General features: G+C 54.3%; 61 protein-coding genes (2 of these 61 running past the window's edge). 40 read left to right on the forward strand and 21 right to left on the reverse strand.

Annotation, left to right across the window (positions count from 1 at the left end; all coding sequences use genetic code 11):
• On the reverse strand, positions 1–83 hold the 5' portion of the coding sequence (csgD, locus tag AC2FAK_RS13695; protein ID WP_023620195.1) for a biofilm master transcriptional regulator CsgD. Its footprint begins 568 nt before the window's first position; 83 of the gene's 651 nt are visible here — the first part of the coding sequence; it begins with the start codon at positions 81–83; its stop codon lies off the left edge, out of view.
• Between the two features lie 744 nt (positions 84–827).
• Here csgD and csgB point away from each other — a divergent pair.
• The 5 genes from csgB (at position 828) to ymdB (ending at position 3,310) form a co-directional block, all read left to right on the forward strand.
• Positions 828–1,283: a curli minor subunit CsgB gene (csgB, locus tag AC2FAK_RS13700; RefSeq protein WP_013097170.1), complete on the forward strand. Its 456-nt coding sequence runs from the start codon at positions 828–830 to the stop codon at positions 1,281–1,283.
• Positions 1,284–1,324: 41 nt separating this feature from the next.
• Entirely contained in the window at positions 1,325–1,786 is a 462-nt protein-coding gene (gene csgA / locus AC2FAK_RS13705; RefSeq protein ID WP_023620194.1) for a curli major subunit CsgA, read from the forward strand.
• Between the two features lie 61 nt (positions 1,787–1,847).
• Positions 1,848–2,180: a curli assembly chaperone CsgC gene (gene csgC, locus AC2FAK_RS13710; RefSeq protein WP_095455638.1), complete on the forward strand. Its 333-nt coding sequence runs from the start codon at positions 1,848–1,850 to the stop codon at positions 2,178–2,180.
• A gap of 161 nt (positions 2,181–2,341) precedes the next feature.
• Positions 2,342–2,662, forward strand: a complete 321-nt coding sequence (locus tag AC2FAK_RS13715) for a fimbrial protein (protein ID WP_095455654.1) — start codon at positions 2,342–2,344, stop codon at positions 2,660–2,662.
• Positions 2,663–2,767: 105 nt separating this feature from the next.
• Positions 2,768–3,310, forward strand: a complete 543-nt coding sequence (ymdB, locus tag AC2FAK_RS13720; protein WP_045295774.1) for an O-acetyl-ADP-ribose deacetylase — start codon at positions 2,768–2,770, stop codon at positions 3,308–3,310.
• Between the two features lie 34 nt (positions 3,311–3,344).
• Here the strand turns inward: ymdB and mdoC are convergent, their stop codons facing one another.
• Positions 3,345–4,484 (reverse strand): glucans biosynthesis protein MdoC, encoded by a 1,140-nt coding sequence (gene mdoC / locus AC2FAK_RS13725; RefSeq protein ID WP_013097165.1) that lies wholly within the window; start codon positions 4,482–4,484, stop codon positions 3,345–3,347.
• A gap of 255 nt (positions 4,485–4,739) precedes the next feature.
• Here mdoC and mdoG point away from each other — a divergent pair, with 255 nt between their 5' ends.
• The 3 genes from mdoG (at position 4,740) to AC2FAK_RS13740 (ending at position 9,126) form a co-directional block, all read left to right on the forward strand.
• The gene (gene mdoG / locus AC2FAK_RS13730; RefSeq protein WP_020689627.1) at positions 4,740–6,293 is read left to right on the forward strand and encodes a glucans biosynthesis protein MdoG; all 1,554 of its coding nucleotides are present in this window, start codon (positions 4,740–4,742) and stop codon (positions 6,291–6,293) included.
• Positions 6,286–8,814: a glucans biosynthesis glucosyltransferase MdoH gene (gene mdoH, locus AC2FAK_RS13735; protein WP_038985525.1), complete on the forward strand. Its 2,529-nt coding sequence runs from the start codon at positions 6,286–6,288 to the stop codon at positions 8,812–8,814. Before mdoG ends, mdoH begins: the two co-directional genes overlap by 8 nt.
• Before the next feature lie 84 nt (positions 8,815–8,898).
• Positions 8,899–9,126 carry a YceK/YidQ family lipoprotein gene (locus AC2FAK_RS13740; protein ID WP_013097162.1) on the forward strand — a complete coding sequence of 76 codons (228 nt, stop codon included), beginning with the start codon at positions 8,899–8,901 and terminating at the stop codon, positions 9,124–9,126.
• Positions 9,127–9,132: 6 nt separating this feature from the next.
• Here AC2FAK_RS13740 and AC2FAK_RS13745 read toward each other — a convergent pair whose 3' ends face one another.
• The 3 genes from AC2FAK_RS13745 to AC2FAK_RS13755 form a co-directional block, all read right to left on the reverse strand.
• On the reverse strand, positions 9,133–9,507 hold the full coding sequence (locus AC2FAK_RS13745; protein ID WP_095455639.1) for a MysB family protein: 375 nt from the start codon (positions 9,505–9,507) through the stop codon (positions 9,133–9,135).
• A 97-nt stretch (positions 9,508–9,604) separates the two neighbouring features.
• Positions 9,605–10,822, reverse strand: a complete 1,218-nt coding sequence (gene mdtG, locus AC2FAK_RS13750; RefSeq protein WP_028027946.1) for a multidrug efflux MFS transporter MdtG — start codon at positions 10,820–10,822, stop codon at positions 9,605–9,607.
• A gap of 142 nt (positions 10,823–10,964) precedes the next feature.
• Complete coding sequence (locus AC2FAK_RS13755; protein ID WP_020689625.1) at positions 10,965–11,891, reverse strand: Kdo(2)-lipid IV(A) acyltransferase; 927 nt, start codon at positions 11,889–11,891, stop codon at positions 10,965–10,967.
• Positions 11,892–12,114: 223 nt separating this feature from the next.
• Here AC2FAK_RS13755 and trhO point away from each other — a divergent pair, with 223 nt between their 5' ends.
• The gene (trhO, locus tag AC2FAK_RS13760) at positions 12,115–13,164 is read left to right on the forward strand and encodes an oxygen-dependent tRNA uridine(34) hydroxylase TrhO (protein ID WP_013097157.1); all 1,050 of its coding nucleotides are present in this window, start codon (positions 12,115–12,117) and stop codon (positions 13,162–13,164) included.
• A gap of 41 nt (positions 13,165–13,205) precedes the next feature.
• Here trhO and AC2FAK_RS13765 read toward each other — a convergent pair whose 3' ends face one another.
• From AC2FAK_RS13765 to mdtH, 9 genes are all read right to left on the reverse strand, one after another.
• Positions 13,206–13,784: a YceI family protein gene (locus AC2FAK_RS13765; protein ID WP_013097156.1), complete on the reverse strand. Its 579-nt coding sequence runs from the start codon at positions 13,782–13,784 to the stop codon at positions 13,206–13,208.
• Position 13,785: 1 nt separating this feature from the next.
• The gene (locus AC2FAK_RS13770; RefSeq protein ID WP_028027945.1) at positions 13,786–14,352 is read right to left on the reverse strand and encodes a cytochrome b; all 567 of its coding nucleotides are present in this window, start codon (positions 14,350–14,352) and stop codon (positions 13,786–13,788) included.
• Positions 14,353–14,570: 218 nt separating this feature from the next.
• The gene (locus tag AC2FAK_RS13775; RefSeq protein WP_020689623.1) at positions 14,571–14,684 is read right to left on the reverse strand and encodes a YceO family protein; all 114 of its coding nucleotides are present in this window, start codon (positions 14,682–14,684) and stop codon (positions 14,571–14,573) included.
• 56 nt (positions 14,685–14,740) lie between these two features.
• Entirely contained in the window at positions 14,741–15,859 is a 1,119-nt protein-coding gene (gene solA, locus AC2FAK_RS13780) for an N-methyl-L-tryptophan oxidase (RefSeq protein ID WP_095455640.1), read from the reverse strand.
• A gap of 116 nt (positions 15,860–15,975) precedes the next feature.
• Positions 15,976–16,230, reverse strand: coding sequence for a biofilm formation regulator BssS (gene bssS / locus AC2FAK_RS13785; RefSeq protein ID WP_008500827.1), 255 nt, complete (start codon positions 16,228–16,230; stop codon positions 15,976–15,978).
• A 272-nt stretch (positions 16,231–16,502) separates the two neighbouring features.
• Complete coding sequence (gene dinI, locus AC2FAK_RS13790; protein ID WP_013097151.1) at positions 16,503–16,748, reverse strand: DNA damage-inducible protein I; 246 nt, start codon at positions 16,746–16,748, stop codon at positions 16,503–16,505.
• Between the two features lie 74 nt (positions 16,749–16,822).
• The gene (gene pyrC, locus AC2FAK_RS13795; RefSeq protein ID WP_020689622.1) at positions 16,823–17,869 is read right to left on the reverse strand and encodes a dihydroorotase; all 1,047 of its coding nucleotides are present in this window, start codon (positions 17,867–17,869) and stop codon (positions 16,823–16,825) included.
• A 126-nt stretch (positions 17,870–17,995) separates the two neighbouring features.
• Positions 17,996–18,556, reverse strand: a complete 561-nt coding sequence (locus AC2FAK_RS13800; protein WP_013097149.1) for a lipoprotein — start codon at positions 18,554–18,556, stop codon at positions 17,996–17,998.
• Positions 18,557–18,677: 121 nt separating this feature from the next.
• On the reverse strand, positions 18,678–19,886 hold the full coding sequence (gene mdtH / locus AC2FAK_RS13805; RefSeq protein ID WP_095455641.1) for a multidrug efflux MFS transporter MdtH: 1,209 nt from the start codon (positions 19,884–19,886) through the stop codon (positions 18,678–18,680).
• Between the two features lie 236 nt (positions 19,887–20,122).
• On the opposite strand from mdtH, the gene rimJ reads away from it, so the two are divergent.
• The 4 genes from rimJ (at position 20,123) to murJ (ending at position 23,958) form a co-directional block, all read left to right on the forward strand.
• Positions 20,123–20,707 (forward strand): ribosomal protein S5-alanine N-acetyltransferase, encoded by a 585-nt coding sequence (rimJ, locus tag AC2FAK_RS13810; protein ID WP_013097146.1) that lies wholly within the window; start codon positions 20,123–20,125, stop codon positions 20,705–20,707.
• Positions 20,708–20,716: 9 nt separating this feature from the next.
• On the forward strand, positions 20,717–21,367 hold the full coding sequence (locus AC2FAK_RS13815) for a YceH family protein (protein WP_095455642.1): 651 nt from the start codon (positions 20,717–20,719) through the stop codon (positions 21,365–21,367).
• Positions 21,368–21,369: 2 nt separating this feature from the next.
• Complete coding sequence (locus AC2FAK_RS13820; protein WP_095455643.1) at positions 21,370–22,293, forward strand: Gfo/Idh/MocA family protein; 924 nt, start codon at positions 21,370–21,372, stop codon at positions 22,291–22,293.
• A gap of 129 nt (positions 22,294–22,422) precedes the next feature.
• A complete protein-coding gene (murJ, locus tag AC2FAK_RS13825; RefSeq protein ID WP_023620179.1) occupies positions 22,423–23,958 on the forward strand; it encodes a murein biosynthesis integral membrane protein MurJ in 1,536 nt (511 codons plus the stop codon).
• Positions 23,959–24,017: 59 nt separating this feature from the next.
• Here the strand turns inward: murJ and flgN are convergent, their stop codons facing one another.
• The 3 genes from flgN to flgA all read right to left on the reverse strand — a co-directional run bounded on the left by flgN (position 24,018) and on the right by flgA (position 25,491).
• Positions 24,018–24,443 (reverse strand): flagella biosynthesis chaperone FlgN, encoded by a 426-nt coding sequence (flgN, locus tag AC2FAK_RS13830; protein ID WP_028027944.1) that lies wholly within the window; start codon positions 24,441–24,443, stop codon positions 24,018–24,020.
• Between the two features lie 4 nt (positions 24,444–24,447).
• The gene (flgM, locus tag AC2FAK_RS13835; protein WP_013097141.1) at positions 24,448–24,741 is read right to left on the reverse strand and encodes a flagellar biosynthesis anti-sigma factor FlgM; all 294 of its coding nucleotides are present in this window, start codon (positions 24,739–24,741) and stop codon (positions 24,448–24,450) included.
• A gap of 93 nt (positions 24,742–24,834) precedes the next feature.
• The gene (gene flgA / locus AC2FAK_RS13840) at positions 24,835–25,491 is read right to left on the reverse strand and encodes a flagellar basal body P-ring formation chaperone FlgA (RefSeq protein ID WP_013097140.1); all 657 of its coding nucleotides are present in this window, start codon (positions 25,489–25,491) and stop codon (positions 24,835–24,837) included.
• A 157-nt stretch (positions 25,492–25,648) separates the two neighbouring features.
• Between flgA and flgB the strand changes: the two genes are divergently transcribed.
• The 11 genes from flgB (at position 25,649) to flgL (ending at position 35,500) form a co-directional block, all read left to right on the forward strand.
• Positions 25,649–26,068: a flagellar basal body rod protein FlgB gene (gene flgB / locus AC2FAK_RS13845; RefSeq protein ID WP_095455644.1), complete on the forward strand. Its 420-nt coding sequence runs from the start codon at positions 25,649–25,651 to the stop codon at positions 26,066–26,068.
• Positions 26,069–26,473 (forward strand): flagellar basal body rod protein FlgC, encoded by a 405-nt coding sequence (gene flgC, locus AC2FAK_RS13850; RefSeq protein ID WP_013097138.1) that lies wholly within the window; start codon positions 26,069–26,071, stop codon positions 26,471–26,473.
• A gap of 11 nt (positions 26,474–26,484) precedes the next feature.
• A complete protein-coding gene (gene flgD, locus AC2FAK_RS13855; RefSeq protein WP_013097137.1) occupies positions 26,485–27,195 on the forward strand; it encodes a flagellar hook assembly protein FlgD in 711 nt (236 codons plus the stop codon).
• A gap of 26 nt (positions 27,196–27,221) precedes the next feature.
• On the forward strand, positions 27,222–28,430 hold the full coding sequence (flgE, locus tag AC2FAK_RS13860) for a flagellar hook protein FlgE (RefSeq protein ID WP_013097136.1): 1,209 nt from the start codon (positions 27,222–27,224) through the stop codon (positions 28,428–28,430).
• Between the two features lie 20 nt (positions 28,431–28,450).
• Positions 28,451–29,206 (forward strand): flagellar basal body rod protein FlgF, encoded by a 756-nt coding sequence (locus AC2FAK_RS13865; RefSeq protein ID WP_013097135.1) that lies wholly within the window; start codon positions 28,451–28,453, stop codon positions 29,204–29,206.
• Between the two features lie 11 nt (positions 29,207–29,217).
• Positions 29,218–30,000 carry a flagellar basal-body rod protein FlgG gene (gene flgG / locus AC2FAK_RS13870; protein WP_008500810.1) on the forward strand — a complete coding sequence of 261 codons (783 nt, stop codon included), beginning with the start codon at positions 29,218–29,220 and terminating at the stop codon, positions 29,998–30,000.
• Between the two features lie 57 nt (positions 30,001–30,057).
• Positions 30,058–30,756 (forward strand): flagellar basal body L-ring protein FlgH, encoded by a 699-nt coding sequence (flgH, locus tag AC2FAK_RS13875; RefSeq protein ID WP_003857987.1) that lies wholly within the window; start codon positions 30,058–30,060, stop codon positions 30,754–30,756.
• 12 nt (positions 30,757–30,768) lie between these two features.
• Complete coding sequence (locus AC2FAK_RS13880) at positions 30,769–31,866, forward strand: flagellar basal body P-ring protein FlgI (protein ID WP_013097134.1); 1,098 nt, start codon at positions 30,769–30,771, stop codon at positions 31,864–31,866.
• Positions 31,866–32,819 carry a flagellar assembly peptidoglycan hydrolase FlgJ gene (gene flgJ / locus AC2FAK_RS13885; protein WP_020689612.1) on the forward strand — a complete coding sequence of 318 codons (954 nt, stop codon included), beginning with the start codon at positions 31,866–31,868 and terminating at the stop codon, positions 32,817–32,819. Before AC2FAK_RS13880 ends, flgJ begins: the two co-directional genes overlap by 1 nt.
• 75 nt (positions 32,820–32,894) lie before the next feature.
• Complete coding sequence (gene flgK, locus AC2FAK_RS13890; RefSeq protein WP_013097132.1) at positions 32,895–34,532, forward strand: flagellar hook-associated protein FlgK; 1,638 nt, start codon at positions 32,895–32,897, stop codon at positions 34,530–34,532.
• 14 nt (positions 34,533–34,546) lie between these two features.
• Positions 34,547–35,500 (forward strand): flagellar hook-associated protein FlgL, encoded by a 954-nt coding sequence (gene flgL / locus AC2FAK_RS13895; RefSeq protein ID WP_095455645.1) that lies wholly within the window; start codon positions 34,547–34,549, stop codon positions 35,498–35,500.
• A gap of 75 nt (positions 35,501–35,575) precedes the next feature.
• Here flgL and AC2FAK_RS13900 read toward each other — a convergent pair whose 3' ends face one another.
• A complete protein-coding gene (locus AC2FAK_RS13900; RefSeq protein WP_029881956.1) occupies positions 35,576–36,790 on the reverse strand; it encodes an MFS transporter in 1,215 nt (404 codons plus the stop codon).
• 145 nt (positions 36,791–36,935) lie between these two features.
• On the opposite strand from AC2FAK_RS13900, the gene AC2FAK_RS13905 reads away from it, so the two are divergent.
• The gene (locus AC2FAK_RS13905; protein WP_023621658.1) at positions 36,936–37,838 is read left to right on the forward strand and encodes a LysR family transcriptional regulator; all 903 of its coding nucleotides are present in this window, start codon (positions 36,936–36,938) and stop codon (positions 37,836–37,838) included.
• Between the two features lie 40 nt (positions 37,839–37,878).
• Here AC2FAK_RS13905 and rne read toward each other — a convergent pair whose 3' ends face one another.
• On the reverse strand, positions 37,879–40,977 hold the full coding sequence (gene rne / locus AC2FAK_RS13910) for a ribonuclease E (RefSeq protein ID WP_095455646.1): 3,099 nt from the start codon (positions 40,975–40,977) through the stop codon (positions 37,879–37,881).
• 571 nt (positions 40,978–41,548) lie between these two features.
• Here rne and rluC point away from each other — a divergent pair.
• Positions 41,549–42,496 (forward strand): 23S rRNA pseudouridine(955/2504/2580) synthase RluC, encoded by a 948-nt coding sequence (rluC, locus tag AC2FAK_RS13915; RefSeq protein ID WP_028028073.1) that lies wholly within the window; start codon positions 41,549–41,551, stop codon positions 42,494–42,496.
• 95 nt (positions 42,497–42,591) lie between these two features.
• On the opposite strand, the gene AC2FAK_RS13920 is transcribed toward rluC, so the two are convergent.
• Complete coding sequence (locus AC2FAK_RS13920; protein ID WP_095455647.1) at positions 42,592–43,176, reverse strand: Maf family protein; 585 nt, start codon at positions 43,174–43,176, stop codon at positions 42,592–42,594.
• Between the two features lie 140 nt (positions 43,177–43,316).
• Between AC2FAK_RS13920 and yceD the strand changes: the two genes are divergently transcribed.
• The 14 genes from yceD to ptsG all read left to right on the forward strand — a co-directional run bounded on the left by yceD (position 43,317) and on the right by ptsG (position 55,644).
• Entirely contained in the window at positions 43,317–43,838 is a 522-nt protein-coding gene (gene yceD / locus AC2FAK_RS13925; protein ID WP_013097124.1) for a 23S rRNA accumulation protein YceD, read from the forward strand.
• 16 nt (positions 43,839–43,854) lie between these two features.
• A complete protein-coding gene (rpmF, locus tag AC2FAK_RS13930; protein WP_003857964.1) occupies positions 43,855–44,028 on the forward strand; it encodes a 50S ribosomal protein L32 in 174 nt (57 codons plus the stop codon).
• Positions 44,029–44,108: 80 nt separating this feature from the next.
• Entirely contained in the window at positions 44,109–45,143 is a 1,035-nt protein-coding gene (gene plsX / locus AC2FAK_RS13935; protein ID WP_063411321.1) for a phosphate acyltransferase PlsX, read from the forward strand.
• A gap of 6 nt (positions 45,144–45,149) precedes the next feature.
• Positions 45,150–46,103 carry a beta-ketoacyl-ACP synthase III gene (locus AC2FAK_RS13940; protein WP_013097122.1) on the forward strand — a complete coding sequence of 318 codons (954 nt, stop codon included), beginning with the start codon at positions 45,150–45,152 and terminating at the stop codon, positions 46,101–46,103.
• A gap of 15 nt (positions 46,104–46,118) precedes the next feature.
• Positions 46,119–47,048: an ACP S-malonyltransferase gene (gene fabD / locus AC2FAK_RS13945; protein ID WP_014831447.1), complete on the forward strand. Its 930-nt coding sequence runs from the start codon at positions 46,119–46,121 to the stop codon at positions 47,046–47,048.
• Positions 47,049–47,060: 12 nt separating this feature from the next.
• A complete protein-coding gene (gene fabG, locus AC2FAK_RS13950; protein ID WP_095453159.1) occupies positions 47,061–47,795 on the forward strand; it encodes a 3-oxoacyl-ACP reductase FabG in 735 nt (244 codons plus the stop codon).
• Between the two features lie 154 nt (positions 47,796–47,949).
• Positions 47,950–48,186, forward strand: coding sequence for an acyl carrier protein (gene acpP, locus AC2FAK_RS13955; protein WP_003857954.1), 237 nt, complete (start codon positions 47,950–47,952; stop codon positions 48,184–48,186).
• Positions 48,187–48,277: 91 nt separating this feature from the next.
• Positions 48,278–49,519, forward strand: a complete 1,242-nt coding sequence (fabF, locus tag AC2FAK_RS13960; RefSeq protein ID WP_028028098.1) for a beta-ketoacyl-ACP synthase II — start codon at positions 48,278–48,280, stop codon at positions 49,517–49,519.
• 122 nt (positions 49,520–49,641) lie between these two features.
• Entirely contained in the window at positions 49,642–50,451 is an 810-nt protein-coding gene (gene pabC, locus AC2FAK_RS13965; protein ID WP_095455648.1) for an aminodeoxychorismate lyase, read from the forward strand.
• 2 nt (positions 50,452–50,453) lie between these two features.
• Positions 50,454–51,476: a cell division protein YceG gene (gene yceG / locus AC2FAK_RS13970; RefSeq protein WP_095455649.1), complete on the forward strand. Its 1,023-nt coding sequence runs from the start codon at positions 50,454–50,456 to the stop codon at positions 51,474–51,476.
• Positions 51,466–52,107, forward strand: coding sequence for a dTMP kinase (tmk, locus tag AC2FAK_RS13975; RefSeq protein ID WP_013097116.1), 642 nt, complete (start codon positions 51,466–51,468; stop codon positions 52,105–52,107). The genes yceG and tmk overlap by 11 nt, the downstream gene beginning before the upstream one ends.
• Positions 52,104–53,108, forward strand: coding sequence for a DNA polymerase III subunit delta' (gene holB / locus AC2FAK_RS13980; protein WP_095453157.1), 1,005 nt, complete (start codon positions 52,104–52,106; stop codon positions 53,106–53,108). Before tmk ends, holB begins: the two co-directional genes overlap by 4 nt.
• 10 nt (positions 53,109–53,118) lie before the next feature.
• Positions 53,119–53,913, forward strand: coding sequence for a metal-dependent hydrolase (locus tag AC2FAK_RS13985; protein ID WP_020689599.1), 795 nt, complete (start codon positions 53,119–53,121; stop codon positions 53,911–53,913).
• Positions 53,914–54,210: 297 nt separating this feature from the next.
• Complete coding sequence (gene ptsG / locus AC2FAK_RS13990) at positions 54,211–55,644, forward strand: PTS glucose transporter subunit IIBC (protein WP_020689598.1); 1,434 nt, start codon at positions 54,211–54,213, stop codon at positions 55,642–55,644.
• Between the two features lie 84 nt (positions 55,645–55,728).
• On the opposite strand, the gene fhuE is transcribed toward ptsG, so the two are convergent.
• Positions 55,729–55,906, reverse strand: partial view of a ferric-rhodotorulic acid/ferric-coprogen receptor FhuE gene (gene fhuE, locus AC2FAK_RS13995; RefSeq protein WP_062856427.1) — the 3' end only. Its footprint extends 2,012 nt past the window's final position; only the last 178 of its 2,190 coding nucleotides appear in the window; its start codon lies beyond the right edge, outside the window; the stop codon is at positions 55,729–55,731.

Here is a 55,906-nt window from a genome sequence, read left to right on the forward strand (position 1 = left end):
TGTAATAAAGCGGTCGCCTGCAAAGAAGGTTTTGTGATCAACAGTAATGTATGACCATGTAAACTATGGACTTCATTATACATGATGAAACCCCACTTTTTTATGACACCTGGCAGTTGTCCTCCTGCGAAAAGAGGACACCAGAAGTACTGACAGATGTTGCGCTGCTGTGTGTAGAATCAAACCATAACCTCCACAAGGGAGGAAAATATAAAACGAATTTCGTACATCTAATTTCAATCTAGCTTTTACGAAGTTTAAAGCAAGTGTTAAACGTGTAACAAGATGTAAAAATCAATATTAATTTATGAATACGTGCCTTCTTGAAAGTCTTTAATTGATGAAAAAGTTGTACAGCTAAATAATGATGCACAGATTTTAAAAATCATACAATTATTTATATGTAACTGATTTTAATGTTTTTATGCTATTCTTTTTCAGAAATTTTAAAGTATGAGTTTCAAAAAAAATCTAACCTACGGAATGAATGCCGCTTCGCCTTAAGAAATCGCGTCTTGTGTCACACATTAACGTTAATGTCATCCTGTCGTTACGTTTAACCCTTCCTCTCTCGCGTCGGAACAGCCGCTGCGATGTTTCACTCATTTGCGATGGATAAGGCTTTATAGAAATTAAATGGATTCGCTTATCGCTATTTTTGTTCAGGAATTACTACTTTGAGGTGACCTGAAAAATAAAAATAAGCCGCGCGGGTGAGATATTTAACGTGTTTCGGCAGACATACTCTTCACCGTAACGACGCGTTAACAAAATATGCGTTGTTCTAACCTGAAGTCTTTTAAAACAGCCAGGTCCAGGGTGGCAACATGAAAAACACATCGTTATTTATGATGTTTACATTACTGGGAGCGCCTGGGGTTGTCACCGCGGCGAATTCAGATTTGGCTACCTCTGAATATAACTTTGCGGTAAATGAATTAAGCCGTACATCATTAAATCAGGCAGCCATTATTGGTCAACAGGGTGTACTTAATGACGCTCAGGTGCGCCAGGACGGTTCAAAATTATTGTCCATCGTTTCCCAGGATGGGTCAGGTAACAGGGCGCGGGTTGATCAATCAGGGACTTATAATATTGCGTATATTGCTCAGAGCGGCTTTGCGAATGATGCAGATATTACGCAGGATGGATTTGGTAATAGTGCGAAAATTATCCAGAAAGGGTCAGGTAATAGGGCAAGCATCACGCAGTACGGTACACAGAAAAACGCAGTTGTAGTGCAAAAACAGTCGCAAATGGCAATTCGCGTTATTCAACGTTAGTTATTCGCGGCGACTTTAATCAATCCGATGGGGGTTTTACCATGAAATTTATCAAAGTGGCAGCTCTTGCAGCAATCGTCGTTTCTGGTAGTGCTATGGCCGGTCTCATTGATCAAGGTGGCTGGGGCCATGGACACGGTCATGGCCATGGTCAAGGCGGTAATGGCCCAAATTCAACCCTGAATATTTACCAGAACGGTGGCGGTAACTCAGCTGTCGCCTTGCAGACCAATGCCAGAGATTCAACGCTGTCTATTAGCCAGAGCGGTGGCGGTAATGGCGCAGATGTTGGACAAGGTTCTGACGACAGCACCATCTCTCTGACTCAGAATGGTTTTGCCAACAGCGCAACGCTTGATCAATGGAACAGTCACGACTCCACAATGAATGTGAGCCAGTACGGTGGATTTAACGGCGCAATGGTTGATCAGACTGCGTCTAATTCTACGGTCAATGTTACCCAGATTGGTTTTGGTAACCACGCTGCAGCTTATCAGTATTAATACTGAAATCTGTGCTACAAAAAAACAGGGCCTCAGCCCTGTTTTTTTTCGGGAGTGCATCATGAATACCTTAATTCTCCTTGCCGCGCTTTCCAGTCAAATAACGTTTAACACATCGCAGCAGGGCGATATGACCACCATTATTCCCCAGGTTACGCTGACAACGCCGTGTGATTGTCAGGTACAAATCGTGGCTGAACGGGAAGGGCAGAGGGGCCAAAGTACATCACGCCAGCAAAACAGGCTTTTTATCCCCGCTAATCAGACGATCGATTTAATGCGGCTGAGTTTAAATATCGGTACGGGGGATACGGTGAACATTATTGTCACCGTCTCTGATGGTAAATCGCTTCATTTATCACAGCAGTGGTCACCGCCGGAGAAGAGGCTTTAATCATTCATAAAATCAATGATTTGCCAATGTGGCAGGCCTTCACCGTTGAGCTATGCTGATAACAGGAACTGAGCAACTAAGTTCCGAAACGTGAAATTACGTTTGCTTTAATGGAGCGCTTTTACCCCTCAAGGACGATTTTCATTGAGGAGTACATATACGTGACCAAATATATCGCTCAACTCGCTTCTGGTTTTAGTCTGCTCGTTTCTCTTTTTGTAACCCCGGTTTTTGCGGCGACGGTTGTTGAGGGTGGGGTCATTCATTTTCGCGGCGCGATTGTCGCCGACCCCTGTGAGGTGACTGCAAAAACGCGGCAGTTTGCGTTGTCATGCCCGGAAAATAACCGGATTCATACGCGCATGGTCAGTTATGAAGATGCACTTAATAGCCATGTGACCGATACCAGCCTCGCCACCCTCAGCATGAAGTACCTCAATCCTGAAAAAACGCTCGCGGTAGTACAAATTCAGTACCGCTGATGTCTGCTCTTCCGCTTTACGGCGGAAGAGGTTTTTCCCGATAGTTTTTTCTCTCGGGTACCTCTGCGATACACTTAAGAAAATGGCGGGAAGCAGAGGGTATTTATGAAACCGCAAATTGACGTTATTCATGGCGATATCACGACGATGCACGTTGATGTGATCGTCAATGCAGCCAATCCGTCACTGATGGGCGGCGGTGGCGTGGATGGCGCTATCCACCGGGCTGCCGGACCGCAACTGCTGGAAGCCTGCAAGACAGTGCGTCAGCAACAGGGGGAGTGCCCACCGGGTCATGCCGTTATTACGCTTGCGGGCGATCTTCCCGCGAAAGCGGTGATTCATGCCGTGGGGCCAATATGGCATGGCGGCGATCGGCACGAGGCGAGTATCCTCGAAGAGGCCTACCGAAACTGCCTGCGTCTGGCCGCTGATAATGGCTATAAAACCATGGCGTTTCCGGCCATTAGCACCGGAGTGTATGGCTATCCGAAAGCTGCCGCAGCGACGATTGCGGTAGACACCGTGTATCGTTACCTGTCGCTTAAACCGATGCCCGAAAAAGTGACATTTGTCTGTTTCGATGAGGAGACACTGCATCTTTATCAGCGGCTGTTGACCCAGCGCGGACAGGAATTAGAGACCTGAAACACACGCGGCGCACTCAGTGCGCCGCGTGTGTTTATGATGCTCTTACCTGCGGTTTCCCGGAGAAAAGGAAACGCAGAAGCGGTATCCGCAGGTGGATTTCGTAAAGCACGATGGCGATTCCAATCACAAAGACCAGCCCGGTAAAGAAGCCCAGCGTGTTGGAGGCGATATGCGGTGTGATATAGGCCCCGAAGAACAACGTCAGGGGGTGGTGCACCAGATAGATAAACAGCGAAGCATTGACGAAATAGGTGACGCGGCTGGACTTAAAATTAAGCAGCCGGTGGCCCAGCGCAAAGACCACATTCACCATCCACAGGCCCAGCAGCATGGTAATGACGCTCTCGGTTTCATACATCCACGCATCGCCGCTGCCGTAGCGCTGATTTAACAGATAGGCCGCAAACGCGATGGCGGCACCAAAAGCACACCACGGTGAGGGCGTCGTAAACAGCGATTTAAGCTTCGGATAAATAAAGGCCAGCGCCCCGATTAAAAAGAAGGGGATGTAGAACAGCGACTGCATCACCACAAAATTGAATAATCCGTCGCTCAGAATCGGCGGATAAACAATAAACAGCGTCCGTCGCACTGCCGCATAGGCGATGCCCAGCAGCAAAAAGAGCAGCGACAGTTTTCCCAGGGTGATACTGGCGAAAAAGGCGTTAGCTTTATCGCTTAAATGGCGGCGAAAGCGGCTAAAAATCAACACGCTGACTGTGGTAAGGACCACCAGCACCAGCAGGAACCAGAGGTGGGACACCAGCTCCCAAACCAGGGTGTTGTATTTTTCGTATAGCGACAGATTAGGCCAGTTCTCCGCCTTACCCTTTACGTACTGCAACATGATGAACTGCGGCAGCGTCAACAGAGGAATGGCGGTGAGCATCGGAATGCCGACGCGCTCCACGCGCACTTTCCACCAGCGCTTGATGGGGTAGCGCAGAAACAGCATATAAGAGAAATAACCTGAAATGACAAAAAACACCTGCATGCGGAAGGCGTGAATAAAGTCATTAAACAGCGTCAGCCACCAGGAGGGCATTTGACTATTAACATGCCAGGTGTGGCTGGAGTAAATCAGTGAAATGTGGAAGGGGATCCCCAATAGCATCAGCCATGCCCGGATCGAGTCGAGGAAGTATTCACGTTCTACAGGTGTTGTGCTCATATAACTTTGTGCATTCTCAGACTTTTCGCCTTATCCCTAAGACTCATAATGGTTACATTCGAAGCCAACCCTACACCAAGACCGACACCCTGTCTCCAGGATAAGCACGCAAAGTGAAAAGCGGGTTCTTTCATTTGCTTAATCCCTGAGCCAGCGAGCTGAACAAAGCGGTGATAATGTTGTCGGATTGCCTGAGTTTCCATTAAAATGGATCGGATCGATATAAGCACACAAAGGGGGAAGTGCTTACTTATTATGAAACATAAACCACAGATGATGAAAATGCGTTGGTTGGGTGCTGCAGTGGTGTTATCCCTGTATACCTCATCGGCACTGGCCTTTAACATCGACGATGTCGCAAAACAGGCAAAATCGATGGCAGGCAAGAGCTACGAAGCGCCGAAAAGTAACTTGCCCTCCGTTTTCCGCGACATGAAATATGCGGACTATCAGCAGATCCAGTTCAATCACGATAAAGCGTACTGGAACAATATTAAGACCCCGTTCAAGCTTGAGTTTTATCATCAGGGTATGTACTTCGATACCCCTGTTGCCATCAATGAAGTGACGGCAACGGCGGTACGTAAAATCAAATACAGCCCGGATTACTTCAATTTTGGCGATGTGCAGCACGACAAAGATACGGTTAAAGATCTGGGCTTTGCAGGCTTCAAGGTGCTTTACCCGATCAACAGCAAAGATAAAAACGACGAAATCGTCAGCATGCTCGGCGCCAGCTACTTCCGCGTTATTGGCGCGGGACAGGTGTACGGGCTTTCTGCGCGCGGCCTGGCTATTGATACCGCGCTGCCATCAGGTGAAGAATTCCCACGTTTCCGCGAGTTCTGGATCGAACGTCCAAAACCAACGGATAAACGTCTGACTATCTACGCACTGCTGGATTCCCCGCGTGCAACGGGCGCGTACCGCTTTGTGATCATGCCTGGGCGTGACACGGTGGTTGACGTGCAGTCTAAAGTCTACCTGCGCGACAAAGTGGGTAAACTGGGCGTTGCGCCGCTGACCAGTATGTTCCTGTTTGGGCCGAACCAGCCGTCACCGGCGACCAACTTCCGTCCTGAACTGCACGATTCCAACGGCCTGTCTATTCATGCCGGTAACGGTGAGTGGATCTGGCGACCGCTGAACAACCCGAAACATCTGGCTGTCAGCAGCTTTGCGATGGAAAACCCGCAAGGTTTCGGCCTTCTGCAGCGTGGCCGTCAGTTCTCTCGCTTTGAAGATCTGGATGACCGCTACGACCTGCGTCCAAGCGCGTGGGTGACCCCGAAAGGTGACTGGGGCAAAGGGAAGGTTGAACTGGTTGAAATCCCAACCAATGATGAAACCAACGATAACATCGTCGCTTACTGGACGCCGGATCAGCTGCCGGAAGCCGGGAAAGAGATGAACTTCAAATACACGATCACCTTTAGCCGCGACGAAGACAAACTGCATGCGCCGGATAACGCGTATGTCATGCAGACTCGCCGTTCAACGGGTGACGTGAAACAGTCTAATCTTATCCGTCAGCCTGACGGTACCGTCGCTTTCGTGGTGGACTTCACCGGCCAGGACATGAAGAAACTGGCGCCGGATACTGCCGTGACCGCCCAGGCCAGCATCGGTGATAACGGTGAGATTGTTGAGAACACCGTACGTTACAACCCGGTAACGAAAGGGTGGCGTCTGACCCTGCGCGTGAAAGTGAAAGATCCGAAACAGACCACTGAAATGCGCGCTGCGCTGGTCAGTAACGATCAGCCGCTGAGTGAAACCTGGAGCTATCAGCTACCTGCCAATGAATAATACATCTGAATATATTGATGCCATGCCGCTGACGGATATCGAAAAAGCGGCACTGCCTGAGAGCAACATCCGCGCGGTACATGCCGCGCTGGATGGGGAACATCGTCAGTTTTCACGTGATGACGATTCTCCGCTGGGGTCAGTGAAGGCACGTCTGGAGCAGGCATGGCCGGACTCGCTGGCAGAAGGGCAGTTGATTAAAGACGACGAAGGACGCGATCAGCTTCAGGCGATGCCGAAAGCAACGCGTTCTTCCATGTTCCCCGACCCCTGGCGTACCAACCCGGTTGGCCGCTTCTGGGATCGCCTGCGCGGGCGTGACGTGACGCCACGCTATCTGTCGCGTCTGACAAAAGAAGAGCAGGCCTCCGAACAGAAATGGCGTACCGTGGGGACGATCCGTCGCTACATTCTTCTGCTGCTGACGCTGGCGCAGACGGTTGTCGCAACCTGGTACATGAAGACGATTCTGCCTTACCAGGGCTGGGCGCTGATCAACCCGGCAGACATGATGGGCCAGGATATCTGGGTCTCCTTCATGCAACTGCTGCCGTATATCCTGCAAAGTGGCATTCTTCTGCTGTTCGCCGTTCTCTTCTGCTGGGTCTCGGCCGGTTTCTGGACCGCGCTGATGGGCTTCCTGCAGCTGCTGATGGGACGAGACAAATACAGCATTTCGGCGTCTACGGTCGGGGATGAACCCCTGAATCCTGAGCACCGCACGGCGCTGATTATGCCTATCTGTAACGAAGACGTTGACCGCGTATTCGCGGGGCTGCGCGCAACCTGGGAGTCCGTTAAGGCGACCGGTAACGCCGCCCATTTCGACGTCTATATCCTGAGCGACAGCTACAATCCGGACATCTGCGTTGCCGAGCAAAAAGCCTGGATGGAGCTAATTGCAGAAGTACAGGGCGAAGGTCAGATCTTCTACCGTCGCCGCCGTCGTCGTGTGAAGCGTAAAAGCGGTAACATCGATGATTTCTGCCGTCGCTGGGGTAACCAGTACAGCTACATGGTGGTGCTGGACGCCGACTCGGTGATGAGCGGTGATTGTCTGAGCGGTCTGGTGCGTCTGATGGAAGCTAACCCGAACGCGGGTATCATCCAGTCTTCGCCAAAAGCGTCCGGCATGGACACGCTTTACGCGCGTTGCCAGCAGTTTGCCACCCGTGTTTACGGGCCGCTGTTTACTGCCGGTCTGCACTTCTGGCAGTTGGGTGAGTCCCACTACTGGGGTCACAACGCCATTATCCGCGTGAAGCCGTTTATTGAGCACTGTGCGCTGGCACCGCTGCCGGGCGAAGGTTCGTTTGCCGGCTCGATTCTGTCGCACGACTTCGTGGAAGCGGCGCTGATGCGTCGTGCAGGGTGGGGCGTCTGGATTGCCTACGATCTGCCTGGATCCTATGAAGAACTGCCGCCGAACCTGCTGGACGAACTTAAGCGTGACCGCCGCTGGTGTCACGGGAACCTGATGAACTTCCGTCTGTTCCTCGTGAAAGGAATGCACCCGGTTCACCGTGCGGTGTTCCTGACCGGCGTGATGTCTTATCTCTCCGCGCCGCTGTGGTTTATGTTCCTGGCGCTGTCCACGGCTCTGCAGGTGGTGCATGCGCTGACGGAGCCGCAGTACTTCCTGCAACCGCGTCAGCTGTTCCCGGTGTGGCCACAGTGGCGTCCGGAGCTGGCGATAGCGCTGTTTGCCTCCACCATGGTGTTGCTGTTCCTGCCGAAGCTGCTCAGTATCATTCTGATCTGGTGCAAAGGCTCGAAGGAGTATGGCGGTTTCTGGCGGGTAACGGTTTCACTGCTGCTGGAAGTGCTGTTCTCCGTGCTGCTGGCACCGGTGCGTATGCTGTTCCATACCGTGTTTGTGGTCAGCGCGTTCCTGGGCTGGGAAGTGGTCTGGAACTCACCGCAGCGTGATGATGACTCCACGCCGTGGGGTGAAGCCTTTATGCGTCACGGCTCGCAGCTGCTGCTGGGGCTGGTGTGGGCTGCTGGGATGGCATGGCTGGATCTGCGCTTCCTGTTCTGGCTGGCGCCGATTGTCTTCTCGCTGATCCTGTCGCCGTTTGTGTCGGTCATTTCAAGCCGCTCAACGGTTGGCCTGCGTACCAAACGCTGGAAGCTGTTCCTGATCCCGGAAGAGTATTCGCCGCCGCAGGTGCTGGTGGATACTGACACCTATCTGGAGCAGAACCGCCGTCGTACGCTGGATGATGGCTTTATGCACGCGGTGTTTAACCCGTCGTTTAACGCCCTGGCAACGGCAATGGCTACCGCGCGTCACCGTGCCAGTAAGGTGCTGGAGATTGCCCGCGATCGTCACGTTGAACAGGCGCTGAACGAGACGCCAGAGAAACTTAACCGCGACCGCCGTCTGGTGCTGTTAAGCGATCCGGTGACTATGTCGCGTCTGCACTACCGTGTGTGGTCTTCCCCGGAGCGCTACTCCTCGTGGGTGAACTACTACAACGATCTGAAGCTTAACCCGCTGGCGCTGAAGGCGAAGTAAGTGGCAACGTAGGGCGGGTAAGCAATGTGCCACCCGCCAGATAAAATACCGGCTTAAACGCCGGTATTTTTTTAGAGGTAACGGATGAAAATAATCATCGTCGTCATGATGGCATGTCTGCTGAGCGGCTGCGGCAGCATCATCAGTCGCACCATTCCGGGGCAGGGCCACGGGAATCAGTACTATCCGGGCGTGAAATGGGATGTCCGGGATTCCGCATGGCGCTATCTGACAGTGCTCGATCTGCCGTTCTCGCTGATTTTCGATACGCTGTTGTTGCCCATCGATGCCAGCCACGGCCCCTATGAGTAGCGGGAATTAACGCTCGTCCCATTCGTCAGCTGCGGTTTGACCTTCTTCCGTATCCAGCGATGGCTCGAGCTGAAATTCACCCTCATCCCACTCGTGCAGGGTGTTCTCTTCCAGCCACTCCTGACGCAACTCAATTTCGTCATAGTCACCATCAAAGACGGCCTGAGCTCCTTCACCGCTCAGGATCGGCAAACATTCGCCTTCTTCACCTTCGTCAGCAAAGAATTCGGCCTGCCACATAATATCTCCGTCCTGAAGGACATACTTTTGGATGTTGAGTTGTTGCACGTCCGCATCTTCTTCATCAACGCCGGGGTTATCGGCGAGGAACTCTTCACGAGCGGCATCAATAGCTTCTTCCAGCGTGGCGTACATGGTCATTGGTGTCTCCCTGTTTTCCAGAAGGTTTCAGGGAAAGAATAGCTGAATATCTGATTCTGCAAGTATGAATGCGAAAATAAGCCGTCACGTATTTGTCTTATTCCGCCACCGGCCGTAATGTCCGGGATAAACTGAACCACGAGTAAACCGCATTAAACAGTACTACGCCCGCCGTGACGATAAACACGGCGCGAAAACCGAAGCTGGCGGAGATCCCGGCCCCCACCAGCGGGCCGGTAACGTTGCCGATGTCGCGAAATGACTGGTTGTAGCTGAAGATACGCCCGGCGATCTGGTTCGTAGAGTTGTAAACCAGCAGGGTCTGGACGGCGGGCAGTAACGCCCCGTCGGCGGCACCCAGCAAAAAGCGCAGAACGCCCAGCTGCCAGGGTGATTGCACCATCGACATGGGAATGAGCAGCAGCACGGAGATCACCAGCGCACAAATCAGGATCTTTTCCGGGCCGACGCGGTCTCCCAGTTTCCCTAACCTCGGGGCGCTAAGCAGCGCCGCCACGCCGGGTACGGATGCAATCAGCCCGCTGATAAACGCAATGTTGCTCACGTTACCTGCCAGATCGCGAACGTACAGCGTCAGAATAGGGGCAATCGAACCGGTCGCGACCTGAATAATCAGGGTCGTCACGAACAGGCTCAGTACCAGTCTGGGGTTTTTGAGTGAAGCCAGCACATCCCGTGCGTGGAGCATCTCTTTTTTGGCGACGGGGGTGAAGTTTTCACGAATGCAGATCAGCGTAACGATAAAGCAGAGGAACAACACGCTGGCAGTAATGAAAAACACCGGGCGCAGGCCATAGCTGTCCGCCAGCAAGCCCCCCGCCAGAGGCCCCAGCAAGGCGCCGCTGACGCCTCCGGTTGAGAGCGTCCCGAGCGCCCAGCCGCTTTTATGACGCGGGATCTGGGTGGCGATCAGCGCATTCGCGTTGGGAATAAATCCTCCCAGCAGGCCAAGTAGCGCGCGCAAAATCAGAAACTGCCAGACGTTCTGCGCCACACCCATTAACGCCATGATGATGGCCATTCCCAGCGCCGAGCGCAGCAGCATGATTTTACGCCCTTTACGGTCGGCAAGGCCGCCCCAGAACGGCGAAGCAATGGCGGAGAAGAGGAAAGTGATGCTGAACACCAGACCAGACCACATATTGAGCGCACTGTGGCCCGTCACGCCCAGTTGTTCAACGTACAGGGGCAGAAAGGGCATCACGAGGCTAAACGCCGCGCCGGTAAGAAAACAGCCAAGCCAGGCAACCGTAAGGTTACGTTTCCAGTTTATGGGGGCATCTGAGGGTGACATAACAATCCGCATAATGAGGTGCAGCGCACCGTAAGGCATGAAGTAATAAGCCTGCTAATTATGCGCCTGGGTTATGATTGCCGCAATGAGGGAGAGCTTTTAAAGCTAAAACAGGGAGCGGCCCAAAGGGCCGCAGGGGGAATTAATAGCGGGACGGCGTACCTTCTGGCCGCGTTTTAAAGCGGCGGTGCAGCCACATGTACTGCTCCGGTGCGAGCATAATGCATTTCTCGACAATGCCGTTCATCCAGCGTGCGGTGGTTTCAGCATCATCCAGTGGAGGCGCCAGTTCGGGCTCCAGCATAATCAATTCGTAACCCGAACCATCCGGTTTGCGGCGCGGAACAAAAGGGACGATGGCGGCTTTGGACATGCGTGCCAGCATCCAGGTGCCCGTGGTGGTGGCCGCCTCTTCAACGGCAAAGAACGGAACAAATACGCTGGATTGCGGGCCGTAGTCGTGATCGGGGGCATACCAGACCACTTCACCTGATTTGAGGGCGCGGATCATACCCTTCAGATCCTTACGGTCGATCATGCTTTTGTTGGACCGCATACGGCCATTGGTCTGGATCAGATCAATAACCGGGTTGTCGTTTGGACGATAAACCCCAATGCCGGGTGCCTGCATACCGAACATACGGGCGCCGATTTCCAGGGTCAGAAAGTGTACGCCAATCAGCAGCACGCCCGTCTGATTCGCCTGCAGCGAATGTACCGGCTCCATCCCCGTACCGGCAACGACGCTCCAGCGTGCCATGCGTTTGTCCGGCCAGAACCACGCCATTCCTGTTTCCATCAGCCCCATGCCGACAGACTCAAAATTCCTGGTCACCATGTCATGACGTTCAGCCTCGCTCATGTCCGGAAAGCACAGTTCAAGGTTGCGGTAGGCGATTCTGGCGCGACGCTTCATAAACATTTGCGCAAGACGACCCAGGCTTTTGCCCAGACGGAAAATAACCGGGTAGGGGAGTTGGACCAGAAGCCATAAAAAGCCAATGCCAAGCCAGGTCAACCAATAGCGAGGATGCAAAAGGGTGACGGTAAATTTCGGTAATTGGGTCATGTCGGTCCTGTTTTCTAACGTCCTGAAGGTCTTAGTGTCTCATTTTTTACTACATAGCCAAAATGTCTGATGTCGAAACGCGCGCTAATGCAGCAAATGTTATGACGCATAGTTCAGGCTGACAGAAATGTAGCGTAAATTGTGTGGATGTAAATTGTTATTGTTTGCTATATGATGCCGACCGATTTTCCTTTCTCAATAACGATTGCAGGACTTGTACACCATGCCAGTGTTACACAACCGCGTATCGAATGAGATGTTGAAGGCGCGTATGTTGGCTGAAACCGAACCGCGCACCACCATCTCATTCTATAAATACTTCACGATCAACGATCCGCAAGCGACCCGCGATGAGCTCTATAAAGCCTTCACTGCGTTGAACGTCTTTGGGCGCGTCTATCTGGCGCGTGAAGGTATCAACGCCCAGATCAGCATCCCGGAAAGCAACGTGAGTGCCTTCCGCGATTTTCTTTACGGCTTCGATCCGGCGCTGAACGGCTTACGCCTGAACATCGCCCTGGACGATGACGGTAAATCATTTTGGGTGCTGCGTATGAAAGTGCGTGAGCGCATCGTGGCAGACGGCATTGACGACCCGGCCTTCAACCCGGCCGACGTGGGGGAATACCTGAAGGCGGCGGAAGTCAATGCGATGCTTGATGACCCTGACGCGGTATTCATCGATATGCGTAACCACTACGAATATGAAGTGGGCCATTTCGAGAACGCAATGGAAATCCCGGCCGACACCTTCCGCGAGCAACTGCCGAAAGCGGTTGAGATGATGCAGGAACATAAAGATAAGAAAATCGTTATGTACTGCACCGGCGGTATTCGCTGCGAAAAAGCCAGCGCGTGGATGAAACATAACGGATTTAATAAGGTCTGGCATATCGAAGGCGGTATCATCGAGTATGCCCGCCGTGCCCGTGAGCAGGGGTTACCGGTGCGTTTTATCGGTAAAAACTTTGTCTTTGACGAGCGAATGGGTGAGCGTATTTCAGAAGACGTGATTGCCCATTGCCACCAGTGCGGCGCACCGTGCGATACCCACACCAACTGCAAAAATGACGGTTGTCATCTGCTGTTTATTCAGTGCCCGGCGTGCGCAGAGAAATTTAACGGCTGCTGTAGCGAACTGTGCAGTGAAGAGAGCATGCTGCCGGAAGAGGAGCAGCGCCGCCGTCGTGCGGGACGTGAAAACGGCAATAAGATTTTTAATAAATCCCGTGGTCGCCTGAATACCAAACTGGGTATTCCTGACCCGGAATGATAATGACGCCCGGCAACGTCAAACCCTGCCGGGCGTGTTTATTATGCCTTCTGCTGAACACCTTCAACGGAAATAATCAGTTCTACGTCCTGAGACGCCGGACCCAAATCCGTGGTGATATTAAAATCTTTCAGATGAATTTTCCCTGCGGCTTCAAAACCTGCGCGTTTGCCACCCCACGGATCGTCACCCTGGCCGAGTAATTTGGCTTCCAGGGTCACCGGTTTCGTGACGCCATTGAGCGTGAGATTACCGGTAATATTCAGCTTCTCACCTTCTTTCTTCACCTCGGTCGACGTAAAGGTCGCCTGTGGGAATTTTGATACATTCAGGAATTCCGCACTACGCAAATGTTTATCGCGCTCTGCATGGTTGGTGTCGACGCTATTCGTATTAATGGTCACATTGACCTTATCGGCGGCAGGATTTTTATCGTCAAAGGTGAATGTGCCGTCAAAATCTTTAAAGGTACCGTACAGCCAGCTATAACCGAGGTGCTGAATACGGAAATTGACGAAAGCATGCTGGCCTTCTTTATCAATTTTATAATCAGCCGCCACGGCAGAACCGGTGGTGAATAACAGAGAACCTAATGCGATACCCAGCAGGTGTTTTTTCATTTTATGCTCCAGAGTCAACTGACGAACGGCCAAGCATGCGCTTTAACGTATCGTCTTTATCGATGAAATGGTGTTTAAGGGCGGCAAGCCCGTGCAGGACAGACAGGATCACCACGCTCCACGCGAGCCAGAGATGCACCACGCCTGCGGTGTCGGCCTGAACCCCTGCGTCAGAGAGCGTGGCCGGAACCTCAAACAGGCCAAAGACGTTAATCGGCTTGCCGTCTGCAGTGGAAATGAGATACCCGCTAATCAGAATGGCGAACAGCAGGATATAGAGCGTAACGTGCGCGGCAACCGCGCTGACACGCGTTAATTTACTGTGGGTTTTGGGCGCGGCGGGCGGCGGGGAAATGTGACGCCAGATCACGCGAATAACCAACGTCATCATCAGCAGGATGCCGATGCTTTTATGCAGTTCTGGTGCCTGGTGATACCAGCCATCGTAATAACTGAGCGTCACCATCCACAGACCCAGTCCGAACATTGCATAAACGGTAAGAGCAACTATCCAGTGTAAACACATGGATATTATTCCGTAGCGCTGAGAGGAGTTACGCAATTGCATCAGAATGACCATTCGAAGAAAAACAGAATAGTAAAAATGAACGGGAATAAATGATATTGCAACTGAAATAATTGAATATAGATTTTTATTTTATTTATTTCAGCAGTTTTGAAAATGATCCGCAAATGTAATTCAATCGCTTCGTCCAAGGCGGAATAAGCAGCAAGCAAAAGATTAAGCTAACCTAAAGTAATGTCAGTAATTGTCAGCTTCACTTTTCAGTAAAATACAATGTAAATAATATCAATGAGTGCCAGCAGCACCCATAATAAAATATAGAGCATAAAATGCTCACGAATGTTATTGATAAGAAAGCCAACGATCCTGCGCATAATGTCCCGTTTTCAGTCTGGAAAACGGGTTCCGGACGTCCGAAACCCGCGGCGGATTATCTGCTAAAACGCGAAAGTGAGAAGGGGGTGAGATCAAACTGCGGTGCGATCCCCTGGGCAAACTGCGCAGCGATTTCGCCCAGCACGGAGGCGAACTTGAAGCCATGACCACTGAGGCCAGTGATAAGCAGCGTGTTGTCATGCCCCGGCAGGGTGTCAATGATGAAGTCTTCGTCCGGCGTGTTGTCGTAGGTGCAGGCAGCACCATACAGTAAACCGCCTACGCCCGGCAGGATATTGCGCAGGAAGGTAAACGCTTCGGAGCCATCCTGTGGGTATGCGCCGAACGGTTTACGCTCTTCAGGGGAGGAGATCGCCTGCCCGCCATTGTGTTTTCCGATTTTGAGCGCGTCTTTCTCAGACGGGAAGCCGTAAAACTGATCGCCGTTCGGTAACTCCCCGGTAAATGCCGGGAATTTATTCTGTGCACTGTAACGGCCATCCGACTGGAACCAGGAGAAGACCTTGCGCACCGGCTGAACAGGCAGATCGGGCAGCAGACGGGTGACCCAGGTACCTGCGCTAATCAGCAGACGGGACGCTGAATATTCTCCGTCCGCAGTGGTGACCGTAACGCCGTCAGCGTGATGAGTGAGGGATTCCACCGGGCAGTTAAAGAGCTGAGCGCAGCCCGCTTTTTCCGCAAGATCGATCCAGGTTTTGATGGCCGTTTCACTGTGTAAGACACCGGAGTTGGCTTCAAACAGGCCGATATAATCGTCCGGGACGGCAATCTCTGGCCAACGGGCCATGATGCCTGCCGCGTCCAGCTTCTCCACATCAAGATTAAACGCTTTCGCACTCTGCTCAACGTTGGCCAGAAAATCAGAGCTAGCAGGGCCCAGGTTGATGATGCCCGTGCGTTCGAAAATGCGTTCTTCCGTCAGCTTCGCCAGTTCATCCCATAGCGTCTGGGCGCGGAGCACCAGCGGAACATAGCGCTCGCCTTCACCGTAGGCGTGGCGAATAAGCCGGGTGTCGCCATGATGGCTGCCCTCTGCATGGGGAGGACGGTGGGCATCGATCATCAGGACCTTCAGACCCGCTTGCGTTGCGTAATAACCGGCGGCAGACCCCACGGATCCGCTACCAATAATGATTAAGTCGTATCTCATATCCATCTCTCGAACTCACGCTTTGTTAGCAGAGTAATTAACTATGCGGGCTGACACAAGGGAGAAATAAATAAGGCACCCGGAGGGTGCCTGTTGAGCGAAGAATAGGTATAAACCTAGTGCCGTTTATACTCATTTTCCTGATAGTCGCCAGATTCTATTTTGGCAATACCTGCCTCTAAAATAGAAATAAACTGACGGGCGACGTCTGTTGTAAGCCACAGCGTCTGTCCAACTTCCGCTTCTTCACGGTTGAGTTGATTCGGGGTCTGGTAGTGCAAACGCAGCATCAGCGCATCGTAGCTATCTACGGTACTGATATCCCAGCCAACAAGCGGATGGGTCTGGATGACTTCGCTATTCTTTTCCATTATAACCCCCTTAATGCGTGTTAGAAGACAACGGCTCCGAGGTTCAATGCATGTTTTTCTGAAAGCATCTTCAGTATACAAGTAATAAGGGTTCGCAAGGGAAAAATAAACAGTTGGCAACACATTTTTCTGCTTTTTAGGATTGTTCGAACAATAAAACACCACCTTGTTCACGATTTTTAAATTTGTTGCCGAATTAATTTGAACGAACCGGATTTCAGACGAAAAAAAGCCGGGGCGACCCGGCAAAAAAGAACAATGAGGGAGCAAGATTAATCTGTGATGAACCAGTCGTCGGCGCTTTCCCAGGTTTCCTGCAGGATTTCGCTGATACGGTCTTTATCTTCTTTCGCGCCACCAATGACGGAGAGGTTGTTTGCCGCCGCATAACGAACCGTTACGGCACCAGCGTTGTCAGGGAAAGTACTGTTAATACGGCGGGATAATTCACCGGCCAGCGCATCAAGCGCGCCAGCAGGCAGAACGGTTGTTTTGGCTATGGTGACTTCAATACGCATAAATGCCCCCTGTGTAATATACTGTTTATTTATACAGGTATATTATGGGTTTGACAACAAGGGGCACTGTTTTTTTAGCGTTTTACCGTCCAGTTGACGGTTTCTCCGGCAAGGAATGGGATGAGCGTGTCATCCGTCAGCGGAATGGCCTCGTCCACGCGGCTCTCTTTACGCTCCAGTTCAATGAACGTTTCGTTGACCGGCAGCCCGTAGAAGCGTGGTCCATTGAGCGAGCAGAACGCTTCGAAATGCTGCAGTGCATTCATCTCTTCAAACACGGTGGCGTAGCTGGCGAGTGCGGTAGGGGCATTAAAGCAGCCTGCGCAACCGCAGCTGGCCTCTTTGCGGTGGCGTGCATGAGGCGCGGAGTCCGTGCCGAGGAAGGCGCGGGAGAAACCGCTGGCAACGAGTTCACGCAGCGCCTGCTGATGAACGTTACGCTTCAGAATGGGCAGGCAATAGAGATGCGGACGAACGCCGCCAACCAGCATGTGGTTGCGGTTAAACATCAGGTGCTGTGGCGTGATGGTGGCGGCAATCAGTTCATTGCCATCGCGGACATACTCTGCGGCATCTTTGGTGGTGATGTGTTCAAACACCACTTTAAGCGCAGGAAGACGCTGGCGCAGCGGCTCCATTACGGTTTCGATAAAGCGGGCTTCACGGTCGAAGATATCAATGTCGGCGTGGGTCACTTCACCATGTACCAGCAGCGGCATGCCCAGTTTTTGCATGCGCTCCAGAACCGGCATGATGGCGTCAATACTGGTGACACCGTGGCTGGAGTTGGTGGTAGCGTTAGCCGGGTAGAGTTTCGCCGCGGTGAACACGCCTTCGTTAAAGCCGCGTTCCACTTCATTCGGATCGAGGGTGTCGGTCAGATAGCAGGTCATCAGCGGAGTGAAATCATGTCCTGCCGGCACGGCATCAAGAATTCGCTGGCGATAAGCCATAGCGGCGTCAACGGTGGTGACTGGTGGAACCAGGTTAGGCATGACAATCGCGCGGCCATAAATTTCGCTGGTATACGGCACGACGGTTTTCAGCATATCGCCATCACGCAGATGGATATGCCAGTCGTCAGGGCGGCGGATTTTAAGAACCTGGGGTTGTGCAGTCATGGAAGCTCCGGCTTGTCAGGAATCAGTCATTAGGATGGCTGTTTTTGCCGGACACAAATAATAAGCGGAAACGTTTTCGTTTGCACACTTTTCCGTAAAAAAAGGGCGCTTTTGCGCCCCTTCAGGTTAATCGGTGAATGGAATAACGATCTCTCCCGGTTTCACCTCGATGCCTTTGGCATATTTTTTCGCCAGCGCCTCACCCTTGCTCTTGTCTTCACTTAAGACATAGGCCGGCTGCTGGTTAAAGTAGTTGCGCAGGGACTGGTTCAGGTAGGGCATCAGGGTCTGCATCACCGGTTTCATCTTGTCCGGCGTGACGTCCGCGTCTACCACTTCCATCTCCTGCAGGAAGATGGCCCCTTTCTCTTTGTTAAAGACCGGCAGCGCCTTGAGCTTCAGCTTAATGTTGGCTTTCTGGTTACCGAAGAGAGAGGTCATATCGAGATTGGCATCCCCGGCGAGAGTGACTTTATTCGGCTCTTCGCGCCCAATCTGGCTGGTGAGGTTGCTGAGGACGATATGCGCATCGGCAAGCCCCGGCACACCAATGTCTTTTGAAAAGTTATTATGTTTTTCCAGCGCCTGATTAATTTCCTGCTCACTGACGGTGTATTGCGTAAGCTGGTTACAACCTACCAGCAGGCCGCTGACAATGAATGCGGCGGCAATGACAATTTTTTTCATAGTGTTCCTCAACGAAAAATCGGCGCTACTGTCCTGTTACGCCAGTATGTCAGGGTGAAATAGCGGAAACCAGCAGAAAAAACTGATAATGGCGGCGGGAGAGGCCCCGCCGCAGGGAATATTATGCCCCAGGTTCGAGCATGCCGCTCGCGCTGCGCTTCTGGCTGAATTGCCACCACAGCGCAAGGAGCGTCATAAAGCCGACCACGCCGAGCATGACCCAGGGCAGTTCCGGCTGGCTTAGGGCTTTTCCGGCATCGAACAGCCAGCCGCCGCCGGCGTAACCCAATGCACCGCCAAAGGCCAGCCCCAGGCGGCTGAACCCCATATAGCTGCCGCGAGCGCGCGCGTCGGCAAGCGAGGCGCTCAGCGTTTCACGAGCCGGTTCGGCAATAATGGAGCCGATATAGAAGGTGCAAATCAGCGTAAACAGCTGCTGGAGCGAGTTCACCAGCCCGATGGGCATCATGCTGAGCGTCATCAATAACAGCCCGGCCATCAGGCGATGCTCCAGTCGAAAACGCCGTTCGCTCCAGCGGGCGATCGGGTAGAGCAGGGTCAGAGAGAGGCAGGCTTCTATGGCGTACATCCATTTTACGGCGGCCGGGGTGCCCGCAATGTCGTTTACCATGATCGGCAGCATCAGCATGACCTGAACGGCCAGCATGTAATACCCCGTCAGGGTCAGCACGTACGTAACAAAGCGTTTGTCTCGCAGCACGCGGCCAAGACCTTCGCGTACGGGGGCTTTGACCGTCGACAGTTTCCATGCCGGCAGAAACAGGGCATTAAAGAGCGCACACAGAATAAAGAGCAGCGCACCCGCCGCGCAGACCAGACGAAAGTCGTACTGCAACAGCCAGCTTCCCAGCAGGGCGCCAATTACCGCCCCGGCACTGTCCTGCATCATCAAAATTGAGAAGAAGCGTCCCCGGTGCAGCGGACGAATGAGTTTAACCACCAGCGCGGTGCGCGGCGGGTCAAACAGGGTGCCACCGATACCGGAGAGGAAGCAGGAAAACCACAGCAGCCACGGCTCCTGGGCAATTGCCATAGTGGCGAAGCCTGCCGCGCGTAGCAGCATGCCCGTCACGATCATCGGTTTGGCACCAAAGCGGTCGGCGATGGCGCCACCAAACACGCCCAGACCCTGCTGGACAAACTGGCGTAACCCGAGCGCGATACCGACCATCAGTGCCGCCCAGCCCATTTGATCGACAAAGCGGATCGAGATGAGGGGAAACACAACAAAAAAGCCGAGCACGACCAGCATGTTATCGACTAGCAGGAAATATTTACCCAGGCTCCTGGCCTGTGATATGCGGGACATTTTCCCTCCAGGGAAAACAGGATGGTGAGCACGCTAACATTCTGCGGTGTCGCCACGTTTTTTCCCACCCCCGCGCGTGACAATATTTTTTTATCAAAAGAGCGCTTTGATAGAGAGTTCTCATCGAAAAATGTGAAAAGAGGTCAAAATGGTATGTCACTGTTTTCACAGACGGCACAGGCGCAGGTATAGTAAAGCTAATGGGTAAGCAGAAGTGACGGGAAGGAGTGGTATCGATGTTTGGCTATCGCAGTAATGTGCCAAAAGTGCGTCTGACAACGGACAGGCTGGTTGTTCGTCTGGTGCACGAGCGTGATGCCTGGCGTCTGGCGGATTATTACGCCGAGAATCGCCAGTTTTTAAAACCCTGGGAACCCGTTCGGGATGAGAGCCACTGCTACCCTTCCGGCTGGCAGGCGCGCCTCAGCATGATTGCAGAATTCCACAAGCAGGGAAGCGCGTTCTATTTCGCGCTGCTGGATCCGGAGGAAAAAGAGATCATCGGCATTGCCAACTTTTCCAACGTGGTGCGCGGATCGTTTCACGCCTGCTACCTCGGCTACTCCATCGGCCAGAAATGGCAAGGGCAGGGGCTGATGTATGAGGCGCTAACGGTGGCGATCCGTTATATGCAGCGCACTCAACATATCCATCGCATTATGGCGAACTACATGCCACACAATCAGCGCAGCGGTAATTTGCTCGCGCGGTTGGGGTTTGAGAAAGAGGGGTATGCTAAAGATTATCTGCTGATAGACGGAGAGTGGCGCGACCACGTACTGACAGCATTAACCACCCGGGACTGGACGGCAGGCCGCTAAGGAGAAGAGATGAAATATCAGTTAAGCGCAACAGAAGCGCGTGTGATTGGCTGCCTGCTGGAAAAACAGGTCACCACGCCGGAACAGTATCCGCTCTCCGTCAATGCCGTGACGATGGCGTGTAACCAGAAAACCAACCGTGAGCCGGTGATGAATCTCGGCGAACATGAGGTGCAGGATATTCTCGATGAACTGGTTAAACGCCATTACCTGCGCATGGTCAGCGGTTTCGGTAACCGCGTGACCAAGTACGAGCAGCGGTTTTGCAATTCTGAGTTCGGCGATCTGAAGCTGAGTGCCGCCGAGGTGGCGGTGATCACCACGCTGTTACTGCGCGGCGCGCAAACACCCGGTGAACTGCGCACCCGGGCCTCCCGCATGCATGAGTTCGCCGATATGCAGGAGGTTGAGCAGACCCTGGACGGGCTTGCCACCCGCGAGGATGGCCCTTATGTGGTACGTCTGGCGCGCGAGCCGGGGAAACGTGAAAGCCGCTATATGCACCTGTTCAGCGGTGAGGTTGATCCGTCAACGGTGTTGGCAGATTCGGCTGCCCCCGCCGCGCATGACAGCCTCGCAGCACGCGTAGAGGCGCTGGAGGAAGAGGTGGCCGGGCTGAAACAACGCCTGGATGCATTGCTGGCACATTTAGGAGACTGACGGTGAAAAAATTACGCGTTGGCGTGGTAGGGCTGGGCGGTATTGCGCAAAAGGCCTGGCTGCCTGTTCTGGGGGCCGCGACGGACTGGACGCTGCAAGGGGCGTGGTCACCTACCCGCGAGAAGGCCGAGCGGATCTGCGAAACCTGGCGCATGCCGTATGCGGCATCGCTTCAGGATCTGGCGCGCGACTGCGATGCGGTCTTTGTGCACACCTCTACCGCCACCCATTATCAGGTGGTCAGCGAATTACTGAATGCCGGGGTCCACGTTTGTGTGGATAAACCCCTGGCGGAAAACATTCAGGATGCCGAACGGCTGATTGAACTCGCTGCACGCAAAAAACTGACGCTGATGGTGGGCTTCAATCGCCGTTTTGCGCCGCTTTACCAGCAGTTGAAGGCCCGGTCTGGTGGGCTCGCGTCCCTGCGAATGGACAAGCATCGTACCGACAGCGTCGGACCGAACGATCTGCGCTTTACTCTTCTGGATGATTACCTGCACGTGGTAGATACGGCGCTCTGGCTAACCAACGGGCAAGCCCAGCTTAAAAGCGGCACCCTGTTGACCAACGATCAGGGCCAGATGGTTTACGCTGAGCACCATTTTGCTCTTGAGCATCTGCAGGTCACCACCAGCATGCATCGCCGGGCCGGCAGTCAGCGGGAGTCTGTGCAGGCGGTCACTGAGGGGGCTCTGTATGACATTACCGACATGCGCGAATGGCGCGAAGAGAAAGGCAGCGGCGTGGTCACGCTACCGGCGCCTGGCTGGCAAAGCACCCTTGAGCAGCGCGGCTTTGACGGATGCGCCCGCCACTTTATCGCCTGTGTGCAAAATCACACGGTTCCGGAAACATCCGGTGAGCAGGCCATCATGGCACAACGCATTGTGGAGCGGCTCTGGCGAGAGGCCATGAGCGAATAATTCTCTGTAACATCTGCCGATAGTAATTCCCTTAAATCCGGGTAGACTAAGCGCCGTTTGTTGGTTTCAATGGGTGGCGCTTTCGCTTACCCGTTCTGGAAATCCGTAGGGTTGTGGGAATTCTCATTAATGAACTTATTAAAATCGCTGGCGGCAGTCAGCTCGATGACCATGTTTTCCCGCGTGCTGGGTTTTGCGCGCGATGCGATTGTGGCAAGAGTATTTGGTGCAGGGATGGCAACGGACGCCTTTTTCGTCGCGTTCAAATTGCCGAATTTATTGCGTCGCATTTTTGCCGAGGGGGCATTTTCCCAGGCATTCGTTCCTATCCTGGCGGAATATAAAAGCAAGCAGGGTGAAGACGCCACGCGCGTGTTTGTCGCTTACGTTTCAGGCCTCCTGACGCTGGCCCTGGCGATCGTAACGGTGCTCGGGATGCTGGCTGCGCCCTGGGTGATTATGGTGACGGCACCCGGCTTTGCGGACTCGGCAGATAAATTTGCCCTGACCACTCAACTGTTGCGTATTACCTTTCCTTATATTCTGCTGATCTCCCTGGCCTCGCTGGTGGGGGCAATCCTCAATACCTGGAACCGTTTTTCCGTTCCGGCCTTTGCGCCAACCTTCCTTAACATCAGCATGATTGGCTTTGCGCTGTTCGCCGCGCCCCATTTCAACCCGCCGGTGCTGGCGCTGGCCTGGGCGGTGACGGCAGGTGGCGTGTTGCAACTGGCGTATCAGCTGCCGCATCTGAAGAAAATCGGCATGCTGGTTCTGCCGCGAATTAATTTCCGTGACGCCGGTGCGATGCGCGTGATTAAGCAGATGGGGCCTGCCATTCTCGGGGTTTCGGTTAGCCAGATCTCGCTTATCATCAACACTATCTTCGCCTCTTTCCTCAAATCCGGTTCCGTTTCGTGGATGTATTACGCGGACCGTTTGATGGAGTTTCCCTCCGGGGTGTTGGGGGTGGCGCTGGGGACCATTCTCCTGCCGTCGCTGTCGAAAAGTTTTGCCAGCGGAAACCATGACGAATATTGCCGTCTGATGGACTGGGGGCTGCGTCTCTGCTTCCTGCTGGCGCTGCCGAGTGCGGTAGCGCTGGGGATCCTCGCGCAGCCGCTGACCGTTTCCCTGTTCCAGTACGGCAAATTCACCGCTTTTGACGCGTCAATGACGCAGCAGGCGCTGATTGCCTACTCGGTGGGGCTGATGGGGCTGATCGTCGTTAAAGTGCTGGCACCAGGGTTCTACTCGCGCCAGGACATCAAAACGCCGGTGAAAATTGCCATTGTGACGCTGATTATGACTCAGCTGATGAACCTGGCCTTTATTGGCCCGCTGAAGCACGCCGGTCTGGCCTTATCTATTGGTCTTGCGGCCTGTCTCAACGCCGGGCTGTTGTACTGGCAGTTGCGTAAGCAGGATATCTTCACGCCGCAACCGGGCTGGAAAAGCTTCTTTGTGCGTCTGATCGTTGCGGTGCTGGTTATGGCAGCGGCGTTGCTTGGCATGCTGCATGTCATGCCGGAATGGTCGCAGGGCACCATGCTTTACCGTCTGATGCGGCTGATGGCCGTTGTGGGTGTTGGGGTTGTGGCCTACTTTGCGACGCTCGCGGTGCTGGGCTTCAAAGTGAAAGAGTTTGCCCGCCGTACCGCATAAACGCCAAAAGGGGAGTTCACCTTAGGGTGCTCCCCGCTGCCTGATTTGTCGCCAGGGCTTCAAATCGAAATCTTTTTCCCGCCCGTGACACGTGCCGTTGATGTTTGACCATCCGCACCGTACAGCCCGGGCTCTTTATGCGGCTTTAACACCTCAAGCGCTTGCTGATTACGCTCAATCTGGCCTTCCAGCAGCCAACCGTTGTGCTGATTAAGATGGCGCAGATGCTGGGTTTTTTCTGTAATGGTCTGCCAGCGTTCTACAATATCGTCATTCGCACTGCGCTTAGGATCTTGCTCAGCGCGACGCTGTTGTTCCAGATAATCCAGCGTCGCCAGAAGCGAACTTTTATCTTCCGTAATACGCTGCAACGCGCTGCCGTTGATCTGACCGGAAGAGAGGTGCTGTTGCTCCGCGTCCATGACCGTTTTCAGGTCGTTCAGGACAACCGTCATTTGATCCAGTATTTCTGACAGTCGACTCATACGGTTAGTTACTCTGTAAGAAACTCTGTGCTTCCTGAATCAGGGCGTCAGCAATTTTGCTGGTATCCATCTTCAGCTCACCATTACGAATAGCCGTTTTCAGCGCTTCCACGCGTTCCATATTGATATCGCTGCTGCCTGGCTGCATCAGTTTTGCCTGAGCATCGCTCAGGGTGACGCTGGTGCTGTTGGACGTTGACGGTTTTTCCACACGCGTTTTCTGCGGCGTGGCGTCATTCGTTTCGCGAGGCTGTACAGCGCTTACCGGCTTCAGGGCTGATGTACGATCAATGCTCATAGTGTTGTCCTCATCGAGGGTTCGCGGCGTTGGCGCCTGACATCATCATTAGTTGATTATTTATCGGCAGTTGCAGCGATTTCTTTAAAAAGATTATAGGTTAATCAGAATATTCCCATCAGAATCGACGGTTCCGCTAACCACCTGGCCTGAGGACATCCTGACGCGGGCATTTTGCGCCACCGCGGCATTGTTTAATGCCTTCCCTTCACTGTTTATCTGAAAACCATCGCCGTTGGCCACCACCATCACCTGCTGACCCGCTTTAACCCGCCATGCCTGACGCAGCATGGAGAGCTGTATCGGCTGGCCTGGCGCGACATCACGCAGGCTGACGGCATCTTGTGCCTGGTTAATGTCAAGCATGGTGCGCGGCGGAAGCTGATCCAGACGACCGCGTTTCAGAGTCACACTGCTGGCGTGCAACATGCTGCCGCGAGCAATGGGAACGGCGGCCACAACATAATTGCCCGTCGCCTGTACCGCAACCTGTAAATAGCGTTTTTCACCCGGACAGCGCGCCAGCACGTTCACGTTCCCCCACAGTTTTGTGGTGCCCGTTACGCTGAACGACGGCTGCTCACAGGAGGGATAGAGATTAGGTGGCGTGCGCACGGTGACGTTGACTTCGTCGCTAAAGCCCGCCAGTTGCTGAGCAAAGAAAGCCGTCAGTTGATCCTGTACTTCAGCCTGTACCAGGGGGCTGAAAAGCAGGGCCGTAGCCACCAGGCCGCGTTTTAACGTTTGCATCGCACATTCCACCGTTACCCGAATTGAGAGGATTCTACCTGCAGTGGTTTTGCATCAACGGAATAAATAGCGACGCATTTTGCGCTTATTCCGTCGATAGGGGTGACGGGGTGAGATTTAAGCTGTGAACTGAAATTTTGCCATCAGCGGAGGAGACATGCTCGATAAACTCGACGCCGCGTTACGTTTTCAGCAGGAAGCGCTCAATTTACGCGCCCAGCGGCAGGAGATTTTAGCCGCCAATATTGCCAACGCCGATACGCCAGGGTATCAGGCGCGCGATATTGATTTTTCCAGTGAGCTTAAAAAAGTGATGGAGCGTGGACGTGCAGAAGGGAGCAGTGTCGCGCTCGCTCTGACCTCCTCACGCCATATTCCTGCTCAGGCGATGACGGCGCCCACGACCGATTTACTTTATCGCATTCCCGACCAGCCTTCACTCGACGGTAACACCGTGGATATGGACCGGGAGCGTACGCAGTTTGCCGATAACAGCCTGAAATACCAGATGGGCCTGACCGTACTCGGCGGACAGATCAAAGGCATGATGAACGTCCTGCAGGGGGGCAACGGATAAATGGCCTTGCTGAATATTTTCGATATCGCCGGCTCGGCGTTAACCGCGCAGTCCAAGCGCCTGAACGTGGCTGCCAGTAACCTGGCGAACGCCGACAGCGTGACCGGACCTGACGGACAGCCTTATCGTGCAAAGCAGGTGGTGTTCCAGGTGGATGCTGCACCAGGCGCGGCGACGGGCGGGGTGAAAGTCTCTGACGTGGTGGAAAGCCAGGCACCGGACAAGCTGGTGTATGAGCCCGGCAACCCGCTGGCGGATGCGAACGGTTACGTGAAAATGCCAAACGTGGATGTGGTGGGGGAGATGGTGAACTCCATGTCCGCCTCACGTAGCTACCAGGCAAACGTCGAAGTGCTTAATACCGTGAAGAGCATGATGCTCAAAACCCTCACTCTCGGCCAGTAAAGGAGACATGCATGTCCATCGCCGTTAATGTGAATGATCCAACGAACTCGGGCGTCAGTGGCGCCAAAAGTTCGACGGGTTCCAGCTCCCTGACGGGAAGTAACGCCTCCGATCTGCAAAGCAGCTTTCTGACGCTGCTGGTGGCACAGCTGAAGAACCAGGATCCCACCAACCCCATGCAGAACAACGAACTGACCACGCAGCTTGCGCAGATCAGTACCGTCAGCGGCATTGAGAAACTCAATACCACACTCGGCTCTGTTTCCGGGCAAATTGATAACAGCCAGTCCCTGCAGGCTGCGAGCCTGATTGGTCACGGGGTGATGATCCCGGGCACCACGATCCTGGCGGGCACCAGCACTACCGAAGGCAACACGACCACCACCACCACGCCGTTTGGCGTTGAACTGCAGCAGGCGGCCGACAAAGTCACCGCGACGATCACCGACGCTACCGGTGCCGTGGTTCGCACGATTGATATCGGCGAACTGAAGGCGGGCGTTCATACCTTTACCTGGGATGGCAGCCTGGCCGACGGCACCAAAGCGCCAAACGGTTCTTACAAAGTGGCAATCAGTGCCAGCAATGGCTCTACCCAGCTGGTGGCTCAGCCGCTGCAGTTTGCGCTGGTCCAGGGCGTCATTAAAGGTAGCGATGGCAACAAACTGGATTTGGGTACTTCTGGTACCACCACACTCGACGAAGTTCGGCAGATTATCTAAGCCTTAACACTTATCAGGAGTAAGTCATGGCCTTTTCTCAAGCGGTCAGCGGCCTGAATGCTGCGGCCACCAACCTGGACGTCATTGGCAACAACATCGCCAACTCCGCGACCTATGGTTTTAAATCCGGTTCTGCTTCATTTGCAGATATGTTTGCCGGTTCCAAAGTGGGTCTGGGCGTAAAAGTTGCAGGCATTACCCAGGACTTTACCGACGGCACCACCACCAATACCGGTCGTGGCCTGGACGTTGCCATCAGCCAGAACGGTTTCTTCCGTATGGTCGATGCTAACGGCTCGGTGTTCTACAGCCGTAACGGCCAGTTCAAGCTGGACGAAAACCGTAACCTGGTGAACATGCAGGGGATGCAATTAACCGGTTATCCGGTTGCCGGGACGCCATCAACGGTTCAGACCGGTGCGAACCCACAGCCTATTAATATCCCGACCACGCTGATGGCCGCGAAGGCCACCACCACGGCTTCCCAGCAGATTAACCTCAACTCCACCGATACCGCACCGACCACCGCCTTTGATCCGGCCAACCCGGATACTTACAACAAAAAAGGTACGGTCACCGTCTTTGACAGCCAGGGTAATGCGCACAACATGAACCTGTTTTACGTCAAAGATGCGACCCCGGCTAACTCCTGGAAAGTGTATGCCCAGGACGGTAGCGTGGCAGGCAGCACGGCCTCTCTCGCCACGACGCTGACCTTCAACAACAACGGTACGCTGATCGGCGGTGGCAACATCAACCTGACTACTGCGACCATTCCTGGTGCCACGCCTGCGACCTTCGCCATGAGTTTTGCGAACTCCATGCAGCAGAACACCGGTGCGAACAACATCGTTGGAACCAGCCAGAATGGTTTTAAACCGGGCGACCTGGTGAGCTACCAGATCAACGACGACGGCACCGTGGTCGGTAACTACTCCAACGAACAGACCCAGGTTCTGGGCCAGATCGTGCTGGCAAACTTCGCCAACAACGAAGGTCTGAAGTCTGAAGGTGACAACGTCTGGTCTGCCACGCAGTCCTCCGGCGTCGCGCTGCTGGGTACCGCGGGTTCCGGTAACTTCGGTACGCTGACCAACGGTGCGCTGGAAGCCTCTAACGTCGACCTGAGTAAAGAGCTGGTGAACATGATTGTCGCGCAACGTAACTATCAGTCGAACGCGCAGACCATCAAGACCCAGGATCAGATCCTCAACACGCTGGTTAACCTGCGTTAAGCGGCTAACAGGAAAGCGCAATGGATCACGCAATATATACCGCGATGGGCGCGGCAAGTCAGACGCTCAATCAGCAGGCCGTTACCGCCAGCAACCTGGCGAACGCCTCTACGCCGGGGTTCCGCGCACAGCTCAATGCGCTGCGTGCGGTGCCGGTAGAAGGGTTGTCCCTGCCGACGCGTACGCTGGTGACCGCCTCCACGCCGGGTGCAGACATGACGCCAGGGCAGATGGATTACACCGCCCGTCCGCTGGATGTTGCTCTGCAGCAGGACGGCTGGCTGGCCGTGCAAACGGCAGACGGCGGCGAAGGCTATACCCGCAACGGTAATATCCAGGTCAGTGCCACGGGCCAGTTGACGATTCAGGGGCACCCGGTAATGGGTGAAGCGGGTCCGTTGACGGTGCCGGAAGGCTCAGAGCTGACCATCGCCGCAGACGGTACCATCTCTGCGTTGAACCCGGGCGACCCGGCCAATACCGTTGCGCCCGTCGGGCGTCTGAAGCTGGTCAAAGCGGATGGCAAAGAGGTGCAGCGTGGTGATGACGGTATGTTCCGTCTGACCCAGGCGGCTCAGGCCACCCGTGGCGCCACGCTTCAGGCCGACCCGACCATTCGCGTGATGTCCGGTGTTCTGGAAGGCAGCAACGTCAAGCCGGTCGAAGCCATGACCGACATGATCGCCAGCGCCCGTCGTTTTGAAATGCAGATGAAGATTATCAGCAGCGTTGATGAAAACGCGGGCAAAGCTAACCAACTTCTGGCTATGAGTTAACAGGACTCCCTATGATCAGTTCTTTATGGATCGCGAAAACTGGCCTGGACGCGCAGCAAACCAATATGGATGTGATTGCCAACAATCTGGCAAACGTCAGCACCAATGGTTTCAAGCGTCAGCGTGCCGTTTTCGAAGATTTGCTTTACCAAACTATCCGTCAGCCGGGTGCACAGTCCTCTGAGCAAACCACGCTGCCGTCAGGTTTGCAGATCGGTACCGGTGTTCGTCCGGTCGCCACCGAGCGTCTGCACAGCCAGGGCAACCTGTCTCAGACCAACAACAGCAAAGACGTCGCCATTAAAGGCCAGGGTTTCTTCCAGGTGCAGTTGCCTGACGGGACCTCTGCCTATACCCGTGACGGCTCGTTCCAGGTCGATCAGAACGGCCAGCTGGTCACGGCTGGTGGTTTCCAGGTTCAGCCTGCTATCACGATCCCGGCGAATGCCCTGAGCATCACCATCGGGCGTGACGGCGTGGTGAGCGTCACCCAGCAGGGACAGGCCGCGCCTGTTCAGGTGGGGCAGCTCAACCTGACCACCTTCATGAACGATACCGGTCTGGAAAGCATTGGCGAGAACCTCTACACCGAAACGCAATCCTCCGGTACGCCGAATGAGAGCACCCCGGGCCTGAACGGGGCAGGGCTGCTGTATCAGGGTTATGTGGAAACCTCGAACGTGAACGTGGCGGAAGAGCTGGTGAATATGATCCAGGTCCAGCGCGCGTATGAAATTAACAGTAAAGCAGTGTCGACGACCGACCAGATGCTGCAGAAACTGACGCAACTCTAAGGTGCAGCCCGGTGCGGTGAATTCCGCACCGGCTCCCTGTTTTCGAAGATGAAGGCAATGCAAAAAAACGCGGCGTTTCGTTATCCGATTCTGACTGTTCTGGCCGTCACCCTTAGCGGATGTGCCTGGATCCCGTCTAAACCATTGGTCCAGGGTGCGACGACCGCCCAACCCGTTCCTGGCCCTGCGCCAGTGGTGAACGGCTCCATTTTCCAGACCGCGCAGCCGATCAACTATGGTTATCAGCCGCTGTTTGAAGACCGTCGCCCGCGTAACGTCGGCGATACCCTGACCATTGTGCTGCAGGAGAACGTCAGCGCGAGCAAGAGCTCGTCGGCGAATGCCAGCCGCGATGGCAAAACCAATTTTGGCTTCGATACCGTACCGCGCTATCTGCAGGGACTCTTCGGCAATGCACGTGCGGATGTTGAGGCGTCTGGCGGCAATACCTTCAACGGTAAAGGTGGCGCGAACGCCAGCAATACCTTCAGCGGCACGCTGACGGTAACGGTTGACCAGGTGCTGGTTAACGGCAATTTACATGTGGTGGGTGAAAAACAGATCGCCATTAACCAGGGCACTGAGTTCATTCGCTTCTCCGGTGTGGTTAACCCTCGCACCATCAGCGGCACCAACACCGTTCCGTCCACCCAGGTGGCGGATGCGCGCATTGAATACGTCGGTAACGGCTATATCAACGAAGCGCAAAATATGGGCTGGCTGCAGCGCTTCTTCCTTAATTTATCGCCGATGTAAGCGAGGTGACCCATGTTTAAATCGATCTTCGCCGTGGCGCTGATGCTGGTGGCAACATTTGCCCAGGCTGACCGCATTCGCGATCTCACCAGCGTTCAGGGCGTGCGTGAAAACTCCCTCATTGGCTATGGTCTGGTGGTTGGCCTGGATGGCACGGGTGACCAGACCACCCAGACGCCATTCACCACCCAGAGCTTGAACAACATGCTGTCCCAGCTCGGTATCACCGTACCGGCGGGCACCAACATGCAGTTGAAAAACGTGGCGGCGGTCATGGTAACCGCTTCCTACCCGGCGTTTGCGCGTCAGGGGCAGACCATCGATGTGGTGGTTTCCTCCATGGGTAACGCCAAAAGCCTGCGCGGCGGTACGCTGCTGATGACTCCGCTGAAAGGGGTGGATAGCCAGGTTTATGCCCTGGCGCAGGGTAACATTCTGGTGGGCGGCGCGGGGGCCTCTGCAGGCGGCAGCAGCGTGCAGGTCAACCAGCTGAACGGCGGGCGTATCACTAACGGTGCAATCATTGAGCGTGAACTGCCGACCCAGTTCGGCGCGGGGAATACCATCAACCTGCAGCTGAACAACGAAGATTTCACCATGGCGCAGCAGATCGCCGACACCATCAACCGCAGCCGCGGCTATGGCAGTGCGACGGCGCTGGACGCCCGTACCGTGCAGATCCGCACCTCAACGGGCGGCAGCAACCAGGTGCGCATGCTGGCCGATATCCAGAACATGGAAGTGAACGTCCCTGTTCAGGATGCCAAAGTGATCATCAACTCCCGTACCGGTTCGGTGGTGATGAACCGTGAAGTGTCGCTGGACAGCTGCGCTGTGGCGCAGGGTAACCTCTCGGTAACGGTCAACCGCTCCGCCAACGTCAGCCAGCCGGATACCCCGTTTGGTGGTGGGCAGACGGTGGTAACGCCGCAAACCCAGATCGATTTGCGTCAGAGCGGGGGCTCGCTGCAGAGCGTACGCTCCAGTGCCAACCTCAACAGCGTGGTGCGTGCCCTGAATGCCCTGGGGGCAACGCCGATGGATCTGATGTCTATTCTGCAATCCATGCAAAGTGCGGGCTGTCTGCGCGCCAAACTGGAAATCATCTGATGCTGACCGATAGCAAACTGTTGACCAGCGCGGCCTGGGATGCCCAGTCGCTTAACGAACTGAAAACCCAGGCAGGCAAAGACCCGGCGGCGAATATCCGCCCGGTCGCCCGCCAGGTGGAGGGGATGTTTGTACAGATGATGCTGAAGAGCATGCGTGAAACTCTGCCTAAAGACGGCATGTTCAGCAGTGATTCAACGCGCCTGTATACCAGCATGTATGACCAACAGATTGCGCAGCAGATGACCGCCGGTAAAGGGCTCGGTCTGGCTGACATGATAGTCAAACAGACCGAAGCCGCGCAGGGGATCCAGCCGAAGGATGAGCCGCAGCAGGTGCCGATGAAGTTCGACCTGCAAACGGTGACCAGCTATCAGAACCAGGCGCTGACGCAAATGGTGCGTAAAGCGATACCGAAGGCGACGGTGAGCAGCGATGAGCCGCTCTCCGGCGACAGCAAAGACTTCCTGGCACAGCTTTCGCTGCCGGCCCGTCTTGCCAGTGAACAGAGTGGGGTGCCACATCACCTGATTCTGGCGCAGGCCGCGCTGGAATCGGGCTGGGGTCAGCGCCAGATCCGTAAGGAAAACGGCGAGCCGAGCTTCAACATCTTTGGCGTGAAGGCGAATGCCAGCTGGAAGGGGCCGACAACGGAGATCACCACCACCGAATATGAAAACGGTGCGGCGGTGAAGATCAAAGCAAAATTCCGCGTTTACAGCTCTTATCTGGAAGCGTTGTCCGATTATGTAGGCCTGTTGAGCCGCAACCCGCGTTATGCCGCCGTTACGCAGGCGGCTACGCCTGAGCAGGGTGCGCAGGCCCTGCAAAATGCGGGCTATGCCACCGACCCGAACTATGCGCGTAAGCTCACCAGCATGATTCAGCAGCTTAAATCGATGGGCGAGAAAGTCAGCAAAGCCTATAGCACAGATATCGAAAATCTGTTCTGAAACTTCTCAAGTCCCGGTGGAGGCTGCCGATAACTTTCATCAGGACTCGTGTCTGAACGAATAAAAGGAACCTCCATGTCCAGTTTGATTAACAGCGCCATGAGTGGCCTCAGTGCTGCTCAGGCGGCACTCAATACCGTCAGTAATAACATTTCAAGCTATAACGTGGCAGGTTACACCCGCCAGACGACCGTGCTGGGTGCGTCTAACAGCACGCTGACCGGCGGTGGCTGGGTGGGCAACGGGGTGTATGTGTCTGGTGTGCAGCGTGAATATGATGCTTTCATCACCAACCAACTGCGCGCCGCGCAAACGCAGAGTAGCGGTCTGACGACGCGCTATCAGCAGATGTCAAAAATTGACGATGTGCTCTCTGATTCCACCAACTCACTTTCGACGACGCTTCAGGATTTCTTTAAAAGCCTGCAAACGCTGGTGAGCAACGCGGAAGACCCGGCCGCAAGACAGACGGTGCTGGGAAAAGCGGATGGTCTGGTCAATCAGTTTAAAACGAACGACCAGTATCTTCGCGATCAGGATTCTCAGGTTAATACCGCCATCGCTTCAAGCGTTGAGCAGATCAACAACTACGCAAAACAGATTGCGAATCTGAACGATCAGATTTCACGTCTTACCGGCGTAGGGGCAGGTTCATCGCCAAATGACCTGCTGGATCAGCGCGATCAGCTGGTGAGTGAGCTGAACCAAATTGTGGGTGTTGAAGTGGCTGTTCAGGATGGTGGCACCTATAACGTCTCCTTTGGCAACGGTTACAGCCTGGTGCAGGGGAGCAAAGCAAACCAGTTAGCTGCGGTGAAATCCAGCGCCGATCCGACCCGGACGACTATCGCCTACAGCGATGAGGTGTCCGGCAACGTCGAAATTCCCGAGAAAATGGTCACCACCGGTTCTCTGGGGGGCTTGTTTACGTTCCGCTCAGAAGATCTGGATAAAGCGCGCAACAACCTCAATCAGCTGGCACTGGCCTTTGCGGACGCGATGAATAAGCAGCATGAAGCCGGGTTTGATGCCAATGGCGATGCCGGTGGCAAGCTGTTCGACTTTGGTTCGCCAGCCGTGGTAACCAACAGCCGCAATACCGGTACGGCCGCAATGACGGCCACTGTGGCAGACAGCACCAAAGTGCAGGCCACCGATTATAAGCTGCAGTTTAACGGCACCGACTGGACTATCACCCGTTCGGATAAAACCAGCTTCACCATGGCCCCGGACGCAAGTGGCAATCTCTCCTTTGATGGCCTGAGCGTCAACGTGACCGGTAGCGCGAACGCCAAAGACAGTTTCATCGTCAAGCCTGTTTCTGATGTCATCGTCAATATGGAGCTCAAGTTCAAAGATGAGTCCAAACTGGCTATGGCATCCGCAAGCAACGGCGGCGAGAGCGACAACCGCAATGGCCAAAAACTGCTCGATCTGCAAAACAGTAAGGTTGTTGGCGGCAATAAGACTTTCAACGATGCCTATGCTTCCCTCGTCAGTACGGTCGGCAGCTCAACCGCCGCGCTGAAAACCAGCAGCGAAACGAAAGCGAATGTGGCGACGCAACTGACTAAGCAGCAGCAGTCCATCTCTGGGGTAAACCTCGACGAAGAGTATGGCAACCTGCAGCGCTATCAGCAGTATTACCTTGCCAATGCGCAGGTGTTACAAACTGCCAGCACGCTTTTTGATGCAATTATCAATATTCGCTAAGGCTGAGGTGAAAAATGCGTATTAGCACCCAGATGATGTACGACCAGAACATGCGGGGAATCACCGATTCCCAGAGCAAGTGGCTGAGCTACGGTGAGCAAATGTCCACCGGTAAGCGTGTTAACCGTCCGTCGGACGATCCTATTGCGGCGTCGCAGGCGGTTGTGCTGTCACAGGCTCAGGCGCAAAACAGCCAGTTTGCGCTGGCACGTACGTTTGCGACCCAAAAAGTCTCGCTTGAAGATAATGTCTTAACTCAAGTGAACACGGCACTGTCGAGCGTAACGGAGAAATTAGTTTACGCTGCAAACGGAACGTTAAGCGATGATGACCGCCTGTCGCTGGCGACTGATATCCAGGGGATCCGTGATCAGCTGATGAATCTTGCTAACACTACTGATGGTAACGGTCGTTTTATTTTTGCCGGCTATAAAACCGAAAGTGCACCGTTTGAGGCTGCTACCGGGAATTATAATGGTGGCGCTGAGCCGATAACGCAGCAGGTCGATACGGCGCGGAACATGGCCATTAGCCATACAGGAAAGCAGATTTTTGAGAGCATCACCAGTAATGCGCAAGAGTTGCCGGGTGGAGGATATGGCGAAACTAATCTGTTCAAAATCCTCGATTCCGCCATTGACTCGCTAAAGGTACCGATTGAGAACGATCCGGCTGCTGCTGCTGCGCAAAGCCAGGTGATCAAAAACGTGCAAATTGGTGTCAAAAACTCCCAAAACAACATCCTGACGGTGGTTGCTGATGTGGGAACCAAACTGAACGAACTGGAGAAACTGGATACTCTGGGTGACGATCGTGCGCTGGGCCAGACTAAGCAGATGAGTGACCTGGTTGATGTGGACTGGAATGAAGCGATTTCCTCTTACACCATGCAGCAGGCTGCCTTGCAGGCGTCCTATAAAGCGTTTAGCGATATGCAGGGTATGTCGCTGTTCCAGTTGAACAAATAACATCTTTACCTCTTAGAACATGTCTTGAAACTGGGCATGTTTTGACTGCCCAATCCGTCTGGATTGGGCATTTTTTTAGGCGATGTCTGCCTGCACGGCGCTGACGCGAGCGCTCTCAATCAGGCGAATGACCAGCGCAATGACGCCGCATACCGTCGCAAGCGCGACCACCCCAGCCCATCCTGCCAGCGTATAGATATTACTGCCCAGCGCAGAGCCCAGTGCCATGCCGATAAAGATTACCGTAAAGAGCAGGGCGTTCAGGCGTCCACGGGCCTGCGGCTCAAGGCTATACACCAGATTCTGATGCGCCACCAGGCTTGACTGCAGACCCAGATCGAACCCGACGGCGGAGAGGGCAATCAGGATGAGCTGTCCATGCAGGCCCAGCGCGGGCATCAGGAACATCAGGGCAAATGAGACGGTCACGAGAAGCGCACCGAGCTGCGTGACTTTTCCGGCACCCAGCTTATCGGCCAGACCTCCCGCCAGCGGGGCGGCTAACGCACCTGCAGCACCTGCAATACCAAATCCCCCCGCGACCGCACTTCCTAAGTGATAACGTTCCAGCAGCATCACTGCCAGCGTGGACCAGAAGGCGCTAAAGGCAATCGACAGAAAACCCTGAGCCAGCGCCGCGCGGCGCAGAGCCGGATAACGACGCCACAGGTGTTCCATAGAACGCAGCAGCGCCGGATAGCTCAGGGTGGAGTGGATGGCAAACCGCGGGAGTACGGCCCACATAACAACGCCGATAAACGCAATGCTCGCGGCAGCCAGCTGGTACATGACGCGCCAGCCAAAAGCCTCACCTACCACGCCGCTGACGGTTCGGGAGAGCAGAATACCCAGCAACAGGCCGGTCATCACCGTACCGACGGTTTTCCCCTGTTTGCCTTCCGGTGCAAGGATTGCCGCGGCAGGGACGATATCCTGCGCCATGGTGGCGGCCATGCCGATAAGCAGACTTGCCAGCAGCAGGGAGTGGATCTGTCCGGTCAGGCTACAGCCAAGCAGAAATAGCGCCAGGGCTGCACTTTTTATCAGGATCAGTGTTCTGCGGTCGTGGCGGTCGCCGAGCGGCAGCAGGAACAGGATCCCCAGAGCATATCCCGCCTGGGTAAGCGTCGGGACCATGCCCATTCCTTCGATACTCAGGTGCAGGTCAGCGCCCATCAGTGGTAGCAGAGGCTGGGCATAATAGATGGATGCCACACTGAAGCCCGCACCGAGCGCCAGCATTAAGATGACCCAGCGGCTTACGGCATGGGCGGCGGATGTTGTGTTCATAAGATGTTCCTCATTCATCGTGTGTGGCTATTTTTTATCAGCACGCCTTGCAGCGGTAGCGGGCCTGGTGGTAAAACGCTTATACGTTTAGCGTATAGGCAAAAAGATGATGAAAAGAGTTGAGCGTATAGACAGGGTGGAGTTAATGCGCACGTTTGTTCGTATTGTTGAGGCCGGGTCCCTCTCTGCGGCGGCACGGCAGCTGGCAACCACCCAGGCCACGGTGAGCCGACGGTTGCAGTCGCTTGAGACGATGCTCGGTGTGCGCCTGATATTGCGCACTACTCACACGACGCGTCTGACGGATGACGGCGAGCGCTGCTATCAGCACGCCCGTCGGGTGATTGACAGCTGGCTGGCACTGGAAGATGAGGTAGGGCAGACGGAAGACGAACCGGTAGGCGTCCTGCGGGTTCGCGCCCCGCACGCGTTTGGTCAGGATCAGCTCCTGAAACCGTTAACCGAATTTCTGCAGCGTTATCCGCAGCTTTCTATTGAGTGGATGCTCAACGACCGGTCGGCTGACTTTCTCGGCGACAACCTTGACTGTGCGATTCGGGTGGGCATGGAGGTTGACCCGGCGACCGTGTCCGTGCTGCTGGCTGAGGTGCCGCGCTCAGTGGTGGCTTCTCCGGCATTGCTGGCCCGTTTTCCAGCGGTTAACACCCCGGAAGATTTGCAGCAGCTTCCCTGGATAGCCATCAGCTCTTTCTACCAGCGCCATGTGGAGCTTTTTCACGATGCCTCGCCAGCCACCGCGCGCGTGGCGATTACTCCCCGCCTCAGTACCGACAGTCTGTATGTCGCACGCAATACGGCTATCACCGGGCTTGGCGTGGCGGTGGTATCAAGCTGGACAGTGCAGGACGATATTCGGGAAGGGCGGCTGGTGCATTTACTGCCCGAGTGGCAGCCGGCGGCGTTACCGGTGCATCTGGTTTACCCCTGGTCCCGCTACTATCCGGCGCGCTTGCGGCGTTTTCTGGAGTTGATGCGGCAGATCATGCCGGAGGTCACTGGAATGAGAAAGCCGCTACCGCAGCCATAAAAAAGCCGACCCGAAGGTCGGCTTTCACACTTAGCGTGCGTTATTCAACTGACTGCGGACGGGTTGCTGGTGCAGTAGCCTTGTGCGTAGCACTGTGACCACCGGCAGCACCTTTACCTTCGAAGTTGAACTCCGGGCGAACCCAGTCGCTGTGACGCGGTGCTTCAGGCACATACTCAGGCGCAGGGGCGCGAGTCATCGGTGCTGTGGCAACGTGCGCAGGCGCGACGGCAACCTTCACCGGCTCGGGTTTCACTTCCGGCGCTTTCGCTTCTTCAACAACAGGTTCAACCTGAATCTCAACGTCCTGCACAACCTCTTCGGTCGTGGTTTCAACGATAGTTTCAGCGGTTTCTTCCACTGCGGCTACAGGTTCAGCCTCTTCAGCGACTTCTTCAGCCACCACGGCATCTTCTTCGGCAATAAGCTGCGGCGCGGCATCAACCGGGGCAGCAATCACTTCTGGATGGGTGGTTTCGACGTCCACAGCGTGAGGTGCTTCAGTTTCAACAACCTGTGGTTCAACCACGGTTGCCGCTTCCGTTACAACCTCTTCTGCCGCTGCTACTGGTGCAATCACCTCTTCGGTCACTGCCTGTTCTTCAACAGCCTGTTCCGGGCGAGCAACAGGGTAGCGGATCCAGACTTTACCGGATGCCATTTCAGGTGACGCGCACGCCACGGTCATTGGCATTGGGGATTGCGTTGGGTAACGCTCGTCACGGTAGCGACGACGACGCTGACCACTCACGCGCAGATGACGCGGAGAACGGCGCGAGCGACGCGGCATACCCGCGTTGTCACGGTTTTCACCGTTTTCATCCTGCTCTACCTGATTTTCCACGACGGCCGGGAGGTCAACTTTCGCAACCTGCGTGCCCGTTGTGGTTTCTGTCACTTCGGCTGCGACAGCTGCGGTTTCTTCTGCCTGAACAGCACCAACGCGCACTTTCTGAGACAGCTGGCGCTGCTTACGACGTGGCATAACCTGAGTACGTTCTTCCTGCTCGGTCTCCTGCTGCTCAGCAGGCTCTTCGCGATTCAGGTTTTTAACGTCCTGCTGCGCCTGGCGTTTTTCGTCGTTACGGCGACGGTTACGCTCACGGCGAGGCTGCTGCTCGTCGCGCTGTTTGCTCTTCTCGGACTCATCGCCCGCCTGCTGGCGAATTTCACGATCTTCAACGTTCTGCTGTTGTTTCTCGCGACGGTTGCGACGGTTGTCTTCGCGTTGCTCACGGCCTTCATTGTTGTCTGAACGGTTATCACGACGCTCGTTACGGTCGCTGCGGTCATTACGATCGCGGCGGTTGTTCTGACGCTTACGACGGTCCTGCTGACGCTCAGGTTTGGCCGCTTTAGGTTCTTCTTTCGGCTGCTCTGGCTGAACTTCTTCACCTGCGAACATTTTCTTAAGCGCGCCAAAGAAACGGCTCAGCAGACCCGGTTGTACTGGCTCGGCTTTTGCCGCCACAGCCGGTTTTTGTGCCGCAGGTTTAGCCGCTGGTTTTTCCAGGGCACTTTCTGGCGGAGCTTCCGGCATGATGAAGGTCGCTAACGCAGGCTGCTCTGGCAGTTTACGCTCGGCTGGCTCTTCATCAGATGGCAGCGCCATCTCTTCTTCATGCAGCTTCGGCAGCAGGTAGCTGAGCGTGCTGGTCTCTTCGCCTTTACGGACACGCAGCACGTGATAGTGCGGCGTTTCCATCTGGTCGTTTGGCACGATGATGCAGCGAACGCCGCCCTGGCGCGCTTCAATGGCACTCACCGCGGCACGTTTTTCGTTCAGCAGGTAGGAGGCAATTGGCACCGGAACAATGGCGTGAACCTCTTTAGTGTTCTCTTTCAGCGCTTCTTCTTCAATCAGACGCAGAATAGAGAGAGACAGAGATTCGTTATCACGAACGGTCCCGGTACCGGAGCAGCGCGGGCAAACGTGATGGCTGGATTCGCCCAGAGACGGGCTCAGGCGTTGACGAGACATCTCCAGCAGGCCGAAGCGCGAAATATGGCTAATCTGGATACGCGCACGATCCTGGCGCACCGCTTCGCGCAGACGGTTTTCAACCGCACGCTGGTGACGAACAGGGGTCATGTCGATAAAGTCGATAACAATCAGACCACCCAGGTCGCGCAGGCGGAGCTGGCGGGCGATTTCATCAGCGGCTTCAAGGTTGGTGTTGAAGGCGGTCTCTTCGATATCGCCGCCGCGCGTCGCACGTGCGGAGTTGATGTCGATAGCGGTCAGCGCTTCTGTGGTATCGATAACGATAGAACCGCCGGATGGCAGACGGACTTCACGCTGGAAGGCGGACTCAATCTGGGATTCAATCTGATAGTGGCTGAACAGCGGGATTTCGCCGGTGTACAGTTTGATTTTGCTGGTGAAGTCCGGACGACCCAGTGCGGCGATGTGCTGGCGAGCCAGCTCAAGCACTTTCGGGTTGTCGATGAGAATTTCACCGATATCCTGACGCAGATAGTCGCGGAAGGCACGTACAATAACGTTACTTTCCTGGTGGATCAGGAACGGAGCAGAGCGGCTTTCTGCTGCTTTCTGGATAGCTTCCCAGTGCTTCAGACGGAAGCTTAAGTCCCACTGCAGCGCTTCGGCAGATTTGCCCACACCGGCGGTACGCACGATAAGACCCATGCCATCCGGCAGTTCAAGACTGGCCAGCGCTTCTTTCAGTTCGGTACGGTCATCGCCTTCGATACGGCGAGAGATACCACCCGCACGCGGGTTGTTTGGCATCAGTACCAGATAACTTCCTGCCAGGCTGATAAAGGTTGTCAGTGCGGCACCTTTGTTGCCGCGCTCTTCTTTATCAATCTGAACAATCACTTCCTGACCTTCACGCAGAACATCTTTGATATTCGGACGGCCATGAGCGTTGTAGTTAGCAGGGAAATATTCGCGGGCGATTTCTTTCAGAGGGAGGAAACCATGACGCTCAGCACCGTAATCGACAAATGCAGCCTCAAGGCTTGGTTCAATGCGGGTGATTTTACCTTTGTAAATGTTCGCTTTTTTCTGTTCGTGTCCAGGACTTTCGATATCCAGATCGTACAGGCGCTGCCCATCCACAAGGGCGACACGCAACTCTTCTTGCTGAGTTGCGTTGATTAACATTCTTTTCATCGTAACTTACTCGTTATTCTTACATTGACGACAAAGCTGCGGGCAAGGTGACGCTTTCCGGGGTATGAACCGATGGCCTCGTGTCTATTCACGTCGCCAACCTCACGGTTGTCGCTCGCTTAAGAGGCGCAGAGTGTCGGTTGCCTGTGTTTCATACGGAAACACAGCGCAATTATCAGGGGAATTGCCTGGGTAGAACTCTCCAGAGAACAATCCTTATACCGGGAAGTACTGCAACCCGCAGCCCGCTAACTGCCTGAAAGATCAATACGTCTTACGCCATTGCTGCGTGGATGATCGGTCAGACAAAATTGGTCATTCCGTCGACATCCTTACAAAACCCGGATTTAACGCGGAAAACGGCTTCATTATTCCACTGCTCGCCGGGTTATAGCAAGATGACTTTTACCAATTATCACCCGGTTACTCACAGTTTCTTCACTTCAGGATGGTGATTGGTTTAATAACCACCAAATCGATTGCGCGAAACCGGGGCAGGCCGGATAAAAGTAAATATAAGCATAGAAAAATGAGTGGCGCTAATGCCTGACGATATTTAGAATCGCCAACCATGAAAACAGAGACTCCAGCCGTAAAAATGGTTGCTATCGCCGATGATGAAGCGGGGCAACGTATCGATAACTTTTTGCGCACCCAGCTGAAAGGGGTACCAAAAAGCATGATTTACCGCATCCTGCGTAAGGGCGAGGTGCGGGTTAACAAAAAACGCGTGAAGCCTGAGTATAAGCTCGAAGCCGGTGACGAAGTGCGTATCCCGCCGGTGCGTGTTGCCGAACGTGAAGAAGAGGTCGTGTCGCCTAAGCTGCAGAAGGTGGCCGCCCTGAGTGATGTGATCCTGTATGAAGATGACCACATCCTGGTGCTGAATAAACCGTCGGGTACGGCGGTACACGGCGGCAGCGGTCTCAGCTTCGGCGTGATTGAAGGGCTGCGCGCGCTGCGCCCGGAAGCCCGTTTCCTCGAACTGGTTCACCGTCTCGATCGTGACACCTCTGGCGTGCTGCTGGTCGCCAAAAAACGTTCAGCCCTGCGCTCGTTGCACGAGCAACTGCGCGAAAAAGGGATGCAGAAAGATTATCTGGCGCTGGTGCGCGGTCAGTGGCAGTCCCACGTGAAAGTGGTGCAGGCCCCACTGCTGAAAAATATTTTGCAAAGCGGTGAGCGAATCGTTCGTGTCAGCCAGGAAGGTAAACCGTCTGAGACGCGCTTCAAAGTAGAAGAGCGCTATGAGTTTGCCACCCTGGTGCGCTGTAGCCCGGTGACGGGCCGAACCCACCAGATTCGCGTGCATACCCAGTTTGCGGGCCATCCGATTGCGTTTGACGACCGCTATGGCGACAGGGAATTTGATAAGCAACTGGCGGGGACGGGGCTGTCGCGTCTGTTCCTGCATGCGGCAGCACTGAAGTTTACCCATCCAAACACCGGCGAGACTATACGTATTGAAGCGCCGCTGGATGAGCAGTTGAAACGCTGCCTGAAAGTTCTGCGCGGCTAAGGTAAAAGTTAAACGGCAACGGAGTTGCCGTTTTTAATGTTTGCACCCTCTCCCTGTGGGAGAGGGCCGGGGTGAGGGCATCAGGCCGCAAAAAGTCACGCCGTCAGCGGATTACACGCTTCGCGTCTTAACATCTGGCACAGCGCAATCAGCGGTAAGCCCACCAGCGTGTTCGGATCACGCCCCTCCAGCTTTTCGAAGAGCGCAATCCCAAGACCTTCACTTTTAAAACTGCCGGCGCAGTTGAGAGGCCGTTCACGACGCACATAATCAGTGATTTCTTGCTCGCTCAGGTGTCGGAAGTGAACATCAAACGGTTCGCATTCGGTCTGCAGGTGGCCCACGGCGGAGTTGTAGAGCGCGAGGCCGGTATAAAAGGTAACAATATTGCCGCGCGCCTGCATAAGCTGTTTACAGGCATTCTCTTCGGTGTGTGGTTTACCGGTGATGACACCATCCAGCACGCAAACCTGATCGGAGCCTATAATCAAATGCGAAGGGTATTGTGCGGCAAGCGATTGTGCTTTCTCTTTCGCCAGACGCGTCACTAAATGACGCGGCGACTCGCCAGGTTGTGGTGTCTCTTCAACGTCCGGCGCGGCACACACAAACGGGATCCCGAGCTTTTCCAGCAACATTCGGCGGTAGGGAGAAGTGGAAGCGAGAACGAGATTTGGCATATTTTTATCACCAGATATAGCGTATCGATGCCAGCCATTTTAAACTACAGGCCGCAATGTGTGCGAATAATTGGCAAAAGGCAGCCCTGGTTGCCTTTTTCTTTGACTATATGACGTTACAAAGTTAATATGCGCGCCCTATGCAAAAGGTAAAATTACCCCTGACTCTTGATCCGGTTCGTACGGCTCAAAAACGCCTCGATTACGAAGGTATCTATACTTCCGATCAGGCTGAGCGTATTGCCGAATCCGTAGTCAGTGTGGACAGTGATGTGGAATGCTCCATGTCGTTCGCTATCGATAACCAGCGCCTTGCCGTTTTAACCGGTGATGCAAAGGTGACGGTAACGCTCGAATGTCAGCGTTGCGGGAAACCGTTCACACAGCACGTTCACACAACGTATTGTTTCAGTCCGGTTCGTTCTGACGAACAGGCTGAGGCACTCCCGGAAGCGTATGAGCCGATTGAGGTTAACGAATTCGGTGAAATCGATCTTCTGGCTCTGGTTGAAGATGAAATCATCCTCACCTTGCCAGTGGTTCCGGTGCATGATTCTGAACACTGTGAAGTGTCCGAGGCGGACATGGTTTTTGGGGAACTGCCTGATGAAGCGCAAAAACCAAACCCATTTGCCGTATTAGCCAGCTTAAAGCGTAAGTAATTGAGGAGTAAGGTCCATGGCCGTACAACAGAATAAACCAACCCGTTCCAAACGTGGCATGCGTCGTTCCCATGACGCGCTGACTGCAGTTACCAGCCTGTCTGTAGACAAGACTTCTGGTGAGAAACACCTGCGTCACCACATCACTGCTGACGGTTTCTACCGCGGCCGCAAGGTTATCACTAAGTAATCACGCGTTTGCGTGATTAGGCTTAGTGAGGAACTCCCCGTGCAAACGGGGAATTTACCGAACCAGGCTGCGACGATACCTTGACACGTCTAACCCTGGCGTTAGATGTCATGGGAGGAGATTTTGGGCCTTCCGTGACAGTGCCTGCAGCATTGCAGGCACTGAATTCTAATTCGCAACTCACACTTCTTTTAGTCGGCAATCCCGACACAATCACGCCATTACTTGCAAAAGCTGACTTCGAACAACGTTCACGTCTGCAGATTATTCCTGCGCAGTCAGTTATTGCCAGTGATGCCCGGCCATCGCAGGCGATTCGCAATAGCCGTGGCAGCTCTATGCGAATGGCGCTGGAGTTGGTAAAAGAAGGACGTGCGCAGGCCTGCGTCAGCGCGGGGAATACCGGCGCGCTGATGGGGCTGTCGAAATTACTGCTCAAGCCTATTGAGGGCATTGAGCGTCCGGCGCTGGTGACGGTACTCCCGCATCAGCAAAAGGGCAAAACGGTGGTGCTCGATCTGGGCGCTAACGTCGATTGTGATAGTACAATGCTGGCTCAGTTTGCCGTGATGGGGTCGGTGCTGGCAGAAGAAGTGGTCGGGATCAACACTCCCCGTGTTGCGTTACTGAACATAGGTGAAGAAGAGACCAAAGGCCTGGACAGCATTCGTGAGGCTGCCGAATTGCTTAAACAGGTTCCCTCCATCAACTATATTGGTTATCTCGAAGCCAATGAGTTGCTGACGGGGAAAACGGATGTTCTGGTGTGTGATGGCTTCACTGGAAACGTGACGTTGAAGACCATGGAAGGGGTTGTGCGAATGTTCCTTTCTCTCCTCAAATCGCAGGGAGAAGGTAAAAAAAGCGCCTGGTGGCTGATTTTATTAAAGCGTTGGTTACAAAAAAGCCTGACGCGGCGATTCAGTCACCTCAACCCCGACCAGTATAATGGCGCCTGTCTGTTAGGATTGCGCGGCATTGTGATCAAGAGTCACGGTGCCGCCAATCAGCGAGCATTTACTGTCGCCATTGAACAGGCAGTGCAGGCGGTGCAGCGACAAGTCCCTCAGCGGATTGCCGCTCGCCTGGAATCTGTATTAGCTAAAAGTGACTGAGCGTACATGTATACGAAGATTATTGGTACCGGCAGCTATCTGCCAACACAAGTGCGAACCAACGCCGATCTGGAAAAAATGGTAGATACGTCTGACGAGTGGATTGTCACGCGCACAGGTATCCGTGAACGTCGTATCGCCGCGCCAGACGAAACCGTGTCCACCATGGGTTACGAAGCCGCACAGCGTGCTATCGAGATGGCGGGCATCGATAAAGATCAGATTGGTTTGATCGTGGTTGCCACAACATCGGCCACGCATGCTTTCCCAAGCGCAGCGTGCCAGGTGCAGAATATGCTCGGTATTAAAGGCTGCCCGGCGTTTGACGTTGCCGCAGCCTGCGCAGGTTTCACCTATGCATTGAGCGTTGCCGATCAGTATGTAAAATCCGGCGCGGTGAAGTATGCGCTGGTGATCGGTGCTGACGTGCTGGCGCGTACCTGCGATCCAACCGATCGCGGAACGATCATTATTTTTGGCGATGGTGCGGGTGCCGTACTGCTGGGTCAGTCTGAAGAGCCGGGCATCATCTCCACGCATCTGCATGCTGACGGTAGCTATGGCGAACTGTTAACGCTGCCTAATGCCGACCGTGTGAATCCGGATAGCTCTATCTATCTGACCATGGCAGGTAACGAAGTGTTTAAGGTCGCGGTGACGGAACTGGCCCACATTGTTGATGAAACGCTGGAGGCGAATGGCCTTGAGCGCACCGCACTCGACTGGCTGGTGCCGCATCAGGCGAACCTGCGTATTATCAGTGCAACCGCGAAAAAGCTGGGCATGTCGATGGATAACGTTGTGGTGACGCTCGATCGCCACGGCAATACCTCTGCGGCGTCAGTACCGTGCGCCTTTGATGAAGCGGTACGTGACGGACGAATCAAACGGGGCCAGTTGGTCTTGCTTGAAGCCTTCGGTGGCGGGTTCACCTGGGGTTCCGCGCTGGTTCGTTTCTAGGATAAGGATTAAAAGATGACGCAATTTGCTTTTGTGTTTCCGGGTCAGGGCTCTCAAACCGTTGGGATGTTGTCTGAAATGGCAGCAAACTATCCGGTAATCGAAGAGACTTTCCGTGAAGCTTCCGATGCGCTGGGTTATGATTTATGGGCGCTGACCCAACAGGGTCCAGCCGAAGAGCTGAACAAAACCTGGCAGACTCAGCCAGCACTGCTGACCGCTTCCGTTGCGCTGTGGCGCGTCTGGCAGCAGAAGGGGGGTAAAGCGCCAGCCCTGCTCGCGGGCCATAGCCTGGGTGAATACTCTGCGCTGGTCTGTGCCGGTGTGATCGCCTTTGCTGACGCGGTACGCCTGGTAGAACTGCGTGGTAAATTCATGCAGGAAGCGGTGCCAGAAGGCACGGGCGGCATGTCTGCTATCATCGGTCTCGACGATGCTTCCATCGCAAAAGCGTGTGAAGAATCAGCAGAAGGTCAGGTGGTTTCACCGGTTAACTTCAACTCGCCAGGCCAGGTGGTTATCGCCGGTCATAAAGAAGCGGTTGAACGTGCAGGTGCAGCCTGTAAAGCCGCGGGCGCGAAACGTGCGCTGCCGCTGCCAGTGAGTGTTCCGTCCCACTGTGCGCTGATGAAACCTGCTGCTGACAAGCTGGCGGTTGAACTGGAAAAAATTACCTTTAACGCACCGACGATTTCCGTTGTGAACAACGTTGATGTGAAATGTGAAACCACGCCGGAGGCTATCCGTGATGCGCTGGTTCGTCAGCTCTATAGCCCGGTACAGTGGACCAAAACCGTTGAGTTTATGGCCTCTCAGGGCGTTGAGCACCTCTACGAAGTCGGCCCAGGGAAAGTCCTGACCGGTCTGACAAAACGTATTGTTGATACCCTGACTGCCTCGGCGATTAACGAGCCGGAAGCCATTGAAGCGGCACTCTCGCAATAAAAGAGGAATACCATGAGTTTTGAAGGAAAAATTGCCCTGGTCAGTGGCGCAAGCCGCGGTATCGGGCGTGCAATTGCTGAAACATTGGCCGCGCGCGGCGCGAAAGTGATTGGTACAGCAACCAGCGAGAATGGCGCGAAGGCCATCAGCGACTATCTGGGTGCGAACGGTAAAGGTCTGGTACTTAATGTGACTGAACCTGCATCTATCGAATCTGTTCTGGAAAATATTCGCGCAGAGTTTGGCGAAGTGGATATTCTGGTCAATAATGCCGGGATCACTCGCGATAACCTGTTGATGCGAATGAAAGACGACGAGTGGAACGATATTATCGAAACCAACCTGTCATCTGTATTCCGTCTGTCAAAAGCGGTAATGCGCGCTATGATGAAAAAGCGTCATGGTCGTATTATCACTGTCGGTTCTGTGGTTGGTACCATGGGAAATGCTGGTCAGGCTAACTACGCTGCGGCGAAAGCAGGTCTGATTGGTTTCAGTAAGTCGCTGGCGCGTGAAGTCGCGTCCCGCGGGATTACTGTAAACGTTGTTGCTCCGGGCTTTATTGAAACGGACATGACGCGTGCGCTGACTGATGAGCAGCGTGCGGGTACGCTGGCAGCTGTTCCTGCGGGCCGCTTAGGCGACCCTAAAGAAATTGCCAGCGCGGTTGCATTTTTAGCCTCTGACGAAGCGGGTTACATCACTGGTGAAACCCTCCACGTCAACGGCGGGATGTATATGGTTTAATCACGATCGAAAATATTTGCGTTATTGGGGGGATTGGCCTCAAAATAACGTAAAATCGTGGTAAGACCTGCCGGGATTTAGTTGCAAATTTTTCAACATTTTATACACTACGAAAACCATCGCGAAAGCGAGTTTTGATAGGAAATTTAAGAGTATGAGCACTATCGAAGAACGCGTTAAGAAAATTATCGGCGAACAGCTGGGCGTTAAGCAGGAAGAAGTTGTGAACTCCGCTTCCTTCGTTGAAGACCTGGGCGCAGATTCTCTTGACACCGTTGAGCTGGTAATGGCTCTGGAAGAAGAGTTTGATACTGAGATTCCGGACGAAGAAGCTGAAAAGATCACCACCGTTCAGGCTGCCATTGATTACATCAACGGCCACCAGGCGTAAGTGAACATCTCCAGGCGGTCATTCGACCGCCTGAGTTTTATCTTTTTTAGTCCCACGAATCTCTTTTTTTATCCCTCCCTGGAGGACAAACGTGTCTAAGCGTCGTGTAGTTGTGACCGGACTTGGCATGTTGTCTCCTGTCGGCAATACCGTAGAGTCCACCTGGAAAGCTCTCCTTGCCGGTCAGAGCGGCATCAGCCTAATCGACCATTTCGATACTAGCGCCTATGCAACGAAATTTGCTGGCTTAGTAAAGGATTTTAACTGTGAAGAGATCATCTCGCGCAAAGAACAGCGCAAGATGGATGCCTTCATTCAATATGGAATTGTCGCTGGCGTTCAGGCCATGCAGGATTCTGGCCTTGAAATTACGGAAGAGAACGCAACCCGTATCGGTGCCGCTATTGGCTCCGGGATTGGCGGTCTTGGTCTGATCGAGGAAAACCATTCATCTCTCATGAATGGCGGACCGCGTAAAATCAGCCCGTTCTTCGTTCCGTCCACGATTGTTAATATGGTGGCGGGTCACCTGACCATCATGTTCGGTCTGCGTGGGCCAAGCATTTCTATCGCGACCGCATGTACCTCTGGCGTGCATAACATCGGCCAGGCCGCGCGTATGATTGCGTACGGCGATGCAGATGCTATGGTGGCGGGCGGTGCTGAAAAAGCCAGTACCCCGCTTGGCGTGGGTGGCTTTGGTGCTGCGCGCGCGCTGTCTACCCGCAACGATAATCCTCAGGCGGCAAGCCGTCCTTGGGATAAAGACCGTGACGGTTTCGTGCTGGGCGATGGTGCAGGTATGCTCGTTCTGGAAGAGTACGAACATGCGAAAAAACGTGGCGCGAAAATTTATGCTGAAGTCGTTGGCTTTGGTATGAGCAGCGATGCCTATCACATGACGTCACCGCCAGAAAATGGTGCGGGCGCCGCGCTGGCCATGGAAAACGCGATTCGCGATGCGGGTATTACCCCAGCGCAAATCGGCTACGTTAACGCACACGGTACCTCTACCCCTGCGGGCGATAAAGCAGAAGCTCAGGCTGTTAAGTCTATCTTCGGTGAATCTGCCAGCCGCGTACTGGTCAGTTCCACAAAATCCATGACCGGTCACCTGTTGGGTGCGGCGGGGGCTGTAGAGTCTATTTACTCTATTCTTGCGCTGCGCGACCAGGCTGTTCCGCCAACCATCAACCTGGATAACCCGGATGAAGGTTGCGATCTGGACTTCGTTCCTCACGAAGCGCGCCAGGTGAGTGGAATGGAGTACACCCTGTGTAACTCCTTCGGCTTTGGCGGTACTAACGGTTCTCTGATCTTCAAAAAGATCTGAGTCTACGTACCCTATGGCTGTGAAAAAAAGGTCCGCTTGTCGGGCCTTTTTTATTCAGGCTAATCTTCTTGTCGGCTGCACGACATCCTGCCAGACTAAACGCCCACGCATAAGGAGCCACCATGTTTTTAATCAATGGCCTTGAGCAAGAATCTCTGCCTGCCAGCGACAGGGCGACTCAGTTTGGTGATGGCTGCTTTACCACGGCGCGCATTGCGGATGGCGACGTGTGTCTGCTGGATGCGCATATACGTCGTCTGCAAACGGCCTGCAAAACGTTACTGATCCCCTTTACGCAATGGGACACGTTGCGCCAGGAAATGCGCCAGCTTGCGTCCGGAAAGCCCAGTGGGGTACTCAAGGTCATTATCAGCCGCGGCAGCGGTGGACGGGGTTATAGCGGTGTCAGTTGCCAACATCCCACCCGGATCCTGTCGGTTTCTGCGTATCCTGCCCAGTATCCGCGCTGGCGTGAAGAGGGCGTTACCCTGACCCTCAGCCCGGTACGTCTGGGAAGAAACCCCATGCTTGCCGGGATAAAACATCTCAATCGTCTTGAGCAGGTGCTAATCCGTACTCATCTTGAGCAGACGACAGCCGATGAAGCGCTGGTTCTTGACAGCGAAGGGTTCATTACGGAATGCTGTGCGGCTAATTTATTCTGGCGGCAGGGCAACACTGTTTTCACGCCTTCGCTGGAACAGGCGGGAGTCAACGGTATCATGCGTCAGTTTTGTTTGCAGCAACTGGCACGCTCTGACTTTCACGTTGTCGAAGTTAACGCACGCGAAGAGGCGTTGCAGGCAGCAGATGAAATCGTTATTTGCAACGCGCTGATGCCGGTTATACCTGTCCGCGCTTATGGTCAAATTTGCTTGCCATCGCGCGAGCTGTTCTCTTTTTTAGCCCCGATATGTGAGCAAACCAGATAGTCATGAAGAAAATGTTGCGCTTTGTCCTCCTTCTAATCGTTGCGCTGGGTATCGCTGGCGGCGCGGGAATGTGGAAAGTTCGCCAGCTGGCGAACAGTAAGATCCTGATTAAGGACGAAACAATCTTTACCCTGAAAGCGGGAACCGGGCGACTGGCGCTCGGTGAACAGCTTTATGGCGATAAAATCATTAATCGTCCACGCGTGTTCCAGTGGTTATTGCGTGTGGAACCTGAGCTGTCTCATTTTAAAGCTGGCACCTATCGTTTCACGCCCGGGATGACCGTCAGAGAGATGCTGCAGCTGCTGGAAAGCGGCAAAGAAGCGCAGTTCCCGCTGCGGTTTGTTGAAGGGATGCGCCTTAGCGATTACCTCAAACAGCTGCGTGATGCGCCGTATATTAAACACACGCTGAAAGATGACAGTTACCAGACGGTTGCCGCGGTACTTGAATTTGAACATCCCGAGTGGGTTGAAGGCTGGTTCTGGCCTGACACCTGGATGTATACAGCCGGAACAACCGATGTGGCGATCCTGAAGCGTGCGCACAAAAAAATGGTCGCGGCGGTGGAATCTGCGTGGGAAGGGCGCGCCGATGGCCTGCCGTATAAAGATCAAAACGAGTTTGTCACCATGGCCTCAATTATTGAGAAAGAGACCGCGGTGGCTTCAGAGCGCGACCAGGTGGCGTCGGTCTTTATCAACCGACTGCGCATTGGCATGCGTCTGCAAACTGACCCTACCGTGATTTACGGAATGGGTGAGAACTACAGCGGCAAGATTTCACGAAAAGATCTGGAGACGCCGACGGCGTATAATACCTACGTTATTAGCGGCCTGCCGCCAGGCCCGATTGCCACGCCGAGCGAAGCCTCGCTTAAGGCGGCCGCGCATCCGGCAAAAACACCGTATCTCTACTTTGTGGCTGATGGAAAAGGGGGGCATACCTTTAACACCAACCTTGCCAGCCATAATCGCTCCGTTCAGAATTATCTGAAGGCACTTAAGGAAAAAAATGCGCAGTAAATACATTGTCATTGAGGGACTCGAAGGAGCCGGTAAAACCACAGCCCGCAACGTGGTAATCGAAACGTTGAAAACGCTCGGCGTTGCGGACATGGTGTTTACCCGTGAACCCGGCGGTACGCAGCTGGCTGAAAAGCTGCGCAGCCTGGTGCTGGATATCAAATCCGTGGGCGATGAAGTTATCACTGACAAAGCCGAAGTGCTGATGTTCTATGCCGCTCGCGTGCAGCTGGTAGAGACGGTCATCAAACCGGCTCTGGCCGCTGGCAAGTGGGTCATTGGCGACCGTCACGATCTGTCGACTCAGGCGTATCAGGGCGGGGGACGCGGAATTGACCAGACAATGCTGGCAACGTTGCGTGATGCAGTATTAGGGGATTTCCGCCCCGATCTGACGCTGTATCTGGATGTAACGCCAGAAGTGGGCCTGAAGCGCGCGCGCGCGCGCGGCGAGCTGGATCGCATTGAGCAAGAGTCGCTCGACTTCTTTAATCGCACCCGCGCGCGTTATCTTGAACTCGCCAGTCAGGACAGTTCCATTCGCACCATTGATGCGACGCAGTCCCTGGAAGAGGTGACCCGTTCCATTGAGGAAACTGTCAAACACTGGCTACAGGAGCAACAGGCATGAAATGGTACCCATGGTTGCGCCCGCACTTTGAACAGCTGATCGCCAGCTATCAGGCCGGACGGGGGCATCATGCGTTACTGATTCAGGCATTGCCGGGCATGGGTGAAGATGCATTGATCTACGCCATCACCCGTTTTCTGATGTGCCAGCAGCCAGAAGGTCACAAAAGCTGCGGTAAATGCCGCGGCTGCCAGCTGATGCAGGCGGGCACGCATCCTGACTATTACACGCTGGAGCCTGAGAAGGGCAAAAGTGCGCTCGGTATCGATGCCGTGCGTGAAGTCAGTGAAAAATTATACGAGCACGCACGACTGGGTGGCGCAAAAGTCGTCTGGCTGAAAGACGCGGCGTTGCTTACCGAGGCGGCGGCAAACGCGCTGCTTAAGACGCTGGAGGAGCCACCGGAAAAAACGTGGTTCTTCCTGTCATGCCGCGATCCGGGTCGATTACTGGCGACGTTACGCAGTCGGTGTCGGCTTCATCACCTTGCGACTCCCCAGGAATCGTGGGCGCTGAGCTGGCTGGAGCGTGAGGTGACAACGTCACAGGATAGCGCGTTGTCCGCATTGCGCCTCAGCAGCGGCGCACCTGCCGCGGCGCTGGCTCTGCTCCAGGCGGACGTCTGGTCGCAACGAGAAGCGCTTTGCCGCGCCGTTGCCGCTGCGCTGGAGAGCGGTGACTGGTTGAGCGTACTGCCTGCACTTAACAGCGATCAGGCTGCCGAGCGTCTGCACTGGCTGGCTGCCTTACTTCTGGATGCCCTCAAGATCCAGCAGGGGGCCACGCTGCTGACCAATCCCGATGTCTGGCCACTGGTAAACACGCTGGCGAATCGTCTGCCAGGCGCCACGTTGCGTGCGATCCTGCACGATACTTGCCAGAGCCGCGAACAACTTTTAACGGTAACCGGTCTTAATCGCGAGCTTGTACTGACCGACCAGTTACTGCGTATCGAACATTACCTGCAACCAGGCGTTACTCCGCCTGTTTCCCATCTCTGAGAGAGACATTATGTTTTTAGTCGACTCACACTGCCATCTCGATGGCCTGGATTATCAATCCCTGCATAAAGACGTGGACGACGTGCTGGCTAAAGCCGCCGCCCGCGATGTGAAATTTTGCCTTGCGGTGGCTACCACGCTGCCGGGCTATCGCACCATGCGTGAGCTGGTGGGCGTTCGCCCTAATGTTGTCTTTTCCTGTGGCGTGCATCCGCTCAATCAGGATGAAGCATACGACGTCGAGGAGTTACGTCGTCTGGCGGCCGAAGAGGGCGTGGTAGCGATGGGGGAAACCGGGCTGGATTATTACTACACGCCGGAGACCATGGCGCGTCAGCAGGAGTCCTTCCGCCATCACATTCGCATTGGCCGTGAGCTTAACAAACCGGTTATCGTTCATACCCGCGATGCCCGCGCCGATACCCTGGCGATCCTCAGGGAAGAAAACGTGACGGATTGCGGTGGCGTACTACACTGTTTCACAGAAGACAGAGAAACGGCGGGAAAACTGCTTGATTTAGGGTTTTATATCTCGTTTTCCGGGATCGTGACGTTCCGTAACGCTGAGCAGCTTCGCGATGCTGCGCGTTATGTTCCGCTCGATCGTATTCTGGTGGAAACAGACTCTCCTTATCTGGCTCCGGTACCGCATCGCGGTAAAGAAAACCAGCCAGCAATGACGAGAGACGTGGCTGAATACATGGCCGTTCTGAAGGGTGTCAGTATCGAAGAGCTGGCCCGCGTCACGACGGAAAACTTCTCTACACTGTTCCATATTGACCCCGCCCGCCTGCAATCTGTTTGATACACCTGTTTTTTTTAGGCTCGTAATTAATAGTTAAAACGAGTAAAGTTCACCGCCTCATTTGGGGCGGTGATGGTGTTTTTAGACACATCCAGAAATACTTTTTGTAAATAACTGAAAGTTTTTCGACCGTCTTAAGCTGAAACGTGATAGCCGTCAAACAAACTCAGAGGGAATTATTTTACTCTGTGTAATAAATAAAGGGCGCTTAGATGTCCTGTCCACGGCACGGTACTCCCCCCGGGCCAATGCGTGAAAGCGTAAAAAAAGCACAAATACTCAGGAGCACTCTCAATTATGTTTAAGAATGCATTTGCTAACCTGCAAAAGGTCGGTAAATCGCTGATGCTGCCAGTATCCGTACTGCCTATCGCAGGTATCCTGCTGGGTGTCGGTTCTGCAAACTTCAGCTGGCTGCCAGCCGTAGTGTCCCACGTAATGGCCGAAGCAGGCGGTTCTGTCTTTGCTAACATGCCGCTGATCTTCGCTATCGGTGTTGCTCTGGGCTTCACCAATAACGACGGCGTTTCTGCGCTGGCTTCTGTGGTTGCCTACGGCATCATGGTGAAAACCATGGCTGTGGTTGCACCGCTGGTTCTGCATTTACCTGCTGAAGAGATCGCAGCGAAACACCTGGCGGATACCGGTGTTCTGGGCGGTATCATCTCCGGTGCGATTGCAGCGTACATGTTTAACCGCTTCTATCGCATCAAGCTGCCTGAGTATCTGGGCTTCTTCGCGGGCAAGCGTTTCGTTCCGATCATCTCTGGTCTGGCAGCGATCTTCACGGGTGTGATCCTGTCCTTCATCTGGCCACCAATCGGTACGGCAATCCAGACCTTCTCTCAGTGGGCTGCTTATCAGAACCCGGTAGTGGCGTTTGGTATCTACGGCTTCATCGAGCGTTGCCTGGTGCCATTTGGTCTGCACCACATCTGGAACGTTCCATTCCAGATGCAGATTGGTGAATTCACCAACGCAGCGGGTCAGGTGTTCCACGGTGATATCCCACGTTACATGGCGGGTGACCCAACTGCAGGTAAACTGTCTGGTGGCTTCCTGTTCAAAATGTATGGTCTGCCAGCCGCGGCAATTGCAATCTGGCACTCTGCTAAACCAGAGAACCGTGCAAAAGTGGGCGGTATCATGATCTCCGCAGCGCTGACCTCGTTCCTGACCGGTATCACCGAGCCGATCGAGTTCTCCTTCATGTTCGTTGCGCCGATCCTGTACGTTATCCACGCGATTCTGGCGGGTCTGGCGTTCCCAATCTGTATCCTGCTGGGTATGCGTGACGGTACGTCCTTCTCACACGGTCTGATCGACTTCATCGTTCTGTCCGGTAACAGCAGCAAACTGTGGCTGTTCCCAATCGTGGGTGCGTGCTACGCCGTTGTTTACTACACCATCTTCCGCGTGCTGATCAAAGCACTGGACCTGAAAACGCCAGGTCGTGAAGATGCATCAGAAGACAGCAAAGCAGGCGCGACCAGCGAAATGGCTCCGGCACTGGTTGCAGCATTCGGCGGTAAAGAGAACATCACTAACCTGGACGCGTGTATCACTCGTCTGCGTGTGAGCGTTGCCGATGTTGCGAAAGTAGACCAGCCGGGTCTGAAAAAACTGGGCGCAGCGGGTGTGGTTGTTGCAGGTTCTGGTGTTCAGGCAATCTTCGGTACCAAATCCGATAACCTGAAAACCGAAATGGATGAATACATCCGCAACAGCTAAGCTGTGACCTGGGGAGACTAAGGCAGCCGAATGGCTGCCTTTTTTATGCCTGCAGTTTTGTTATGCCGGGTAGCGGCTGAACACTCAGAAGTCGTAGCTCGCGCTTACAGAGACGTTCAGCGGCGCGCCATATACCACATAAGAGCCGACGTAGTCGTAATACTCTTTGTCGAACAGGTTGTTGACGTTAGCCTGGACAGCAAAATCTTTAGTCACCTGATACCGGCTAAACAGGTTAACCAGCGCGTAGCTGCCTTGTTCT

This window comes from Enterobacter cloacae complex sp. 394F7, from assembly GCF_057320385.1.

Excerpts from the sequence above, each read along its gene's own strand:
- csgB (WP_013097170.1), top strand. The coding sequence starts at position 828 with ATGAAAAACACATCGTTATTTATGATGTTTACATTACTGGGAGCGCCT.
- csgA (WP_023620194.1), top strand. The coding sequence starts at position 1,325 with ATGAAATTTATCAAAGTGGCAGCTCTTGCAGCAATCGTCGTTTCTGGT.
- csgC (WP_095455638.1), top strand. The coding sequence starts at position 1,848 with ATGAATACCTTAATTCTCCTTGCCGCGCTTTCCAGTCAAATAACGTTT.
- ymdB (WP_045295774.1), top strand. The coding sequence starts at position 2,768 with ATGAAACCGCAAATTGACGTTATTCATGGCGATATCACGACGATGCAC.
- mdoC (WP_013097165.1), bottom strand. The coding sequence starts at position 4,484 with ATGAGCACAACACCTGTAGAACGTGAATACTTCCTCGACTCGATCCGG.
- mdoG (WP_020689627.1), top strand. The coding sequence starts at position 4,740 with ATGAAACATAAACCACAGATGATGAAAATGCGTTGGTTGGGTGCTGCA.
- mdoH (WP_038985525.1), top strand. The coding sequence starts at position 6,286 with ATGAATAATACATCTGAATATATTGATGCCATGCCGCTGACGGATATC.
- AC2FAK_RS13740 (WP_013097162.1), top strand. The coding sequence starts at position 8,899 with ATGAAAATAATCATCGTCGTCATGATGGCATGTCTGCTGAGCGGCTGC.
- AC2FAK_RS13745 (WP_095455639.1), bottom strand. The coding sequence starts at position 9,507 with ATGACCATGTACGCCACGCTGGAAGAAGCTATTGATGCCGCTCGTGAA.
- mdtG (WP_028027946.1), bottom strand. The coding sequence starts at position 10,822 with ATGTCACCCTCAGATGCCCCCATAAACTGGAAACGTAACCTTACGGTT.
- AC2FAK_RS13755 (WP_020689625.1), bottom strand. The coding sequence starts at position 11,891 with ATGACCCAATTACCGAAATTTACCGTCACCCTTTTGCATCCTCGCTAT.
- trhO (WP_013097157.1), top strand. The coding sequence starts at position 12,115 with ATGCCAGTGTTACACAACCGCGTATCGAATGAGATGTTGAAGGCGCGT.
- AC2FAK_RS13765 (WP_013097156.1), bottom strand. The coding sequence starts at position 13,784 with ATGAAAAAACACCTGCTGGGTATCGCATTAGGTTCTCTGTTATTCACC.
- AC2FAK_RS13770 (WP_028027945.1), bottom strand. The coding sequence starts at position 14,352 with ATGCAATTGCGTAACTCCTCTCAGCGCTACGGAATAATATCCATGTGT.
- AC2FAK_RS13775 (WP_020689623.1), bottom strand. The coding sequence starts at position 14,684 with ATGCGCAGGATCGTTGGCTTTCTTATCAATAACATTCGTGAGCATTTT.
- solA (WP_095455640.1), bottom strand. The coding sequence starts at position 15,859 with ATGAGATACGACTTAATCATTATTGGTAGCGGATCCGTGGGGTCTGCC.
- bssS (WP_008500827.1), bottom strand. The coding sequence starts at position 16,230 with ATGGAAAAGAATAGCGAAGTCATCCAGACCCATCCGCTTGTTGGCTGG.
- dinI (WP_013097151.1), bottom strand. The coding sequence starts at position 16,748 with ATGCGTATTGAAGTCACCATAGCCAAAACAACCGTTCTGCCTGCTGGC.
- pyrC (WP_020689622.1), bottom strand. The coding sequence starts at position 17,869 with ATGACTGCACAACCCCAGGTTCTTAAAATCCGCCGCCCTGACGACTGG.
- AC2FAK_RS13800 (WP_013097149.1), bottom strand. The coding sequence starts at position 18,556 with ATGAAAAAAATTGTCATTGCCGCCGCATTCATTGTCAGCGGCCTGCTG.
- mdtH (WP_095455641.1), bottom strand. The coding sequence starts at position 19,886 with ATGTCCCGCATATCACAGGCCAGGAGCCTGGGTAAATATTTCCTGCTA.
- rimJ (WP_013097146.1), top strand. The coding sequence starts at position 20,123 with ATGTTTGGCTATCGCAGTAATGTGCCAAAAGTGCGTCTGACAACGGAC.
- AC2FAK_RS13815 (WP_095455642.1), top strand. The coding sequence starts at position 20,717 with ATGAAATATCAGTTAAGCGCAACAGAAGCGCGTGTGATTGGCTGCCTG.
- murJ (WP_023620179.1), top strand. The coding sequence starts at position 22,423 with ATGAACTTATTAAAATCGCTGGCGGCAGTCAGCTCGATGACCATGTTT.
- flgN (WP_028027944.1), bottom strand. The coding sequence starts at position 24,443 with ATGAGTCGACTGTCAGAAATACTGGATCAAATGACGGTTGTCCTGAAC.
- flgM (WP_013097141.1), bottom strand. The coding sequence starts at position 24,741 with ATGAGCATTGATCGTACATCAGCCCTGAAGCCGGTAAGCGCTGTACAG.
- flgA (WP_013097140.1), bottom strand. The coding sequence starts at position 25,491 with ATGCAAACGTTAAAACGCGGCCTGGTGGCTACGGCCCTGCTTTTCAGC.
- flgB (WP_095455644.1), top strand. The coding sequence starts at position 25,649 with ATGCTCGATAAACTCGACGCCGCGTTACGTTTTCAGCAGGAAGCGCTC.
- flgC (WP_013097138.1), top strand. The coding sequence starts at position 26,069 with ATGGCCTTGCTGAATATTTTCGATATCGCCGGCTCGGCGTTAACCGCG.
- flgD (WP_013097137.1), top strand. The coding sequence starts at position 26,485 with ATGTCCATCGCCGTTAATGTGAATGATCCAACGAACTCGGGCGTCAGT.
- flgE (WP_013097136.1), top strand. The coding sequence starts at position 27,222 with ATGGCCTTTTCTCAAGCGGTCAGCGGCCTGAATGCTGCGGCCACCAAC.
- AC2FAK_RS13865 (WP_013097135.1), top strand. The coding sequence starts at position 28,451 with ATGGATCACGCAATATATACCGCGATGGGCGCGGCAAGTCAGACGCTC.
- flgG (WP_008500810.1), top strand. The coding sequence starts at position 29,218 with ATGATCAGTTCTTTATGGATCGCGAAAACTGGCCTGGACGCGCAGCAA.
- flgH (WP_003857987.1), top strand. The coding sequence starts at position 30,058 with ATGCAAAAAAACGCGGCGTTTCGTTATCCGATTCTGACTGTTCTGGCC.
- AC2FAK_RS13880 (WP_013097134.1), top strand. The coding sequence starts at position 30,769 with ATGTTTAAATCGATCTTCGCCGTGGCGCTGATGCTGGTGGCAACATTT.
- flgJ (WP_020689612.1), top strand. The coding sequence starts at position 31,866 with ATGCTGACCGATAGCAAACTGTTGACCAGCGCGGCCTGGGATGCCCAG.
- flgK (WP_013097132.1), top strand. The coding sequence starts at position 32,895 with ATGTCCAGTTTGATTAACAGCGCCATGAGTGGCCTCAGTGCTGCTCAG.
- flgL (WP_095455645.1), top strand. The coding sequence starts at position 34,547 with ATGCGTATTAGCACCCAGATGATGTACGACCAGAACATGCGGGGAATC.
- AC2FAK_RS13900 (WP_029881956.1), bottom strand. The coding sequence starts at position 36,790 with ATGAACACAACATCCGCCGCCCATGCCGTAAGCCGCTGGGTCATCTTA.
- AC2FAK_RS13905 (WP_023621658.1), top strand. The coding sequence starts at position 36,936 with ATGCGCACGTTTGTTCGTATTGTTGAGGCCGGGTCCCTCTCTGCGGCG.
- rne (WP_095455646.1), bottom strand. The coding sequence starts at position 40,977 with ATGAAAAGAATGTTAATCAACGCAACTCAGCAAGAAGAGTTGCGTGTC.
- rluC (WP_028028073.1), top strand. The coding sequence starts at position 41,549 with ATGAAAACAGAGACTCCAGCCGTAAAAATGGTTGCTATCGCCGATGAT.
- AC2FAK_RS13920 (WP_095455647.1), bottom strand. The coding sequence starts at position 43,176 with ATGCCAAATCTCGTTCTCGCTTCCACTTCTCCCTACCGCCGAATGTTG.
- yceD (WP_013097124.1), top strand. The coding sequence starts at position 43,317 with ATGCAAAAGGTAAAATTACCCCTGACTCTTGATCCGGTTCGTACGGCT.
- rpmF (WP_003857964.1), top strand. The coding sequence starts at position 43,855 with ATGGCCGTACAACAGAATAAACCAACCCGTTCCAAACGTGGCATGCGT.
- AC2FAK_RS13940 (WP_013097122.1), top strand. The coding sequence starts at position 45,150 with ATGTATACGAAGATTATTGGTACCGGCAGCTATCTGCCAACACAAGTG.
- fabD (WP_014831447.1), top strand. The coding sequence starts at position 46,119 with ATGACGCAATTTGCTTTTGTGTTTCCGGGTCAGGGCTCTCAAACCGTT.
- fabG (WP_095453159.1), top strand. The coding sequence starts at position 47,061 with ATGAGTTTTGAAGGAAAAATTGCCCTGGTCAGTGGCGCAAGCCGCGGT.
- acpP (WP_003857954.1), top strand. The coding sequence starts at position 47,950 with ATGAGCACTATCGAAGAACGCGTTAAGAAAATTATCGGCGAACAGCTG.
- pabC (WP_095455648.1), top strand. The coding sequence starts at position 49,642 with ATGTTTTTAATCAATGGCCTTGAGCAAGAATCTCTGCCTGCCAGCGAC.
- yceG (WP_095455649.1), top strand. The coding sequence starts at position 50,454 with ATGAAGAAAATGTTGCGCTTTGTCCTCCTTCTAATCGTTGCGCTGGGT.
- tmk (WP_013097116.1), top strand. The coding sequence starts at position 51,466 with ATGCGCAGTAAATACATTGTCATTGAGGGACTCGAAGGAGCCGGTAAA.
- holB (WP_095453157.1), top strand. The coding sequence starts at position 52,104 with ATGAAATGGTACCCATGGTTGCGCCCGCACTTTGAACAGCTGATCGCC.
- AC2FAK_RS13985 (WP_020689599.1), top strand. The coding sequence starts at position 53,119 with ATGTTTTTAGTCGACTCACACTGCCATCTCGATGGCCTGGATTATCAA.
- ptsG (WP_020689598.1), top strand. The coding sequence starts at position 54,211 with ATGTTTAAGAATGCATTTGCTAACCTGCAAAAGGTCGGTAAATCGCTG.